The following is a 49,905-nucleotide window of genomic DNA, read 5'->3' on the forward strand; positions in this document are numbered from 1 at the left end:
AACTCTACAGCGAACACTGCTGTGCTTGAACCGACAAACTGCCGGGAGCGCCGTTGTTCTCGTCGATGGTGCTGAGGAAGCTCCAGTTGCCTCCACCGTTCGTGCTTTTATACACTCTGAGCTTGTACGATTCCTGCCAGCGGACAGAACGCATCGCCAGCAAAATATCGCCATTCGTGAGCTGCACGAACTGCCCGTTGTCGTTGAACCGATAATTCACCGCTATTTAGGCTCCAATTTTACGATTATCCGCTCGCCTACCGGTTGATCTTACGAATCTCTTCCAGTGGAAGCTTCGGTGTCCGGTCCGCCGTCAATAGTCCGTTCACTTCCTGCTGCACATCCGTAACTTGGGTATAGCAATAACCGCAGATGTACGGGGTATCCTTGATCGCCTGCGTGATGCTGCGGAACCGCTCGATGAACGCCTCTGTGCTGCCCACCTGCTCTCCATAGCCCCACCCTTCGCCGGTGTCGAAGGCAATGCCCCCGAATTCACTGACTATGACCGGCTGCCCCCGGTACTCATACCCCTCTGCCATCGCGTATTTCCAATTGTTGAACGAGGAACTGCCGCCAAGCACACTGCCGGAGTCCGCATACCGCTCCATTAGAGCCGCACCGCTCTCCTCGTAATCATGCAAGGTAATAATATCGCTGATCGTATGCTCCCAGCCGTCATTGACAATCACCGGACGATCCGGGTCCATCGCCTTGGTCAGATGATAGATGCCCTCTGTGAATTGCTGCTGCCGCTTGTTCGTGTAGACCTGCGGAATGCCCCATGATTCGTTAAAAGGCACCCAGGTAATTACCGAGGGATGATTATACTGCTGCCGGACAATCTCTGTCCACTCCTTCGTGAACTGCTCCACCGCCTCATCGCCAAACTCATAGGTGGCTGCCATCTCCGACCAGACCAGCAATCCCTTCACATCACACCAGTACAGGAAGCGCGCATCCTCAATCTTCATATGCTTGCGGACCCCGTTGTAGCCCATCGCCAGAATCGCGTCGATATCAGCAATCAACGCCTCCTCCGAAGGCGGGGTCAGATGGCTGTCCGGCCAATAGCCCTGGTCCAGAATCAGCTTCTGATACACTGGCGTATTGTTGAGCAGCACCTTGCCTTGTTCAATGGAGATTTTGCGGAGTCCGAAATAGGAGAATACCCGGTCAATCACCTGCTCCGCCTGGTACAGAACGAACTCCACCTCATACAGTACCGGCGCCGCGGGCGACCAGGACTGGAGCTTCCAGGGGCCATTCGCTTCATGTGTCAGCTCTACATCCAGTTGAAGCGAGGCCCGGTCTGCCTGAAGCGAGACCTGCTTGAAGGTTTTCTCTCCGGTGCTGATCCGGGTCTCCAGCCGGAGATCAGGGCTTGCCCCATGGGTGTTGTATTCGAATTGGACCGAGCGGTTATCGAGATCCGGGGTGATTTTGACAGACTTAAGGTACGAAGGGGATACATACTCCAGCCACACACTCTGCCAGATTCCCGTGGTCTGCACATAGAAGCACTCGAAATTCTCATCCACCCAGCGCTGCTTGCCCCGTGGCTGTGTACAGCTCTGGCTGTCCTCCACCTTGACCGTCAGACGGTTCACTGCTCCGGCTCCCGTGTTGAGATAATCGGTAATATCCAGTGTAAAAGCCGCATACCCGCCTTGATGACCCCCGGCATAGCTGCCGTTCACCCACACCTTCGCGATGTAATCTACCGCCTGGAAATTCAGCAGCACCCGCTTGTTGCCCAAGCTGTCAGGTTGGTGTACCTCCCGCTCATACCATACATACGGATGGAATGCGGTCTCACCGATACCGCTCGCCTCCGTCTCATACGTGAACGGAACCTGAATCTTCAGATCGCCGTGCAGCTCCTCATGCCATCTCTCCCGCTCCCCTGTGTTGTCATCGTCATAGCGGAAATCCCACTCCCCGTTCAGACTCTGCCAGCCGTTACGGACGAACTGCGGCCGCGGATAATCCTTGATATAATGCCGGGTTGTCATGGAACAATGCACACTCCTTATAAACAATAATTTTGTTTTAATACAATAAATATGTATCAATTATTGCAGAACCTGTTGAAATGTCAATGCTGACGCAAAAAAAGAACCTTCGCCATAAGCAGCAGGTTCTTCTCCGCAAATACAAATACAATCTTAGATTCACCTTCTTCTAGACTAAGGCTCTACACTATAAAAAATCTTCATCACCAGATCCTGCTCATAATCGCCGAACTTTTTGCCGAACAGGTTCATGCCGCCCTTGAAGACCGCATTCTCCTTCACACCCAGCCGCAGATCCACATGGTTCTGGCCGGTGAGCTGCAGTTGCTCCAGATTAACAGCGGATAGCTCCTGATGGTCAATAGTGCTGCGGGTGTTGTCTACGCTCCAGGTTTTGAGTGCGCCGAACTGGGTTCCCGTATCGATCCACCATGCGGGATTCAGCTTCCCCCGTCTGCCGCCAAAGTCTCCGGGCGAGGTCCAGGTTCCCACCTCCACCTGGTTAATCCACAGCGTAATATCCGAAGGCCACTCATTCTCGTAATTCGGTGCCTCCGAGCAGATCTCCATGGAGAACTGAATCCGGCGAAGCACCGCTCCTTGCGGGATCTCCAGCGGATAGCGGTATTCGAGATATCCCTTGCGCAGCCAGAGCAACTGGGCTTGTACCCTGTCCGGATGAAAAAATCCCGCCGGTGAATCCTCGGTAATAATCGGACCGTTCTCACTGACCATCCCGCAGGTTGGCGCTACCTCGCAGGCGGTGAAATTGCCGATCGGCATGGATATCTCATAGCAATATTCGCCTTGATCGGCTTGCAGGCGGCGCTGCGGGGCATTGATCGTGATTTTGATATCATCATAAATCCGGCTGCATACCTTCATCGCCCCGCGGGACGCGGGCAGCAGTTCAGTCTCAATCAGCCCAGCCTGCTCCAGCACCTTCACATTGGAGGCAGCCGTGGATACCGGAATCTCCAGCGCCTCCGCCAGCTCCGCCACATTCATTCTCCGGCTGTTAAGCAGCGCCAGCATTCTGAGTCTAAGCTCCGTAGAGAGCGCGTGTGTCACCTTCACCAGCTCATCCGCATGCTCCATGGATAACTCCAGCATATCGATCACCTCATTTAACTGTCCGTAATTACATATCCTACAATCCTGCACTAATTGCAACATTCCCCGGATCGAACGCCCGCTAACCCAAGAATATTGCATAAAATGCAGCAATTCCTTCGCATAAGGCAGCTATTCCGGACAATTCCTGCAGTCTGTGCAACAATTCTCCCAGCGTTGCCGCTGCTAAGATATCAAAGTTGTAAAACTTACAACATTATAGTCGCTAAAGATATTATGGAGCTTCCAATCACACCTTGGCTGGAGCGAAGGACTTCTGTCCAGCTTAGTTATCCAGCATCACAACCTGATCACCGAGCCGGACCTCTCCCGGAGTGATGACGGAAGCATAGACGCCGAACTGCTGCTTCAGCTCTTTATAGACCTGCTTCAGCAGTGAGCTGTCGCGCTCCAGCGTATCCGGGTCAGTCGTAATCATCACACAGCGCTCACAATAGCTATCCACTTGAAGCACTGTACTGCCTATCGCCAGACGGCGGCCGAGCCACTCTTCCTCCCCGAGCGAGTCCTCACTTACTTCCACCATGAAGTTGCCCCGGAAGCGGCGCTGGTCTATGGGCTTGCCCCACATCGCCTCCAGCTTCTTCAGGCTCTTATCCGTCACCAGCAGAATACTGGCTCCGTCTACTGAGAGTAGCTGCGGGTACTGTGCCTCCGGGTGAGGAGCTTTAGGCTCCGACATTGTAATTTCAGTCTTCGTTAGGCTCTGAATTTCCGCCAGCAGCTCCTGATCCCAGCCGAACACCCGTCCATCCGCAGCCGTCACCCGGATATCTTCCCCCGTGTATTCCGCCTTATAGGACATCATCTTCGGAATCTTCCGGGCAGTGATATACTGGGACCAGTCTTTTTTTGTCATATCATAGAAAGAACAATACCGGTCCCCCTCCACTCCGTAAGATACAACCTTGCAGGACTCCAATTCCTCCCCCGCAAAGGATTTTACCGGATAACGGTTAATCGACTTAATCTCACCAACTGTAACTGACACGCCCCCACCTCTTCTGTCTATAATCTGATCTCTCTGCTACTTTTACTGTAGCGGCTTTAGCTTCTGAATCTCTTTAACGGAAAGGCCAGTTGCCTCGGCGATAACAGACAACTCTATACCTAGAGCAAGCAGCTTCTGAGCTGTTTCCTTCTGTGCATCGGCCTTACCTTCTGCCTTACCTTCTGCCTTACCTTCTGCCTTACCTTTAGCCAAACCTTCTGCCTTACCTTTAGCCTCACCTTCAGCCCAGCCCTTGGCCTCGGCCACCTTAGCCGCTTCATACATCGACGCCTCATCGTGTAAGTACCGTTGACGCGCTTCGTATTGTCTGCGGGCCTCCTCGTTCTGACTCAGAAACTCCAGCGTGTTCATGGCTTTTTTCAGCACAGGTTCATTCATCGTCAGCACCTCCCATTTGGTTTGGTCTACGCCCTTAAGGAATAACAGCCAATTCACCAGTCCGCCTTGCTCCAGCGAGACAGCCTGCTCATCCAGCTTCGGCAATTCCAGGAAGTGAATCTCAATATCGTCAAGCAGAGGAATTCCTGTCCGATCCTCCCGTAAGTGAAATACGTTATGATACAGAGTATTCGGCAATAAGGCAAAGTTTATAATGTTGATCGTCACGCACCGCTTTAACTGGTTATACGGCTGGCTCTCCTGCAGTTGAGTCGAGTACTGTTTGCTCCAATAATAGAGGGTCCGTTTCTCCGTATCGTATTTGTTGAACAACTGCATTTCTACATTAATAATTTCGCCCTCGGTCGTCTTGGCCCGAATGTCGAGAATAGACTGCTTGTCCCGAGGAGAGTCCTTGTCGGTGTATGGATTCAGGAGAATAATATCAGCTAGCGGGGGCTTGCCCGCTTCGGCAAAAGTTCTGTTCAGAAAAGCCAGCAGCACATCACGGTTCTCTTCACTTCCAAAAATCCTTTTAAACAAGAAGTCATTTCGGGGATCAAGCAGCTCCATCCAGTTCAGCCTCCGTTTCAGTCTTATTATACCATTATCGCTGCCTGTTTTGCGTAAGGCAAGAGGTGGGCCCTTATGGATTGCAACAATATGATTACATGCACGCAAAAAGAAAAGGACAGCCCCAAGGCTATCCTCATCATTGCATATAATTACAGTGATTCCCGGATCACCCGCTTGTAATACAAGACTGACAGGAGGCCGAAGATCGAATACAGCACAGTATATAGCCCCATAACTACGAACATCGGGGTCAGCATCTCGGTTCCAAACAGGAACCAGCCGGATTTTACCGCAAAATAACTGTGACACAGGCCGACAATCAGCGGAATACCAAAATTGAACAGCTGCTTGAACTGGATACCTCGCAGAAGGTCCCCTTGGGTGAAGCCCAGCTTGCGCAGGATCGTATATCCCTCCCGCTCCTCCTCGCCTTCATCCATCTGCTTGAAGTAAAGAATACAGCCGGAGGTAATCAGGAACGTCAAGCCCAGGAAGCCGACAATGAACATAATCAGGCCCATATTGGTCCGCTGGTTGAACTCAAACTCGTATTGCGAGAAGCTTTGCAGCTCTGGCTTTTGCTGCTTATAAATCTCATACGCATGCTTGGCCTGCGAAGATTCCGTAAGATTTAGACCGTAATAGATTCCTCCGCCCTTCACTCTTTTCTGCTCATCCGGGTCTTTATGCTGGAGTAATTCCTGGAAGACAGAATCATCCACTACGAACACCCCCAAGATTCCCCCGCCAAAATAGAACGGCAGCACAGTCTCCTCGGACAAACCCGAGAGCTGCTGCCTCATCACGCCATCCTTGGTGGAGAAGTAGAGCTCCCCCTTCTTCTTGAGCCTCAGCATAGTTTGCTTTGTAGTCGTATACCCTTTAATCGCTACCTCGCCCGGCTGCAAATCCATGTTCTTCAGACTGCTGTCACTAATCACAGTTGCTGAGAGAATGGTTTCATTACCCGGGGTATTCCTAGTATCCAAAACATCCTTAAGATCGACTTCTACCTGAACCGTTGGAATCTCCAGCGTGGTATAACCTATGCCGGACTTGTCGAGTGCCCCCCGGAATCCGGCCTCATCCGCCTTCTGAAGGAAGCCGTAATCATGCGGTGAACTCATTCTGGCAGAAGCCCCCACTGAATAATATGAGATATAGCTTAGAGAGAGCAGGCCGATGGCCAGCGCAGAAACCGTGGTGATGACCGTCAGCAGCAGGGCGTTCGATTTCATCCGGAACATAATGGAAGAGAGCGATAATACCTCCCGAATGGACAGGTAGCCCTTTTTGCTGCGGCGGATCAGATTGAAGAGGAAGCTGACCGAGCCTTTGTAGAACAGATATGTTCCGATAATTACCAGTGTGAGGATGGCAATCATCGCATACATCAATCCGTTCATGCCCATGAATGTGCCGCTGAACAGCTCACCGGAGATATAATACCCTCCTAAGATACTGACGATTCCAAGCACGCCGATTACAACCTCCCACAGCGACAAACGCTGAATACGTGTCTGGGAAGTGGCCGTAGCCTTGAACAGCGACAGAATGCTCTGGGCCCGGATGAAGGTGTAATTCATGATCATAATAAGCACGTACACGGCGGCAAAAACAATCACCGTCCGCTGCAAAGCCTCTGGAGAGAAGCGCAAGGCAGCCAACTGGTCGACCTCCAGAATTTTGAACAGAATCATTAGAATCAGCCGTGACATCACGAAGCCTGCGCCAATTCCCGCGAACATCGATCCGAAATACAGAATCAGATTCTCTGCGCTCAGCAGCACAAAGATTCGGCTCTTGGTCAGCCCGATCAGCTGGAACAGCCCGATCTCCTTACTTCGGCGCTTGATGAAGATCGTGTTCGCATAGAGCAGGAAGATGGCTACAATCGCAACCAGCAGGACGGAGGACGCACCGATGGCAGCCCCGCCTTTGACGGAACCCTTGACCTCATCCATGGAAGGATCGAACTGAAGAGTCACGAAGGAGAAGTACAGGGCCACACTGAAAATAAGGGCGAAGACGTAGAGATAATAGTTCTTAACATTCTTCTTAAGATTCCGCAGGATAATATAATTCAGACTCATTGCGCGACACCGCCAAGTACGCCCTGCGTGCTGATAATATCACCCAAAAAGGATTGCCGCGATTCCTCCCCCTTGTTCAGCTGGGTGTAGATTTGCCCGTCCCGGATGAACACCACGCGGCTGCAGTAGCTTGCGGCAACGGCATCATGTGTAACCATGACAATGGTGGCTTCACGCTTGCTGTTCATGGCGGCCAGCTTGTTCAGCAGATCGGACGCAGATTTGGAATCCAGGGCTCCTGTAGGCTCATCGGCAAAAATAATGCTCGGATCATGCACGAACGCCCGCGCCGCCGACGTACGCTGCTTCTGCCCCCCGGAGATTTCCGCCGGATATTTGTCCTTCAGCTCATAGATTCCCAGCTCGCCCGCTACCTGATCGAATTTCTGATGTGCCTCCTTCTTGGAGATGCCTGTAATCGACAGCGGCAGCATGATATTCTCCTTGACCGTCAAGGTGTCGAGCAGATTGTAATCCTGGAAAATAAACCCGAGATGATGCTTGCGGAACTCGGCGAGCTGCTTCTCCTTCATCCCCGTAAACTCCTTGCCCTCAATTTCAATCGTGCCTTTGCTTACCTGGTCAATCGAGGAGAGAACGTTCAGCAGCGTCGTTTTACCTGAACCTGAGGGGCCCATAATCCCGACGAACTCTCCCTTGTCAACCTGAAGATCAATGCCCCTCAGAACTTCCTGTTTATTGAATTTGTTGCCATAGGTTTTATAGATTTTGTTAGCCTGCATGATAAGCATCTGTTCCCCACTCCTTTTCTATATTTCTATCATAAGCGGGTGGATGATCATTTTCCTGCGCTTCGCCGAACAAATGGAACAGGCATGTGACACTATTGTCACATGCCTGTCAGGCGCTGAAAGTCATTTTCCCTTGGAAAAGTCAGCGTAAATACACTCCCCTGCCCAAGCACGGAAGCAGCGTGAAGTCTGATCAGCAGCGGCTCGGCAACCTGCCGGGTCAGGTACAGCCCCATGCCGGTAGCTGCCCCCTCTTGGCGGAAGCGCGATGAGGTGAAGCCTTTATCGTAGATCCGCGGCAGATCCCTGGGATCAATCCCCTGGCCGCTGTCTTCAATCACAAGCACAACATGGCCGCCCTCTTCACGGCTCCGGATGACGATATCGGACGCTTCGCTGTATTTCACAGCATTGGTCAAGAGCTGCCGAAGCATGAAGGCCAGCCATTTGCCGTCTGTCAGCACAGTCTCAGCTTCAAGCTCCACATCGAACCCGATGCGTTTGGAGATGCACCAGGATTTCAGTGCCCGGATCTCCTTATTAAGAATAGGAGCAAGACTGACCTTCTCAATGAACAGATCATTGCGGATGAAGGGAATCCGCTTCTGATGCAGCTGCTGGTCAAGCAGATGGTGGATGCGCAGCCATTCGTACATCATCTGTCTTTGCAGGGTCTCATCCGGCAGGCGCTCTATCATGAGCTGCATAGCAGTCAGCGGAGTCTTGACCTCATGGATCCAGGCCAGCAGCTCGTCCTTCTCCGATTCCAGCAGCTGGACATTCATGGAGGATTCACGCTTGTAGCGGTCCGTCTGGGCGCTTACCGCCTCATGGACCAGCCGCTCCATCGGACTGCCCGGCTCCAGGACCGCTTGCAGCTCATAGATCTGATCCCAGGAGGCAAGGCTCTTATAGAACCGGGTCTCCCGGGAATAGCGCAGAAAGACGAAGGCCAGGCAGAGCAGCGTATTGAGGAGTACAATGTACAGGACCGGCAGCAGCGGAATGGCAGAGTCAATATAGGCCACGAATAGAATAATCAGCTGGAAGACTGCCAGCAGGAGCAGCCAGCTCCGCTTCTCAGTGAGGTATTTCCTTATCATTGTTCCGCCTCTTCTGTCGCCATATACCCTTGCCCGACCTTGGTCTCAATGTAGGTATCCAGGCCGAGCGGCTCCAGCTTCTTGCGCAGCCGGTTCACATTCACAGTCAGTGTATTATCGCTGACAAAATGCTCGTTGTCCCATAGGCTGGTGATGATCTCCTCACGCGCTACAATGGTGTTTTTGCGCTCCAGCAGGATTTTGAGAATCAGCATCTCATTCTTCGTGAGCAGCGCCGCTCCCCCGCTCCCCGTGACCGTATTCTTCACAAATTCAATCGCCGCTCCGCGCCAGGTCTTCAGCTCTGTACCCTCCATGCTGTAATTATAGACCCGGCGGAGGGTCGCCTGAATCTTGGCAATCAGCACCTCGAAGTGGAACGGCTTCTGAATGAAATCATCGGCCCCCAGCTGCATCGACATCACCATATCGCTCGGATGGTCCCGGGAGGAGAGGAAAATAATCGGCACCTTGGAGTGGCTGCGTATAATCCGGCACCAGTGGAATCCGTCGAAGCGCGGCAGCTGGATATCAATCACCACCAGGTCAGGCTTCACCTCCGAGAATTCCTGCAGGACCTTATCGAATTCCGTAACCCCGTACACCTCATACGACCACTGGGCCAGGCGCTCCCTGATCTCCCCGAACAGCGTAATATCGTCTTCAATCAGCATAATTTTGAACACAAAGGACTCTCCTTCAGCAGGTATTTCGTTAATCCGCATATGCCCTTAATTCTACCTCAAATCACGAACTGTTCATAGAAAAGGCCGGCATTCCTACGCAACGTATGACTCATTATGTACGTAGTTTATTAAAGGAAGGCTGGAGGATGAAGGGGGATGCTGAACCGAGCGAGGCCTATCTTAGCTCCAGACGCTTCAACGGAGCCGTACTCATGTGGATTGGATCATTTTTTATCATCATGGGGATCTTGCTTTTGCTCTAATGGGATGACCATTTCAAGTAGTTCAAGCTGCAATAATGTACTATAGTCCTTGTCACGCCGGGTGTACATTCAGTAACTCTGGCATAACCATTTCCGGTCTCCTCCATTAAAATTCTTCCAAAAGCCGCAATTCAGCGGTCGAACTGGCTCATCAAAGTCCTGTTTAGGGCTTCCGGTGAGGCAGTTATTTGGCGTTCCACCCGTAAACTGAAAGGCTCACCATCCATACAATTCTCATCCGAACATAATTCCTACTTTACAAACTTCTGTTTTTAGCTTAATTTAACATTAAGTAATAACTGAATGTTGATGATGAATAATTAATATTCAATGCTTTTATTACAGAGTATAAGAGGGAGGAACAAATGAACGATTCTTTGCAAGAGACACTACTGAAGAATATCCGTTTTGCGTACAACGAGTCTATTGAGTTTATTGTTTCCATGGGAATGTTGGCCTGTGAGGATCAGCTGGCAGATCTGGCAACGGAATATAAAATCGAAATTGATGAGCTGCTCGGAACCTATTTTGAAGATGCCCGCAAGCTATTGTCACCTCATTTCACTCGTGAGCTGATGTTTTTTTTCCGTCATAACTTTTTTCACAATGCACTGGATTTCCCGTTATATGAATCTGCCTGTTCCTATCCAGAAGCGCAGACTGCCGAAGAATGGATCAACAGACTGGAGAAAAGCCCTGCTGAGCACATCGTTTCAGAGATGGTCTATGGCGTCTACCACGATAATTTGGATGCATTATTGAAGGGCAACGATTGGGAGGTCGTCAAAAAGGATCTCAATAAACTCTTAGAACTTGCTTCGGACACGCAACCTCAGCCTGAGGTGGTAGAAGCCCATGGTCCGCTGCTTGAATGCCTTGCACGTCCGCAAGAAACCAAGCTGCGTTATATACAGCTCCTGCGTCAATTCCATCAGGATGTTTTCATTCACTGGAAAGACCGGATTCAAGCAATTTCTGAACAGGCCTCACTCCGTTATGAGACACAGTTCCACAGTAACCCGGAGGTTTTTATTCGTGAACTTCATAAGAATGAGCCTGCAATCTTTGACTTTCCTGCCACCTTCCATGTCAGCTTTGTTTCACAGGTGAACAACAGCTTCTACAATTTCCATACAGAAACCGGGCAGATAGGCTGGGTCATCTTCGGCGTACACAATGACCGCGTATACGGACCCGTTGCCGACCGGGAGAAGACCGAGCTGTTCCTCAAGGTCTTCTCGGATAAACGGCGTCTGGATCTCCTGCTTCTGCTCAAACAGCGGCCGCACTATGGTAAGGAAATCGCGGCTGCGCTTGGCATTACACCTGCAGCTGTGAATTATCATGCCAACTTCCTGTTTTTCCTGGATCTTTTGGACATCGAACGGGTAGATCACCGACTGTATTATGTGCTCAGAACCGATACTTTGCGCAATCTGCTTGCCTTAACAACAAAAGTCATGCTGGATTAAGACCCAATTATTAACTGGAGGGGTTCCCCTTGGATCGGACCACTAATACCGGAGCATTACCACTAGAGAAACAGCCCGCCGCTGCCCAAAATATCTTTATCCGTTTGCTGAAGCTCGGCAAACCTTATACTGGCTGGTATATCATCCTTTGTTTTTTTGCAGCCATCACCTCACTTACAAGCGTAGGTATTGCTGAAATTCTACGGCGTATTATTAATGCAGCTACACACCATGACACTTCCGGTCTTGCAGCCGCGATGACTTTGGCCGTTGTCATTATAGTTATCGATGCTGGAGTCCACTTTCTGAATACCTATCTCTCAGGACTGCTGGAGATCAAATCCACCTCCAGGCTCCAGGTCTCCCTGCTGACAAGATTAATGAACATTCAGATGAAAGAGCTGGACCGTTATCATTCCGCCGATCTGATCAGCCGGATGAACGATTCTGCACCAGCCGCCCAGCAAGGAATTAACAGGAAGACCATCGAACTGATCAGCAATCTATTGCAAATCGCATTTCTGCTGACTTATCTTTTGTCTCTGCAGTTTGTTCTAACCCTGGGTACTATACTTATCTGTTCGCTAGTCCCGCTGGTCATGCTCCCCTTTACCTCCAGGCTTCGCAGGATGAATGAGCAGCGCCAGAGTATTGAGAGTGAACAACAGGCATTCGTTCAAGATTCGATACAGGGCGCTGAGGTCGTGCGTGCTTTCTCCCTTGCTTCCCGCCTGCTAGGGCAGTTCAACCATAGAGTCCGTCAGTTTAACACTGTTCATTTGTCAGTATCACGGGTTGAAGCCGTAGGATACAATATGCCTCTGGCTGTTACCCTCGGCGGATTGCTCTATGTTCTATCTTATGGTGGCTATCTGGTAGTCGGAGGCCGGCTTGATGTAGGGGCCGTTGCCGCTTTTCTTATCTGTTTTGAGCAAATTTCTAACCCGATATCCAAGCTTGCCAATCTATGGACTGAATTACAAGCTTCACTGGCACAAGGTAAACGCTTATTTGAGATTATGGATCTGCCCTTGGAAGGCGAGAGCCCGGCTAATACAGACGATGCAGAACAGCACTCTGAAGCATGGACTGAAGATAATCAGCCTGTAGCCGGTCAGCTGCCCCTTTTATTCCGTAATATCACCTTCGGGTACGGACAACACAACGTATTAGCCGGCCTCCATCTGCGGATTGAACCCGGAAAGGTAACTGCCTTTGCAGGTGCGAGCGGCAGCGGCAAAAGCACCATTCTTCAGCTAATGCTTGCAGCTTATGTGCCTGATGGAGGGAGCATTCATCATGGCGGCATGCCTTTACATACGATTCCACCGCATAGCTGGCGCAGACATATCGCCTACGTATCCCAGGAGCCTTATCTATTCTCCGGTACGCTATACGAGAATATTGCCTGGGGACGACCCGGGGCATCCCGTGAAGAAGTTATATCCGCTGCCAATAATGCGGGTATTCACGAGTTCATTATGGGAACTCCCCTGCAATATGAGACGATTATCGGTGAAAGGGGGCTTACTTTATCAGGAGGTGAACGTCAGAGGCTATCCATTGCCCGGGCCTTCGTCCGCGAACCGGGGCTGTTGCTGCTTGATGAGCCTACTGCTGCCCTTGACAGCCAAAATGAGGAGGTTGTTCAGCAGGCTTTGCAGGTGCTGATGATGAACCGGACCACGGTGGTGATTGCTCACCGGCTGTCAACCATCAGGCATGCGGACCATATTTACTTCATGGAAGCAGGAGCGATTGCTGAACAAGGGACACATGAAGAACTGATGGCCATGCAGGGCAAGTACCACGCTATGGCCCAGGCAGGTGTCCAGACAGAGGCAATTGCCGGAGGAGGATTACAAAATGAATGCTAATTTATCTTCAACTGGGCGAATCCGGCTTCGGGAAGCGCTCAAGCGGCTGCTGCCTTATATCAAGCCATACCGGCTCGGATTTCTGACAGCTGTAGTATTGCTCACAGCCAAGCTTGCTCTGGATGTAGGGTTTGCAACGATTCAGCAGGTTTTCATTGATACTATTAACAATACCGATATGCAGTCCTTGACAAGGATAACCGTCATTTGTTCTCTGGCTTGTCTAGTGACTATCATCTGTCTTATGCTGCAGCATTACCTCCGCTTCACCGTTCACAGCCGTATGTCCTGGGATTTCCGGGCAAAGCTCTTTGACACCAGTCACCGGCTGCCCTATAGCCAGCTGCAAGCTATGCACTCCGGGGATCTGACCTCGCGTAATACTAAGGATGCGGGAACAGCCATGGGAATGATCAGTAGTCTGGTTTACGATCTGGGTTATAATCTATTGCTCTGCTTGGTAGCATTTCTCTATTTAGCCAGTATGGATGTATGGCTCGCACTGCTTGCCCTTGGCACGGGACCCGTGGTCTTTCTGTCAGGACGTTTCTTTGACCGCAGACTACGCAAGCTGTTCACGCAGATCTATGCCCAGGAAGCTCTGTTACGGGGAATTCTGCAGGAGACTACCCAAGGGATGAAGGTCGTCCGTTCATTTTCACTGGAGAATATGCTGCTGAGCAGGTATGCCACTGAACGCAGAAAGCTGAACCAGCTTCAAAAGCAAAGAACCTTGCTGAATGCCCTGCTCTGGCATTCTTCCGCTTTCATCAACAACGCTGTAATGATCAGCTGTGCTGTACTTATTGCAAGATCAGCGATGCGGGGAGAGACCACAGCAGGAGAAGTGCTTGCCTTCATCCTCCTGATGGGACGAGTTCAATGGCCGTTCGTCGAAATGTCGCAGACCTGGGGCGGGGTACAGGAATCACTCGGTGCAGCTGATCGTGTATTTGAAATTCTTGATGCTTCTTTGGAAGGTGAAGCATACAGCGACCGCTTCTCTTCCCCTGGATCAGTTACCACTACTGAGGAGAACGTATTAAGTATACAGGGGCTCTGCTATAGCTTCGCTGGGCCTCAGTCCAAGGAGAAGACCGGCTTATCAGAGATTAATCTCCAGCTGCAGCATGGCGAGACCGTCGCTGTTGTCGGACCCAGCGGCTCGGGTAAAACAACACTGGTAAGATTATGCTGCGGACTGTACGAACTGCAAGCCGGCAGTATTAGCGTGTGCGGTAATGCGGTACACAGTCAATTGGAAGAGGCCCGCCGGATGATCTCCTATGTACCGCAGAACCCCTACTTGTTCTCGGGCAGTATCCGGGAGAATATTGCATTCAGCGCAGCTGAGGCAACTGACGGGGAGATACGAGAAGCCGCCCGGTTGGCAGGTGCAGATGAATTTATCATGCGCCTGCCGGAAGGCTATGACACAATGATTAGTGAACATGGCTCCTCCTTATCCGGTGGTCAAAGACAACGCCTGGCCATCGCCAGAGCATTCCTGCGAAATGCACCGCTCCTGCTGCTGGATGAAGCTACATCAGCACTTGATAATGAGTCCGAACGGCTGGTGCAGCAATCCCTCCAACGGCTAATGACAGACAGGACCACCCTCGTGATAGCCCACAGACTGTCAACGGTACGGGATGCCTCTCGGATTATAGTTCTTAACCAGGGGACAATCGCCGAGGAAGGGACACACGATGAACTGCTAGAGCAAAACGGACTCTATGCTGACCTCTACCACTTACAATTCAGCTCTACAAAAGCTGGAACCAGGGGTTCTGCACTACTTACGGAATCGCTTACTGCAGGATGACTCGGAGTCTAGCAACATTCATCATTCGGATATTGACCCATGTACCGGGGGCTCAATCGTTCCGTTGCCCCGAACATCTGTAATGATCTTGGTAGCGATTATTTTCCCGGCCTGATCCAGTCCTTCGATCTCGAACGGAACGCCCGCAGTCGCCGCTTGAAAAGCAAACCAGACCGTCCGGCCGGAAGCCGTCGTAATAAGCTTCGCTTCAGATTTGTCTGTGCCGGCTTCCTTTTGCTGAACAATGATTTGCTGAATGGCCGGGTCCAGCACCTCTCCGAATACCAGTGGAAACGGCGTGGAGACCTGCTCTATTTCAGGTACCCTCATATAATTCATAGCCGCTGAGGAAGGAGCTTCGCCTTGTCCATATCCCGCGCCCCAGACCCATTTCCATCCAAGCCAAGTTTTGCGGACATACTCTATCTGAAGATCGCCGCCTTTCTGCTGGCCTGACCGGGTAAGGAATACAAGCTCTCCCCTGCCGACCGTCTCCTTATGTACAACCGTAATGGAATCCGACTCACGGAACAACCGCACGGCTTCCTCAGGGCTACTGCCAAGCGGAATTTGAAGGGTCTCCTTCAGCCCTAAGTCTTGCGACATCCGCCGGTCAGACCAGCCGCCTGGTTTTTCATACATATATAATAAGATATAGAGTACCGCTACCGAGGCAAGAATCACTCCGGCTGCTATCCCCCATCTGCGGGTAGTTTTCATCTTTTTATACATCCCCAATCCCAAGTGTTTACGCTTACAATGACTTCCATCTAACTATAGAATATTTCTGGTCAGATTACAAAAGTACCCCTGCAGCAAGCTGTAAACATATACATTCTTATATTTGCAAAAAGCCAGCAGACCAGGCTCCAAGTGGGCCTTCATCTGCTGGCTTATGTCATTCACATCTATGCTGTATACTATATTATTTAACTTCAGTAGCTCCGGTTACTTTACCTTCAAGTACAGCTGTTGCCTTCACATCTTCGCTGGAGAAGTACAGGTTGCCGTCGATAGTAGCATCCTTGTACAGGTTGAAGCCGTTAGCTTCTACATATACATCACCTTTGATCGTACCGCCTTGAACGCGGAAGTTCTCGCTCTGTACCGTTACTTTTGGTGCGGTAAGGGTGTAAGTAGCTGTAACTTTGTGGTCGGCATCCTGTGCGTACAGGGCCAGCTTACGGTAGATTGGCTTAGCTGTATCGTTCTTGTCGTGGAATTCGCCTGCTACCACTACATCCTTGTCCACAGTCAGATCGTTCAGAACAGCAACAATCCAGGTTCCCTTGTCGCTTACTGCATTAATGAAAGAGTCTGCCTGGTTCACGATCGAAGCGGAGGTTTTTGCATCTGTCTGCTCTGTTGCCGGTGCAGTTGTCGCTGCTGCCCCTTTGTCTGCATTGTTTTTATCCGATCCACAACCCGACAACAAAGCTACCGATACGCCTGCTACTACTAATACTTTAAATAATTTCATTTTAATTCCCCCTGTTTCTTTAAGTTAATCTTATTATATATTAAAATTTAATGAATACAACGTGATAATTTTCACGAATTTGTGTCTTTTTTCACAAACATTCATATTTGCTCTTTCAAAGTATCCTCCCACTCCTCTCTAAGGAGCCCCATCCGGATAGAATCATAGAAAATTCCGTTATAGTATCGGCATCGTCTCAGCCTGGCCTCCATTGTCATGCCCAGCTTCTTTCCTGCTTTCAGCATGCGATCATTCCCGGACCAGGTGGTGTAGCCGACACGGACTAACGGAAGGCTAGAGAATAAATGACTGATCCACAGCTTAAGAGCTCTAGTTCCGTAACCGCTGCTCCAATAAGCAGGATCATAAATGACAATCCCCATCTCCAGCCAGTATGAAGGCTCATGCTCCCAGTAATAGCTGACATCGCCTATAACGACACCCTCTACTTCTATTACCCAATTCTTCCCGCCTCCAATAATTTCGGCCCGCTTCCCGTAGTAAGTCTCCCATGTAATGCGTTTGTGTTCATAATATGGCGCATCCCATTTCTTCCATTCCGGGGCTTCCTCTTTATAGGCGAGCTCCCACAGCCTGGGCAGATCCTCTTCAGCTATCGGACGTATCCGCAATTCGTGATCCTGAACCATACATCTCCTCCGCTTCTGTATACCTGACGTTAACTTCTTAGCGTTTATTATATATTCTTATAATAACTGACTATTGCAAGCCGTGACTGGTAATAAATGTGTATAAACAAATTGGACTTCCCGGCGTCAGATTGAGATAATACAGGGTAACTCGTCGGGCAAGTACACAGACACTCAGATGATATATGTATATACAGAAAGGATAATCCGAATGAACCTGTCCACCCTGTCGGCCTCGCTTGCGCCGCTGAATCTGCGGAGCTGTCTGATTCAGCAGCAGGGCAGGCTGATCTTCGAACATTATAGAGATCAGCGCACGGCCGCCGAGCTGGCGAAGATCAACTCCTGCACCAAGAGCATCCTCTCCGCGCTGATCTGCATTGCCATAGACCAGGGGCTGCTGCCCGGCCCTTCGGCCCCACTCAGCGTCTTCTTCCCGCAGGTTCTGCGGGATAAGGATGCACGGAAGCCGAACATTACGCTTGAGCAGCTGCTGACCATGTCCGCAGGCTTTCGCTGGACGGAGTTCGGCGGGGCCAATTCCTTCCCGAAGATGACCCGCACCCCGCATTGGGTGAATTATGTGCTGGAGCAGCCACTCGCGGATGAACCGGGTACCCGGATGGAATACAATTCGGGAGTCTCCCAATTGCTGTCTTCGATTCTGGTACAGGCCACAGGTCAGAGCACAGCCAGCTATGCCGAACAGGTTCTCTTCGGACCGCTCGGCATCCGGGATTATGACTGGGAATCGGACCCCCAGGGCATCCATACCGGCGGCTTCGGGCTGAAGCTGCGTCCGGTAGACCTGCTGAATTTTGGACAGCTCTATTTGCAGCAGGGAGTATGGAAGAATTCGCAGATCATCACCGGCCGTTGGGCCGAACGTTCCGTACAGCCAGTCATGCACACGGAGCCTCCCCGCCATGGGGGATACGGCTGGCACTGGTGGACAGATGCCCTGTCCCGCAGCACAGAAGCCGGAGAATTCAGTTTGGTAGACTACTATTACGCCCGCGGGTACGCCGGTCAATTCGTATATGTAGTGCCGGAGCTTCAGCTTGTCGCTGTGCTGACCCAAGATAACAAGCGCGGGAAGAATAATCCTCCAGTGGATGTGTTCCGTGACTATATCGTGCCTTTATTGGGGGCTACTTAAGCCTGCTTCTGAGCTTGCTGGCTGCATACCATAATAGCAGACGCACAAATCCCCGCTGCCTGATTGCTTAAGGCCCGGGGATTCATGTGTTGACTACGCTATTCAATTTAAATCTTTCCTCCAAGTAACAAAAGCCATATCCCTGACATGGTGATTGTTCTCAATTTCATGTTTCCTTGACGCTTCCGTGTTGCCCGTTCGCTCCATTTCGGAGTATTGCTCCATGTCCTGCATATGGGGTGGATTCCCGCGTACACGATTTCACGAAAAACGTTTTCACGGACGTTTTCCCTACTGTGATAAATCGCAGTTGTACGCTTCGCTAACCTTTTTCATTGGAATCACGCTCTTTCTTCCGCAAGAACCTTCTCTTGCTTGAATAATTAGCTTCGTTCTTCTTCCAATAAAGATTTGCTCTTTGGGTTCCCGCATACCCACGATCTGCCAGAAGATGTTATCATCCACCTTCTTTATCTGCAGCCGATTCCGGCATGCTTCGCTAACGCTAGTACATCGGGGCTCTCTCCTTTCCTTCATTCATTGCTAAATTTAGGAATGAGACTATCACCTGCGGTACCACTTGTAATGCTTAATTCTCTTGTTGCTGTGGTTCCTGTGGTGATGCCTACATTATACCTGAGAAACACTCAAATTTAAACTTTCAAAAACCTGCATATCCCTGCGAAATCTGCGATATTTCTGGAGGATTGTAATTGAAATGCCCATCTCTAAAAATAGCTCTGGTTAAGGATTATTTACTCCCGATAGCTGGTTTTTTTCATGTATGCGCTATCATTTCGCCGAAAAAACATCGGCCAGACTGAAGATATTCTCTTCAGTCTGGCCAGCGTAGCTACAAGGTGAGACTATGATTTCTGTGCTTGCGATTGAATACCATGAGCAGATAAATTCCATAGAGGAGATACATAATATTAAGAATGGAGACGATCAGCACCTCATGCTCCAAGTTCTCATTACTGACCATGGCCAGTGCATCATAAATAAAATGGAATGCGATCAGCGGAACAATATTCCGGCCAGTCTCGATCAGCAAAGCGAGAAGACAACCCAACAGCAGCGCATTAATCACCTGGAGAAGCGTATGTATAAGATCATTTCCGCCAAAGGCATTAGACATATGTAGAACCCCGAAGAAGATAGAGGAGAACACAATATAGAAGAGCGGGCCTCTAGATTTCAGATAATTCCAGATCACTCCTCTAAAAATGGCTTCCTCCGCGTAACCCACCAGCAGCGTCATCATAACAATGCTGATCACATCAGGCGCTCCCAGTTCAACGTTAATCCCATTCATCAGCGGCTGGGCTACGGCAATAATGATCAGCGGGATATAGAACAGTACAGCTCTGGAAGGCTCAGCCTCCAGCTTGCGGAAGCCGAAGCTCACGAGCGAGGAATCCTTTCTTTTCATATAAACAGTCACAATAATACCTATAACCAGGTAGGCGCAGGCTTGGGCATTTCTAATCCCCATATCCCCAAACTCCATAATCGTGGCTACAGCGGAGGCAATGGATACAGCCAGGGTCAAGACTACTCCCCATACCAGCGAGTAAATGAGCGGACGTCCCTGTGCAGCAGTGTTTTTCATTTCAGATCTCCTTTATAGTAGGCTAACGTATTGCCGCTTCAGGACAATAATGGATTAATTGTATGCGATGATGCCAAATTATACGATATCTATATAATCTTCCAATGAATATTGCGGAGCTTCACTTGAACCAGCATGTAACATCAAAAAAACCGGTAAGGCCGCAAGACTGCTGCAGCTTTACCGGTTTTTTGTGCTTTGCTTATTCCCTTACAGCAGTCCTGCATTCTTCACGGCATGTTCCCAGCTTGGAAAATAATACAGCGCACTTCTCATCAGCTCGGGCTCCTGCTGCTTGATCTGCTTCTTGTTCATGTTGCCCCCACCAGATTGAAGCTGCTTGATCCTACTGATAACTTCATCCGAAGCCATTGTAATATCCAACTCTTCACCCCTTTCCGGTGTTTCTTTCCATATTTTTCACCATTACTGCCGGTTCTATACCAGCTTGCGGCACTCGGAAAGTAATCAGTGGCTAACAAGATAAGAGGCATCCAGAATCAGGGCCACCCGGCCGTTGCCCAGGATGGTCGCCCCGGACAGATGGTTCATCGTTCCCAGATACGCGCCCAGGGACTTGATGACCACCTCCTGGTTGCCGATGATCTCATCGACAGCGAACGCAGCGATCCGGTCAACAGATCTTACAATCACGAGCGGAATCGTCTTGGAATGGCGCTCTGTGCGCGGATAATGCAGCTTGTCTCTGAGCCAGGAGAGCGGAACAATCCGCCCGTGGTTGATAATCGCCTGCTCCCCTTGAACAACCTGAATCTCTTCGGGAGCGATCCGTACAATCTCGGCCACATTATACATAGGGACAATCAGCACACGCCCGGAGACCTTAACCAGCAGCCCCTTGATAATAGCCAGCGTAAGCGGCAGACGAATCGTAAACAGCGTACCTGCCCCCGGCTCGGTCTGAATATCTATGATTCCGTTGAGACGTCCAATCTGACTGCGGACAATATCCATCCCCACGCCCCGCCCTGACACTTCGCTGACTTCGGAGGCCGTGGAGAAGCCCGGCTCGAAGATCAGGCTAACCGCCTCCTGCGCGGTTAAGTATCCTGCCTGCTCTTCCGTAATGATCCCTTTTCTGAGCGCAGAGGCTGTAATCCGGGCAGCATCGATGCCTTGTCCATCATCCTCCAGACGAATCACGACCTGATTCTCCTCATGAAAAGAAGTAAGCGTAATTCTGCCCTTCGGAGCCTTGCCCTGCTGCACACGCACCTCTGGACTCTCGATGCCGTGATCAGCGCTGTTACGGATCAAGTGGATCAGCGGATCACTTAGCTCTTCAATGATCATCCGGTCCAGCTCGGTCTCGCCTCCCTGAATCTGCAGCTCAATATCCTTGCCCAGCTTCTGGGCCAGATCCCTGACCAGCCGCGGAAAACGGTTAAACAGCTGATCCATCGGCAGCATCCGGGTCTTCATGACCCCTTCCTGAAGCTCTTTGATAATTCCGCCCATATGATCTGAGATCGAGCCGATATCAGGCAGAACCTTGGCGGGATCATTACGTTGTCCATTAGCGCTCAGATCGGCCAGAGAGGTCTGCTCGATCAGCAGCTCTCCCACCAGATTCATGAGATGGTCCAGCCGCTCCACACTCACCCGGACCGTTGACTGTACCTCATGGGGTTTCCCTTTGCCCGGAGCAGAGGACGAAGCTTCAGCAGGCAACGGTTCGGCAGTAGTCTGGATGTCAGTCCCGGCAACAGGTGCAGGCACGAACGGTGTAATGATAATGCTCTCGACATCTGTCTCCCCTGCCAGCTGCTCCGATATCTGCCGGATCTCGCGCGGGGAAGCAGCGACTACAGCAAATTGGCTGTATCGGGCATCTTCATCGTCTCCAGGCGCCGCCGGGGGCGCCAAGGCAGCAGCAATTACCGGTCCGCAGACCTCTTCGATACGCTGCAAGAGGATATAATGCCGGGCCGCCTTCATCTGGCAGTCCTCTCTCAAGGTGACTGCAAGGGCCAACAGCGAGTAGCCCGCTGTGGCGGCCTCTTCCACCTGAAGCAGCTGCGCTGCATTTAAGACCGGAAGCCGGACCGGCTGAGGTTCAGCCGGCTTATTAATCAGCGCCTTGATCTCTGCCACCACAGCGGAGCAATCAGTGAAGCCCTCCCCGCTGACATACTGCGTGCGCAGCAGCTTCATCGCATCCAGCGCCCGGAAGAGTGTGTCAATCAGATTGCCGGTAATCTCCGGCTTCTTCGCCCGTACCCACTCCAGCGCATACTCCACCTCATGCGTGAGATCACTCATCTCTCGGAAGCCCATAGTGGAAGCGGAGCCCTTGATCGTATGGGCTGCGCGGAAGATCGTCTGAATCAGCTCAGCGGTTGGAGCATGCTCCAGCGCAAGCAGGGACTGGTCGATCCGCTCTAATTGCTCGTTCAGCTCTTCTATGAATATATCGCGGTAAGCCGACAGTTCCATCATCATTGCTTGTTCCCCTTTTTACCCGCCCAATATTTCTTCGAGCTTCAGAATACCGATCAGCTGGTCATCCCGTTGCCCCACTCCGTGGAACACCGCATCGCGGCTGCGGCTTTGTCCGCCTGCCGGCGGATGAATCTCGGCGTACGTAGTCACCTTGTTCACCTTATCTACAATCAATCCGACGAATTCCTCGCGGTAGTTGACCACAATAATTCTTGTGCTCCGGGTATATGGCTCATCGGCCATTCCCAGCAGATTGCGCAGGCTCATGACACAGACCACCTTGCCGCGCAGATTGACTACACCTTTGACTTCATTCCGGCTGAAGGGGATATCTGTAATACTGAGCATTTTGATAATCTCATGAATCTCTTCAATACGGATGGCACAGGTCTCGGCTCCTACCGCAAGCTCGATATATTGTTCCTTCTGTAAGGACGACATAGCTTCACCTTCCGTCTGTTGAATTAATGGGTCTTGAATGCAGCTGCCGATTGGGCTAGATCCTCAGACAGCAGGGCTAAGGCCTGGCAGGTTGTCGCCGTCTCCTCAGAAGCCGCTGCCGACTCCTCGCTGGAGGCCGCAATGGACTGAACCGAGTCCATCACTTCCGCAGCCTGGGCGGATTCCTCTTCGCAGGCGGCAGCAATCTCGTTGACCTTGAGTGAAGAGGTATTGACCATCTTAATAATTTGCTCGAAGGCCTGGCTGGTCATCGAAGCCTGCTCGACACTCTCAGCCACCGCCCGGACGCTCTGCTTGGTATTCTCCTGGATGACCTTGATGATCTTCGTAATCTCCTTCGTGGCATCGCTGCTGCGTTCAGCAAGCTTGCGGACCTCGTCCGCCACCACGGCGAAGCCGCGTCCCTGTTCTCCGGCACGCGCCGCTTCAATCGCTGCGTTCAGGGCCAGGAGATTGGTCTGCTCGGCGATATCGTCAATCACTTCGATGATATCCCCGATTTTGCTGGAATCGTCTTCAAGCTGCTTCATCTGGTGATTGACGCTCTGCATCCCCTGCAGTGAAGTCTCCACTACATATCCGCCTTCCCGGGCAGTCCGCACAGTATCATTGGACAGCTCCGCCGCTTCCTCGGCGCTGGAGGCTACAGAATCAATCGCCAGCGACAGCTCCTTGAACAGCTCCGTGATATTGGTCGCCGCCGCCGACTGGTTCGTGCTGGTGCTGGCAATCTCCTGGGTGCTGGCTGAGATCTGTTCGGAAGAGGCCGCAACGCTCTGAGAATTCATCACAATCCCGTTGATTAGTTCCTTCAGGTTATGAACCATCCGGTTCAGGGCTGTAGCCAACTGTCCGACTTCATCCTTAGTTGATATATCCGCTTGCTGCGTCAGATTACCGTTAGCTACTTCAGTAGCCACATGCAGCATCTGCATCAGGGGTCTGGAGATGGATCTTGCGATCAGGTAGCCAATCAAAATACTGAGGATTACCGCCGCGATGACCACTGAGATCGTAAGGGTGAATGCCGAGGAATAAGCAGACTGTGAATGGTTGTTCGTCGCCTCTGCCAGCTCAACGTTCACCTTGATCAGACCGTCCAGATTGTTCATCACGTTCTGACCCTGAACGGCCAACTGTGTGCTCACAAATGTATTGAAGGCAGCGTCATCATCCTGCTCCGCCAGCACAAGCGCTTGATCGAACAGCTGTTCAAAGCTTGCATACTCCTTATCAAAAGAGGCCAGCAGCTCAACTTCACGGGTAGTCGTCGCCAGTGGACGGTAGTTATCCACCTTCCGGGCGAGCTCCTCGCGGCCAGCTGCAATTTTTTGTTTATAATCAGCAATCTTTACCGTATCTGTTGTATTGCTAATATCACGGATATACACCCGGTTAAGCTGATAGCTAATCTGGGCGGCAGACAGATCTCTGACCGAGATCAGGTTATTGCTGTACATTTCTTTCATATTCTGATTGCTGGTGCGCAGGGATAAGACCGAATAGACTCCAAGTCCTGCCAGGATTAAAGAGACGATCAAAAAAGCGGAGACGATCTTTGTAGCTGTTTTCAAATTCCCGAACCATTTCATAGTGCTTCCCCCTGTGGTTACATCTTAGCGTCCTTCTTGCCGGCGTTAATCTTACACTCCCCCATCAGCCGGCGGGACATCATTAGCTATATTTCGACATTTTAAATCAAAAAAATTATATTCTAATTTGTGATTTTCATATTTTTTTCATAAAACTCACTGTATTCCTCCCTTTACAAATCGAAATGTTCACTATTCCGTAGTTTGATGCAGAATCCGCTTGACAGAACAAAGAAATAAGTTATAAATAAACATAATTAGCAACCGATTCAATCCAATTCTATCCACCGCGAAAAGAGGCTTGTGATGTCAGCAAAAGTACCTGTAGCCGAAAAACTGGTGTTCTCAGGCGGTCTGCTGGGCCAGAATATGCTCTACAGCTTCATGTCGATGTACATCCTGTTCTTCTATACGGATCTGCTGGGAATTCCGGCAACCACCGCCAGTGTCATTCTGGTGGCAGCAAGCATTATCGATGCTTGTCTTGATCCGGTCATGGGCATGATTACCGACAAAACCCGCTCCAGATGGGGAAAATTCCGGCCTTATCTGCTGTTCGCCCCTTGCCTGATCGCGCTGGCCACCATCCTCTGCTTCTGGGACTTCGGCGGTTCGCGGACAGTGACTCTTGTAATCGCTACCGTCTCTTACCTGTTATGGGGAATGCTGTACACGGTCTGTGACACACCGCTCTGGGCCTTGTCGTCCGTAATCTCCACCGATCCGGGGGAACGCACCTTATTCGTCACATTGGGCAAAATCGGCGGAACGCTCGGCGCAGTCGTTATCACCATCGGCGGTATCCAGCTTCTGCTCGCCTTCGGCGGTGAACGGAATACGCAGGCTTACCTGTACTCGGCCATCATTATCGGGGTCATCGCGGCGCTGTCGATTTTCTTAACCGGGATACTCACCAAGGAACGGGTCGTCCCCTCCGCTGTGAAGATTTCTTTCCGCCAGAACCTGCAAACGGTTTACAAAAACAAGCCGCTGCTCACCCTGCTCGCCTCTCTCTTGATTATCAATCTGGTGAACGGCATCCGGCAGAGCATTCAGCTCTATTACGTGGTCTATGTCTGGGGAGATGCGGGGTATGCCACACAGGTCGGGATCGCTCTGGTAGCCGGTATGCTGCTGGGGATGATCGCTACGCCGCTGCTGCTGCGCCGCTTCGCCAAGAAGAAGGTCTTCATTATCTCCTGCATTCTGGGGAGTGTAGCCTGTATTCTGCCTTATCTGCTGGGTGACCATAACGTATTGAACACCCTGGTGTTCTTCGGGGTCAGCTTCTTTTTCTCCGGCATGACAACGATTGTCAGCACCTCGATGCTGCTCGATACGATTGATTATTCGGAATGGAAGCTTGGCTTCCGGGGAGAGGGCATTGTGTTCTCGACGAACACCTTCATTACCAAGTTCAGCGGGGCGGTGTCGCGGATGATTATCGGAGCCAGTCTCGGCCTGCTCAGCTACGTGGAGAATCAGCCGGCGACTCCGCAGCTCCAGCATGGTCTCAGCTTCGTGATGTTCCTGCTGCCTGCACTCTGTTTCCTGGCCGCTATTCTGCCGATTCTGTTCTACAATATAACGGAGAAGCAGCGGGTACAGATCCTGAGCGAACTGAATCACAGCCGGTCCTTATAGTGGGGCTGGCGGGAGGATGGTAGCGGACGGAGGAGAGATGATGGCGTGGAGATGCTTTTCCTGATTGAAGCGTTCACGGTCAGGGGTGCGGCTGAGTGGAACGGACTCAGTTGCACTTATTTCTGCCAAGAGCTACGATTGGAGCAAGCTACGGACTCTGTCCGCAAAGCAACAAAATAGGCATTCTTTTTGTAAATAACGACTCTCCTGTCCGTAAGGAACAGGCCCGGTTGAGTAATTTCTCTTTATCCAACCTTGAGAGGGACTAACTGTACCCTTACCACAAAATAATAGGGAGGTTTTTGGATTATGGATATATCCACACTAGCGGCGTTGATGTCCCCTCCAGATCTTAGCGGGTGCCGGACGGTGTTATGTATACAGCCGCACCCGGACGATAATGAGGTAGGCATCGGCGGCACCATTGCCTCATTCGCTGAGCGGGGCTGCGAGATTCATTATCTAACCGTCACGAACGGAGATCTGGGCGCGGTGGACGAGCAGTTGTCTTCCGCCGGGATCGCCGCCATCCGCGCAAGCGAGCTGGAAGCAGCCGGAAGATTGCTGGGAGCTACGGTGTTCCACCAATTGGACCATGGTGACGGAACACTAGAGCATATCCCCGCCCTCGCGGGCGAGATTGCCGAGATCATCCGGACGGTCCAGCCGGACGTGGTACTGTGTCCTGATCCTTGGCTGAGCTATGAAGCGCATTATGATCATATCGTTACCGGCAGAGCCGCAGCCCAGGCTGTCTTGTCCTCCGGGCTGCCCCTATATCCGAGAGGCACCCTTACCCGGCCATGGCAGCCGAAGGCCATCGGCTTCTACTTCACCGCTGAGCCTAATACGGTCATCGACATCACGGACCACTTCGAGCGCAAGTTCGCGGCCATGGCCCTGCACGTCAGCCAATTCAATGAAGAACAGCTCGCCATGTACCGGTTCTATTTCGGCGAACAAGGCCGCCAGCTGGCCGAAGGCAGAGGCTTCGGGCTGGGCGAAGGTCTGAAGGTGCTGTCCCCGCTGCACCTGCACTGCTTCGTGGATGCACGGCGGATTTGAGGGCTTGGTAGGGCCGGAGAGTATGCTGGCCGGGCGTGGATTGCCGGGCCGGGGAGTGCTGAGACGTGGAGTGCCGGGACGTGGAGTGCTGAGAGGGTAGGCTAACGGAAGTTGGGCCATAGAGCGCACGCCACGCAATTCGCAGGTTCCCCTTCACTTCAGCCAACAATTGGAAAAATGTATCTTAATTCAGCGATTCCCGGCATTTGCAGGTAAAGAAGTGGAAAAACAGCATCTAATTTTGTTTATTTTCCTATTTAAGCGGAATTGCGATTTATTAAGTGCCATTTTTCCAACTATCGTCCTAGCCCCCCTCATTCGTTCATCAGCAAGTGTAGAAAATCCACCAATTTTTGTTCTTGCACTACGGCTATTCTCATTTTTCTCTCTATTACAAAAAGAGCAGCAATCCCTCATCCATAGGGAGATTGGCTGCTCTTTTTGTCAGGCAGGAAGCTCGGACAAACGGTAGTAAGGGAGGTTCAATAGCGGCTTGAAGCCCAGCTTCTGCGCCAGTCTGTAAGAGCCCACATTCTCTTGGCGGCAGCCCCAGACAGGCTCCAATCTCTGCTCCAGACAGTAATCGATTAGCTTACAGCACACGGAGAAGGCGAAATGCTTCCCACGGTGACCCGGTGCCGATTCAATCCCGATCTCCAGCTGGTCTGTTGTCCGGTAAGCCGAGAATGCGCTGGAGACCTGCTCGCCCTCCCACAGTAAAGTGTATCCTCGGCCTGCAGCCAGGAAGCGCTCTGCGTCAAGCCAGAAATACCGGGGAATCACCGAACCCGCCTGCTCGCCGAATCCCTCTCCGTTCATCTGGACAATCTCCGCATCCTGACGGAACCATTGCGCCTTCGCACGGTAGTAGACCTCCGGGTCGAACGTAAAATTCACCCGGGTCTGTATGTACATTCTGCGTGAATCCGCCGCATCAAGCCGTGCATTATGCTCAGTAAGCATTGCTTCAATCGGCGGGTCCCAGCCCCCTGCCGGATCAGCCTGCAGCCATTCCGCTGAATGCCGGCGCCCCGTCTTGTTCGTAATATAGTCGGATAAGCTCCGGTTAAACTCCTCATTGCCGGAATCCCCATAGACCAGCGACATCCCGTATTCATGAGCCACATAGAAGGAACGGGGGCTATGTACAGAATCCACATACACACTGCCTGTCGTCTGCCCGCCCAGAACGCCTTGAGCGAACAGGGTATTGATCTTCACTTCCTTTAACAGCGGCCAGGCAAGAGCGTAATCCCGGCTATCCAGCTTCAGCATGCTTGTCTCCTCTTTTCCCATCTATATTTTTCTACTTATTATACCTTACTATGTCACGCATAGAGGAATGAATGTTATAATACACTCAATGTCATGCGAATGACTTGAATCCTGGCTCAACCTGAAAGGAAACGACCTATGATTAATACCATTCCCGAAGTGAATTTTACAGCTTCCCCTTACTATAATTCCGGCCTCAAAAATGTAGTCATTCTCGCCACCGGCGGTACGATTGCCGGCAGCGGCGAAGCCCATAAAACCTTGAATTATGAGCCCGGCGCCCTGCCCGTGCAGGATCTGCTGGATAGTGTACCGCATCTGGAACGGCTGGCGAACTGTGCCGGGGTGCAGGTTAGCAATCTGTGCAGCGCCGATATTACCAGTGAACACTGGCTTACCCTGGCAACCTACATTAACACACTTGCTCTCCGGGAGGATGTGCACGGGTTCGTCATCACCCACGGCACCGACACCCTGGATGAGACGTCCTACTTCCTGAACCTGGTGATTAAGACCGACAAGCCGGTAATCATTACCGGATCTATGCGCCCGGCTACCGCAATCAGTGCCGATGGCCCTCTGAATCTGTATCAGTCGGTAGCACTGGCAGCGAATCCCGAGGCTTTCGGCCAAGGCGTGATGGTTGTCTTTGCTGAGGGAATTTATAGCGGACGGGATGTACAAAAGGTAAACACCTTCAAGGCCAATGCCTTCGACGAGCGTGATTTCGGCTGCCTCGGATATATGCGGGACAGCCACGCCTTCTTCTACACCCGCACCCTGAAGCGGCATACTACTGCAACCCAGTTCGATGTATCTGTGATCCAGGAGCTGCCGGAGGTGTCTGTAGCTTATTTCCATGTGGATGCCAATCCTGGGATTCTGGATTATCTGGCTACGATCTCCAAGGGGATTGTCATTGCCGGAGCTGGCGGAGGGATCTACAGCAAGCCTTGGATTGACAAGGTGGGGGAGCTGAAGAACAATAACATCCCGGTAGTCCGCTGCTCGCGGATTTCCAGCGGAATTACACTTAAGGATTCCTATATTGATTTGTCTGCCAATTCCATTCCCTGCAACAGCCTCGTCCCGCAAAAAGCCAGAATTCTGCTCTCCCTCGCCCTGACGCAAACCACCGGCTACGATGAAATAGCCGCAATGTTTAACGAGTACTAAACGCTGCCCGCAGATGGCGTGAACTCAAAGGTGAACACTGCGCCGCCCTCCGGGCGGTTCCGGGCGCTAAGCTCTCCGCTGCAGCGTTCCACAATAGCACGTGCGATGGCGAGTCCCAGCCCGGATTCGCCATTTTTCCCTTTGACGAACCTATGAAACAGACTGGGCAGAAGCTCCTCTGCAATGCCCGGACCATCGTCAGCAACCGTTAATGTAATCCTCCCTTTGCTTGTATGCACCTCTACATCAATACGCTTCCCGGCATAACGGACCGCATTGGATAACACGTTCAGCAGAGCTTGCAGGAGCTTATCCCGGTCTGCTCTTACCATCCCCCCGTGCTCCCCGGAGACTGCCAGATGCAACGAAAGCTTCCTTGCCGCCAGCAGTGGATTGACCCGCTCCACCGCCTCGCTCAGCAGCTCCTTCAGATCTGTATCCTCCGCCTGATAAATATCCTCTTCACTGTCCAGCTTCGCCAGAAGGGTCATTTCGCTGACCAGATCACGTAAGCGCCCGCTTTCACTCAGAATAATATCCAGTCCTTTGCGGACGCCTTCTCCTTCAAATACCCCATCCCTAATGCCCTCCGCATAACCGGCTATCGACATCAGCGGAGACTTCAGCTCATGCGAAGCATTCTGGAAAAACTGCTTCTGCACCCGGTTGAACCGGTGCAGCTCACCGGCCATCTCGTACACTGCCCTGGCGACAGAACCGATTTCACCGCCTGCCCGGACCAGATTCACCTCGGCAAACCGGCGGTTTTTCACTTTCCCCAGCTCCTGGCGCAGGCTGATCAGCGGATCAATCAGCTTCCGCGTAATGAACAGGCTGAACAGAAGCATTACTGCCGCTCCCGCAGCAAAGACAAGAATCAGCCGTTTCAAGAGCGACTGCTCGATGACCTTGATTCTGCTGACAGGTGTCAGCAGGGTGAGCTTCCCTTGGGGAAGCGTGTTGACCTGCACCAGATAACGCGGATCATTGCCAGCCCATATGCTCTGCAGGCTCCCCTGCTCCATAGCTGTGACATCCACCGTTACCCCGGACTGCGCGGGCAGGGCCGGGAGATTTCCCGAGACCACATTCCCCTGCTGGTCGCTCACAATGGCCTGTACTCCGCTGGAGAGCGTAGGATATGGAGCCGTAAGCGGCTCTGTTTTTCCCAGTGTGTATTCCCCTCCTTCCGTGAATGGAGCCTGCGTCAGACTCGCGGTCAGGGAAGCGCCAAGTGTTCTTAATCCCTCTTGCTCCGTGCCAATGAAATGGTCCATCAGCACATAATGAATCATCACTCCCGTGATGGACAGGACCAGCAGCAGAGACAGCCCAAAAGCAACGTTGAGCTGATGCACCAGCTTCAGCTTTTTCATCCGCAGGTTTAGCCTTTCTGCCATTCTCTTCATTCCTGTACCTCTCTCATACGGTAGCCGTGACCCCAGACCGATTCCAGCGGCAGGCCGTCCATTTTTTTGCGGATGCGCTTGATCAGATGGTCGACAGCGCGGTCGCTGCCGAAATAATCCTCTCCCCAGACATAGCCCAGCAGCTCTTCGCGCGTAAAGGCCCGGTTCGGATTTCCCGCAAAGACCATCAGCATCAGGAACTCCTTACTGGTCAGCTCCACTTCATCTCCCCGCCAGAAGGATCTTCTCTCCTCGGGATGCAGCAGCAGACTGCCCAGCTCTATCCCTGTATGCGCAGCAGACAGAACAGCAGCAGACTGGGAGGTCTGAATACGTTCCCACCGTTTCAACTGGCGGTTAATCCGGGCTACCAGCTCACGGGGACTGAAGGGCTTGACCAGATAATCGTCGCTGCCAAGCTCCAGGCCCAGGATTTTATCCACTTCATTATCCTTCGCAGAGATCATAATAATCGGTACCTCCGCTTCATCGCGGATACGCCTGCACAGCTCATAGCCGTCCATTCCCGGAAGCATAATATCGAGCACCCACATACCGGGAGGATCATTCCTCCATAACTCCCACGCCTCCTCGGCACTCCCTAGGCCAATCGTCCGGTAATTCTCCTTATTTAAATAAGCTTCCACCAGATTGCGTATATTCTCGTCATCGTCCACAACGGCAATGACCGTTTGATTGTTCATCCAGCTAACCTCCGTGATTCGTCTCTTGACCATTATAGCAAGCAGCTGAGCGGGATAGGGCGCTGCCATTGTTTTTCCACATTGCTGACCCTCTCCTGCCACAGAAGCCCGCTATAGTGAGAGCTGTAAGACAAACCACCTGAAGGAGTGTTCGTACATGAATCGTCTAATCGTGAAAAGGATGGCTCTATCCACCCTGCTGCTGTCCAGTATCGCCACCCCGGTCTTCGCGGATACGGGAATCGCTTCGCCCCCGGTACAGGGGCCCACTGCCACCATAAGCACAGCCGCCGCATCCACAACTGGCAGTAAGCTGCTCCCCTTGCTTGAACCGCAGGTTCTGGCGCTGGTGAACAGCTATGCCCCGGAAACAGCCCAGGACTGGGGGGATACGCTCAGCCGCTACCATGCATTAACCAGCACCAAAGCGCTTAGCGTGGATATCACCACGTCAATGTCTGCCGCCGCTCCATGGACAGAAAAAACCGGCATGATGGATGTGCAATTGGCCGTGCCTGGAACGTTAACTGACGAGGACCCTTTTCCTCTTGCCACTGTGTCGGAATACGGGTCAACCGGGGGCCACGTTGAGGCAGTCCTATCTGCCTCAGAAGTTGCAAACCTCACACTAACGAAACCTGACTCTCTGGAATCCGGGAAGCTTACGAATGTGGTAACCTTACATGCGGCGTATATTGACGGCTTCTTCAAAGCACAAACTACACTAGCAGAGGCTGCACAAGCCACAGATGCAGCAGCCATTAAGCAGGCACTGTCCGAACTGCTAAGACAGTATAAGGACTTTAACCACAAGCTGGAAAAAGCGAAATAAATCACTGACACCACCTTGAAATCAATAAAAGCAGACCAAGGAATTCCTCCCTGGCCTGCTTTTTCTTTTCGGATCATTAATATAGTGTAGCCGCCTACCGGCGCGGATACATCTGATAAGGGTAGAATGCCGCCGCAGGCTGTTGGGCAGCATAGGCGGGCATACTTTTGGCGGGCGGGCCCATATTCATTTCTCCGGCAGTCCCTGCTACGGCGCAGCCCGGAGGGGGTCCTAGTATAATCGATTCCTTAAGCGGAGCCACGGCCATGGCGTACTCCTCTTCATTAATACAATAAGCACGCTGGATGACCTCTGCGGGAACGGCCCGCAGGAAGTCTGAACCATACACAATATCCGGTGTCGGCGCATCGAAGACCGCCAAGAAATGGGCTTGTTCGCTCTCGGCCAGAATCCAGTGGAACCAGCCCTTCGGGAAGACAGCAATTTGTCCGGCCTTCAGATGATAGGTCATCAGCTTCTGGGTGAACGGATCGAACACGGAAGCAATTAGCTCCCCGCTAATCACGAAGATCATCTCCGTCACATTCGTGTGCCAGTGCGGCTGGACGATGAACCCCCTGCTCATATGGGCATTGAAGAGCCCGTTGCGTATTGCCGGAAGCTGTTCGCCAAAAAGCTGCGTAATATAATTGTTCGCATCCCGCTTATAATTAAGCACCTGGTTAGAATCGGCGGCAAGCTTCAGGTCCGGTGCCTGCAATACTGGATCTAGCATGATTAGTTCCTCCTCAGACTGGATTGTGGCCTTAATTTACACTGGGCATTCGTCCAGATACTGTATGCGGGAGAGGAACTCTTTGACACTAGAGACGGGTGCGGACTAAATCAGACGGGCGATACTCTCAATCTCCACGGCGGAAGCTGCGAGCTGCTGCATCGAGGCGGTAATCTCCTCTGTGGCTGCAGCCTGACGTTCGCTTTGCGCCAGACAATCTGTAAGCACCGCATCCATCTGGTTAATCTTCTGTTTGATCATCTGCAGAATGCCGGCAATATCCTTCGCCGATGAAGCACTGGACACTGACATTTTGCGGATCTCCTGGGCCACGATACCGAAGCCCCGTCCATGCTCAGCGGCATGCGCCGCTTCAATCGCTGCATTGAGTCCGAGCAGGTTGGAATTATCTGCAACCTTGCGGATGAAATCGAGAATCTCGTCCGTCTGCTGCAGATCCTCAACCACCTTCTGTCCCAGCTCCTTCAGATCCCCTACTGTATTCGCCAGATCCGAGGCCGTTCCCGCAATCTCTACCGAAGTCGAGCTGATCTCGTCAGAGGTCACTGCCAGCGCATTGGCTGCATCGCTAAGCGTTACCTGATTACTGAGGCTGATTCCGATCGTGAATACTCCTGCCACAACCCCGTTCCGGTCCCGGATAGGCATCGATGAAGATTTAAAGGGAATTCCGTAGATCTCTCTTGGAATCGTAGCACTGACTTCTTCCCCGCTCTCCAGAGCAGCCCGGATTCCCCCGCTGGGCGGTACCGGAGAACCCAGCTCAATCTTGGCTTTCAATTCCTTCCCCTGCAGATAATAAATGAACTTGTCCCGATCTGCCAGAGCAAACATTACATCCAGGGGGAAAAGCCGCTGCACCAGCGGCAAAGAAACTTCAAGCGCCTTCCGCAGCTGGTCCATTTCTGATTCCTGTTCGGATTCGTGTTCTAATTCATGTTCGGTATTCATTGCTTCAACAACTCCCTAATCCTATTTATTTATGTACCTCTCTTATCGCCCGAATCCTATTGTTCGAACAACGTGACACAGTTGCGGCCTGCCGCCTTGGACTGATACAGTGCATCGTCACCCAGCTTGTAGATATCCTCCTCTCGCAGACCATCCACAAGTACGGCGGCTACGCCAATAGAGACGGTAATCCTTCCGTATTCCGGACTTAGATCATGCTGTATCCCCAGCTCCGCAATGCTTCGTCTGATCAATTCAGCGAACACACGGGACTCTGGCGGAGTCAGTCCGGCGGTCACAATCCCGAATTCCTCGCCGCCCAGCCGGAACGCGGTTCCATTCGCCTGTTCAGCCAGTTCTTTTAGAACACCGCCTATTCTGCGCAGTACCGTATCGCCTTCATAATGCCCGTAGGTATCATTGAATTTTTTGAAATAATCAATATCCAGCATCAAGTAGGTTAAATACCGTTTGCCGGCAGCAGCCTTATCCACCTCATCCAGGAACAGCTTATTGAAGTATCTACGGTTGTAGAGCCCGGTTAATTCATCGGTGATGGAGATCCGTTCAATTAGCCCGATATACTTGCTCAGCTCTCCGTTGTTGAATTCCAGCTCCTTCGTCCGCTCGGCCACCAGTTCCTCCAGATGCTCCTTATGGCGGCGTAGCTCCTCTTCCGCCTTCTTACGCTCGGTGATATCCTTAATCGTTCCCTGAATCGCCGGCTTATCCTGATACATAATTCTGACGACCTTGTGAATAGCGATGACTTCAAGGGACTTATCCTTATGCAAAAGCCTTGTCTCATACTCTTCCGGTGCCTGCTTGCCCTCGACCCTTCTGGCATAATAATGCATCACCTTCTCCCGCTCCGGAGGGGTAATGAAATTCCCGAAGGGCTGCTCCAGCATCTCGCCCGGCTGATAGCCGAGCATCTGCTCCAGAGCCTCATTAACATAGACACACCGCATATCCTGGACCACGAATACCCCATCCTGCAGGTTGTTGACCAGTTGGCGGTATTTCTCCTCAGAACGCTCAAGCTCATTATACAGACTGGCATTCTCAAGCGAGAAGACCATCTCTCTGGACAGCAGATTGATAATCTTCATCCGTTCCTCGGTAAATACGCCGGTCACCAGATTATTCTCCAGATAGATGATGGCAATCGTCTTATTCTGGTTAATCAGCGGCATGCAGACCACCGATTTCGGCTGCTGCCTCACAATATAAGGATCATTCACGAACGGAGTCTCGGAATAGGCATCATTGTAGATCAGGCTCTCCCGGCTCTCCTCCACCGCTCTGATGATCGCAGCAGGCAGATTGTCCAGCTGCTGCGACTCATGAATGGCCACGGAGATCCGGTCCGTGTCCGCTTTATATTCCCCTTCGACCAACAGGTTGGCCTTGGAGGTCATCAGGATGCAGCCCCGCTGCGCTCCGGCATTCTTGATCACGATCTGCATCAGCGCTTCCAGCAGGTGGTTCAGCTCAATCTCTTTGGAGATGGCCTGCGAAGCCAGAATGATGGAATTGAGGTCGATGCTCGCCGTATAGTCCGTCACCGTCCTGCCGTGCATGAACTCCTTGGTGCTGATTTTCTGGACCAGAGCGGGATAACGCTCCTTGATGAACGCGATCTTCTCCTTGGCGCCCCAGACCGAATAATAATATTCGGATTGTCTGAGCAGATAGGCGGCAAACTCATTGAAGCCCTTGTCCATATAGTACCGGGCCGCCAGCTCGTTGCTGAGTGCCTTATAGCGGATGAAGCTGCCCTGCTCGCTGGCCTCAATCGCCAGATCATAATAATAGCCTGCGCGAGTGCTGTTCCCGGAGATCCGGGCCCATTCGGCCCGCATCAGATATTCATGCTGGCGGAAGGTTCCCGGTGCATTGCTAGCCCATTTGCTTACCCGGCCGAGCTCCTTGCGCATTTTGGATCTTGCCTTCCGCTTGCCGCCTACCCCCAAACCCTTGTAAGCATAAGCCAGATTCAGGAACGTGTACAGCGCGAACTCCTCCATAAAAGCCGATCCGGCCAGCGTCCCGATGATCGGATAAGCACGCTCGATATACTCCAGCGCTTCATCATGCTTTTCATAGAGAAACAGCAGCTTCATCTTATAGATATAATAGATAGCAATTCCCGAGTAATACCTCGCTTCCTGCAATTCGTGCAGATAGACCTCTTCGCTGAAGGCTTCATTGTTAAATGAGGTACGCTCCGGCAGCTCTCCGGCAAGGCTGAGATAATACTGGCGGGCCAGCTGTGCGGTGGCAAGTGACTCCTTATATTTCGTATTCTCAATCATAGAGATCGTACGGGCACTTTCCTGAAGCAAGGCCGGGATGTCCATCGACGGATTCCAGAGATTCACATAGAAGGCAGAATGGGCTAGGTAGAGCAGATCCCCTGTCCTCAGACTGGCTTCAATCGAGGTGCCGAACCAGTCCTGGAGCGTATCCCAGGGCTCGGTCCAGGCGTGGCTGAACAGTGTGTACAGAACATGCGCCGCGCCTTTCCACTGCAGATCATTGAATTTGTCATTAATTCTGATCCCGAGACGTCCATAAGCGAAGGCCCCCCGGGTATCCCCGAAGCCGGACAACAGCATGGCATAGCCGATAAAAGCAAGTGCCGACTCCGGCGAGTTGCCGTATTTCAGCGTCAGCCCTACCTTCTTCAGCACCACCAGCCCGAACAGCGAGGTCTCCCCCGAGATAAACGCCGGCGGTATAAAGTTAACCAGCAGCCGCATCACCAGCTTCATCTCCGGGTCCTGCATCTCCGGCAGTGCAAAAATCGTCTCCGGTGTTCTCGCCCGCAGCGCGTTCTTAACGGCCAGCAGTTCCTTAAGGACTGCTGGCATCCCAACCTTGGCCGGAATCTTGATTCCGAGCGCCTTCAGCCCCCGTCTCCCCGAAGCAATCGACTCGGGCATCATACCGAGGTACATATAATGATTGGTCTGCATCTCGTAGATTTCCGCAATAGCCATCCGCTCCGTAGTCTGCTCAAGCAGTATACGGCAAGCCTGATCCCCCTGATCGATATGATGGGTGAGGTAGCTGCATTCCGCATACAGCCTGTAGATCTCCGCCGCCTGCCCCGGGTCTGTGCTCCAGATCTGCTCCGTGAGTAGCTCCATTGCCGCTTCCAGCAGCAGGAAGGCTGAATCATACCCGTAGCCTGCTTTGGCCTTATAAGCTGCCCGCAGATTCAGAGCGACGATCTCACGTGCCTCCGAGCTGTCGGTGATTAACTCCAGTCCCTGATTGATATGGGTGGCGATATCGACCAGCTTGTCCTCGGCCTCCTCCGCTCCGAGGTTCCGCAGCAGGAGCCGGCCGATGCTAAAATGAAGCCTCTTCCTGCGTTCAGGATCAAGCAGCTGATAGAAGGCCTGCTGAATCCGGTCATGGGCGAATTTCAGCCGGATGCCCACCTGGGCAGCCTCGCGGCCGGATTCAGCAAGTGTAGCCGAGAATATGGCGTACTTATGGTCGGCAGGGACGATGTATTCTTCCTGGACCGCCCGGGTAACCGCCGCAGCAATCACCTCCGGCGCTTCTTCTCCGATCAGCGTCAGCATCCCGTAATCGAACACACTGCCGGCCGCTGAGCTTAGCATCAGGATATGCCGTACCTCCTCCGGCAGATGCTGCAGCTGTCCAACCAGGAAATCGACCACACTGTCATGGACCGGCAGCGCCTCCAGTTCCTCCAGGCTCCAGCTCCATTCCCCGCTTCGCTTATCGAAATAGATAATCCCGCGCCGGTGAAGATCCTTCAGCATTTCCGTCAGGAAAAAAGAATTCCCCTTGGACCGCTTATATAACCGTCCGGTGATTTCTTCAACGCGTTCCATGCTGCTATATAGCGTGTCTGCCACAAGGCTTTGTACATCTGTCTCTTGCAGCGGCTGAAGATGAATACGTCCAACCTCACGGCTCTTGCCGATCTTGGCCATGGCGGCGAACAAGGGATGACCTTCATGGATCTCATTCTGCCGGAAGGAGCAGATCACAAGCATCCGCTGCAGATGATTATCCAGCACCAGCTTCTCCACCAATTGCAGGCTGGAATAATCCGCCCACTGGATATCATCCAGGAAGAGGACCAGCGGCCGGTCCGGATGCGTCACCCCCTGCACGAACTTGGCAAAGCTCAGGAAGAACCGGTTCGTCTCCTCAGCCGGACTCAGCGGCTCCGGCTCCGGCTGGTTACCCATCCATGCGGCCAGCTCAGGGATCAATCCTGTAATCACCCCGCCGTTCCCGCCAAGCAACCGGGTCAGCGAGCGGCTGATCTCACGCTTATACTCCTCATCGGGGCTCGCCAGGAGCTGGCCGACCAGCCTGCGGAAGGCCTGAATGAGCGCACTGTACGGAATGTTCTTGTTGTACTGGTCGAACTTCCCTTCCGCGAACAGCCCCTTCTCCCGGCTGATCGTCCGGTGCAGCTCATGGACCAGTGCTGTTTTGCCTGCACCTGCATCACCGGAGACCAGCATGACCTGTGAACTCCCGCTCACGCTGCTGCGGAAGGCCGCTTCCAGAGAGGACAGCTCCTCCTGTCTGCCCACTATCTTTTGCGGAATGCGGAAGGTGTTCAGGAGGTCCTCCATTCCAATAATGAAATCCCCCTGCCCGGCCAGGCATTTCTTCAGATCGGCCTTGATGCCGTGAGCGCTGCGGTACCGGTCTTCCGAAGACTTCTCCATCAGCTTCATTATGACGGCCGATAAGCTCCTGCTAACCCTGCCATTGGTTGCATGATAAGGGGAGACCGCTTCCTTCGCAATGATGGAATAGATCTGCTCCAGCATCTCTGACGATGGATACGGCATAAGGCCGGTCATCATCTCGTACAGGACCACACCCAGTGAATAGTAGTCGCTCCGGTAATCAATATTCCGGTTCATCCGGCCGGTCTGTTCGGGTGAGATATACGGCAGACTGCCCTCCAGCACGCCGCTGTTCTGGAAATCCCGCCTCTCCTTGGACAGCTTCACCGCAAGGTCGAAATCAATCACCTGCACAATATCCCGCTCCCGGTTCCAGATGATATTCGACGGCTTGATATCCTTGTGGATCACGTTCTGCTCATGAATGGAGCCCAGAATATCCGCAACCTTGACCGCCAGCTTCAGTAAGGCCTCCTCCTCCGGCTGCTCTTCCGCCAGAATCCGCTTCAGCGAACGTCCGGCTATATCCTCAAGGACCATGACGTACAGGCCGTTCTGCTCTTCAAGCCTCAGGGGACGGATAACCCCTTCGGTGCTGGCGCTAAGCTCTGTGAGCAGCTTAAATTCCTGCTTGAAGCGCATCACCGCTTCGGTGCCGGCAAACTCCGATTTTAACACCTTGAGAATGACCGTTTCGGCAGAGGTAGCCTCGGTGCACCGGTACACGGCTTTTATAGGATTATCTGAAATGGTCTCCAGGACCTGATAATGGTCATTAGCAATCATTGTACTCCACCTTTAGCCTTGTTCTCCCGTAACCTCAATATCGGCATCGAATTTAAATACATAGGCAGCAATCAGCCAGATAATCCAGCAGTTCAGCCCGAAGAACAGATAACCGAAATAGCCCAGAACCGGCATCTCGGAGAAAATATGGAATTTATCCAGATAAGGCACTGAGTATTTCCAGTAATTCGGATTGGTAGGGGCATCGTCATGGAACCACTCACTGCCGAAGTTCCAGAACTCCCAGAAGAAGCCGTTGAACACCGTAGCCAGCCCCACCAGAATGACCTTGGACCAGTCTCCGTTCTTCACCGGGGTGAAGGGAGTCCAGTAACCGGCAAGCGCCATCGCTGCGGACAGCATCGGAACCAGCGCAACCCACAGCACCCAGAACAGCAGGTACGGATAATAGCCCATGCCGAAGGCCAGGATCAGCCCGAGAATATAATAGATGATCAGCCATGAGCGTGATACGTTTAGCTTAGGCCCATGACTATAACGGTTGCGGAACAGACGGAAGGTCTTGAGGAGTAAGTACCATTCGAAGATAGCCGGAAGAACGGTGGTGTAGGATAAGGAGAACCAGAACACATTGCCGAAGTTAGAGAACACTTCATTATTAGGATAATACCAATTCTCCAGCACGAAGAAATTCAGGTATTCAAAAGCAAACCAGCTGAAGCAGGACACCACCGCGAGCAGCTGCATCACACGGGGCTTGCGCGAGATGATTGAGGCTCCGTGATTTCTCCGGTAGACCAGCCCGTCCAGAATCAGAATAAAGGACCACCAGAGAGGAACAAACGTGTAATGCTCCAGCGAGATAAACAGCTTCACCCGGGCCCACATCAGGAACCAGCTAAGTGCAAGCACCGGCAGGCTCCACCAGAACCAGACAGGAAAAGGGGTGGACGCCTCCAACTTTCGGGGTGCCTCCTCTGTCTTCTTGAAGCCGAACCAGCCGGGGAATACCAGGACCAGTGTGATAATCAGGGCCACGACGCAGGCAAGAGAGAAATACAGCAGGCTGAATCCGGGGTCTGCTTCGACCTTCTGGGCCGGGAAATCCCCGTACCCCGGGGGCATCCCCTTCCATTTCGCCAGACTTCCAAGTAACGGGAGCAGAAAGATCAGTCCGAAGGTAACGATCAAGAATACTGTCTTTTTCCATGTTTTCATTGCGCAAAACCCCGCTTATGTATGTAGTTGAAAGTCGAATTTTGTTGATAATCGCTAATATTCGATAAGACTCCAGTTTATTCCTGCTGGCCGCACACAAAAAAATGCCCCACCGTCCACTTCCCGGACGTATGGGGCATTTGTACGGGGCAACAGAACCCATTATCCCTTCAAATCCAGCTTCATGCTCAATGAACGTATCCCGTGTTCCTCTTCCTCTTCACCAAGCGATACGAATCCCTGAGAGGCATAGAAGCCAGTAGAATTCGGGGAAGAGTTCACCGTGATCTGCGTGCTCCCTCCCGCTCTCATCCGGTCAACCGCATGCCGCAGCAGCGTCTTGCCGATTCCGGTTCCCTTATAGGCATTCTTCACGAACAGCAAAGAGATATGCTGATGATTGCGCAGCTCTATGATCCCTGTAACCTCTTGCCCGCTAAGCGCGATATAGATCTCATGATCCTCCTGCATCCGCCTGACAATGGCGGCAAGCTCAATATACCTGTAGAATTCAATAACACCCTGCGCCGAATAATTGGCGGCAATATGTATATCAAACGCCTCCCGGATCAAGGGAGTGATCAGCTTCTCCTCACCCGGCAGCAACTGTCTGATCCCTGTCATATGGCATTTCTCCTTTAGTGTGACTGACCAGCGACAACTCTATAATAATAGCATAATTCAGGGAAATTTGCCCATTAATAGTTGCGTGTAATCCGCGCAAGACCTGGACCGGCATAGCCTACCCCGAATATTTGTGAAAAGACAGGCACATGATACAATGAGACCGTAACGGCGTACCTGCCTTAATTTCACACAAGAGGAGTGACAGATGTGGCAATCAATGTGTACCTGAATTTCAATGGCAATACCCGGGAGGCTGTAGAATATTACGCGGAAGTGTTCGGAACCGAACCTCCGCATATCATGACTTTCGGCGAGACTCCGCCCGATCCGTCCCATCCTGTACCGGAAGCAGCCAAACACCTCGTCATGCACGCCAATCTGATGATTGCCGGCAGCCCGGTCATGTTCTCTGACGTATTCCCCGGCATGCCGTACACAGAAGGGAATAATATCAGCCTGACGGTGACGGATACTGATGAAGAGAAGATTCGGCTCTGGTTCGACAAGCTGAAGGAAGGCGGAACTGTGCACATGGAGCTGCAGGAGACCTTCTGGAGCAAGGCCTACGGGAACCTGAAGGACAAATTCGGCATCCACTGGCAGCTCAGTCATGACAACGGCCAGAACGGCTGACTGTATTAGGAAGTTTCCTTTTCACAAAAACGCTCAGGATATGGCGGCTCTTCCCCTGGAAGGACGGCATATCCTTTTTTGTATGGCCTCATAACTGCAGCCCAAACGTAACATTTCAAAGTTGTAACCTGATTTTTAATGCGCTTACATCCTGTTCTATGTTTTAATTGTAATAACGTTATGTATTTCATCCTACTGTAAAGGAGACTAACTTATGGAAATATCCTCATTTTTGCTGCCCAAGGATCAGGTGGCATTCATCACCTCCTCGATCTCTATGCGGGAAGCGCTGGATCAGCTGGAGAATCATTATTATTCGGCCATTCCGATTATTGACGATGCCGGTAAATATGTTGGGACCTTGTCGGAGGGCGATCTGCTATGGAAGCTGAAGAACACCGATGGTCTGAGCTTCGCGAATATGAACGAGGTGACCGTTGGCTCCATTCAGCGTCATGTGCATAACGAGAGCGTAGAGATCCACGCGCAGATGGAGGATATGCTGACCCTGGCAGCGGACCAGAACTTCGTCCCGGTAGTGGACGACAGCGGAATCTTCCTCGGCATCATCCGCCGCAAGGATATCATCGAGTATTACACACGGAATATTACAGATTAGCTCAGCTGCAGATACAGCAAAGGCAGGACTGTCCTCCATGGACGGCCCTGCCTTTGCTGTATGATTCGGGTCTTTAACCCCTTAGTGCTCTATAGCTCTGTCAAAATAATCGTGCCCTGCGGGGTGACCGCAAGCGTGTGCTCATACTGGGCCGACAGACCTCCGTCAATAGTGCGCGCGGTCCACCCGTCTGCATCCACCTTGGTCCGGTAGCTGCCGGTATTAAGCATAGGCTCAATGGTGAACACCATGCCTTCCTTGATCCGCGGGCCTTTGCCGGCCGGGCCGTAATGAGGCACTTCAGGTGCTTCGTGCATCTCGGAGCCAATCCCGTGACCGATGAAATCCCGGACGACGGAATAGCCGTTAGATTCGGCATATACCTGAATAGCATGCGCTACGTCGCCTATGCGGTTGCCGGCTACGGCCTGCTCGATACCTTTGAACAGAGATTCCTTAGTCGTTGCCAGCAGCTTCTCCGCCTGCTCACTAATTGTACCCACTCCGTAGGACCAGGCCGAATCCGCCAGCCAGCCGTTCAGGTTGACTACCATATCAATCGTTACAATATCTCCATCCTTCAGCTCCTCATGCTTAGGGAAGCCATGACAGATGACATCATTTACAGATGCGCAGGTGGCATATGGATAACCGTGATAGCCCTTCTGTTCCGGGGTTGCGCCATGCGAGAGCATGAACTTCTCGGCAAACTGGTCGATCTCCCAGGTGGTTATTCCCGGCTTAATCAACTTGGCAATCTCCCGGTGGCATTCCGCCAGAATTATGCCGGCTGCCCGCATCTTCTCGATTTCTTCCATAGTCTTCATAATGATCATTCAATTCGCCTCTTCTGTACAGAATCCATTACTCACTATATATAATGGCTCTTGGTTATAATGGTGTATTGCTACTCTATATTATGTAAGAAAACCTCCGAAAATCCAAATAAACAAACAAAATAAACCTGTCTTCCGCAAAAACACCAGAAAACAGGCTCATAACTAACCTTCTTATGATGGCTATTCCGTACAAGTTACTGGTAGATATTGCATATGCAAGCCGCCGGACGTCCGCTGTTAGTCGTGGAAATTGAGCCCCGAAGTAACCGCCTTGACATATCCGCTGCGGATCACATAATCGCCGAAGTGCTCACCGGCATTGCGCTCTCTTGCGTAGCTGTGAATAATCGGCTCCAGGGTGTCCAGAATCTCCCGCTCGTCAATGTTCTCCTTGTACAGCTTGTTCAGCCGGTCTCCGGTAAACCCTGCACCCAGGTACATATTATATCTGCCCGGACCTTTTCCGATAAAAGCAATCTCGCCCAGCGCCGGTCTGGCACAGCCGTTAGGGCAGCCGGTCATACGGATGATAATCTCTTCATTACGCAGCCCGGCTTCATCGATAATAACCTCCAGCTTATCCAGCAGGTGCGGCAGATAACGCTCCGCCTCAGCCATAGCCAGTCCGCAGGTCGGCAAGGCTACACAAGACAACGCACTTCTGCGCAGTGCAGAATGATGGGCACCATCCGTCAGACCGTATTGCTTGGCAAGCTCAGTGATCTTGCGCTTCTTCGCCTGGGTCACTCCGCCGATAATCAGATTCTGGTTCGGAGTCAGCCGGAAGTCTCCGCTGTGAATCTTGGCAATCTCGCGCAGGCCGGTCATCAGCGGGTAGCCCTCCTGATCCTGAATCCGTCCGCTCTGGATATAGAGCGTCAGGTTCCATTTGCCGTCCATCCCCTTCACCCAGCCATAGCGGTCGCCATTATGATCGAAATGATAGTCGCGCGCGGGCTCCAGCGTCCAGCCCAGCCGTTCGTGAAGCTCTCCCTTGAACCAGTCCAGTCCATGCCGGTCGATCGTATACTTGAAGCGGGCATTCTTGCGCACCGAACGGTTGCCGTAATCACGCTGGATCGTAACAGTCTTCTCCGCCAGATCAATCATCTGCTCCGGACGGCAGAAGCCGATGATTCGGCCCAATTGGGGATACGTATTCGTATCACCGTGTGTCATTCCCATGCCGCCGCCGACGGAGACGTTGAAGCCAGCCAGCTTGCCGTCCTCCAGAATGGCGATGAAGCCCAGATCCTGGGAGAAGACATCTACATCATTGGACGGAGGCACCGCCAGCCCAATCTTGAATTTGCGGGGCAGATAGACTGGGCCGTAGATCGGCTCAACCACCTTGCTGTCTACGACCTTTTCGCCATCCAGCCAGATCTCATGATACGCGCGGGTACGCGGGGCAAGATGATCGCTGATTTTGTTGGCCCACTCTTGAACCTCGGCATGTACCTCCGACTGATACGGGTTCGGACCGCTCATCACATTACGATTAACGTCTCCGCAGGCTGCAAGCGTGGTCATCAGGGTGTCGTTGATCGTTCTGATCGTCTTCTTAAGGTTCCATTTCAATACCCCATGCATCTGAAAAGCCTGCCGCGTCGTCAGGCGCAGTGTCCCGTTGCCGTAATTATGGGCCAGCTCATCCATGACAAGCCACTGTGCAGCAGACGCCACACCGCCGGGCGCTACTACCCGCAGCATGAACTGGAACGCCGGCTCGAGCTTGGAGCGTTCCCGCTCACTGCGCAGATCCCGGTCATCCTGCATGTAGCTGCCGTGGAATTTCAGCAGCCGGTTGTCATCCTCCGGCAGACCTCCTGTAATCGGATTGCTAAGGGTCTCGACAAGCGCCCCGCGCAGATAATTGCTCTCCAGCTTAATATGTTCAACATCACTCGGCGGTCCGCCAATCGGCTTCACCGCTGGTTCATTGTCTGCCATTGCTGATTCTCCCCTCTTTCGCTTAAATCCCGCTTAATAGACATCCCGCTGGTAACGCTGCTCCTGCTGCAGGGTCTCCAGATAGGCGGCAGCCGCTTCCGGGCTTAGTCCGCCTTCCTCCTGGATCACTGTAAGCAGTGCGGAATGCACATCATGGGCCATATGCTTCTCATCGCCGCACACGTAGACATGCGCCCCTTCCTGCAGCCAGCGGTACAGCTCCTTGCTCTGCTCCAGGATACGGTGCTGTACATACACCTTCTCCTCAGTGTCGCGTGAGAAGGCCACATCCAGCCTGCTGAGGACACCGTCCTTCAGCATCCGCTGCCAATCCGTCTGGTAGAGGAAGTCTGTAACGAAATGACGGTCTCCATAGAACAGCCAGCTTGGACCCTCAGCGCCCTGCTCCTCACGCTCCTCCAGGAAGGAACGGAACGGGGCAACGCCTGTGCCCGGACCGATCATAATTACCGGTACACTCGAATCAGCGGGCAGCTTGAAGTTCGGATTGTTCTGGATATATACCGGCAAGGTGGCACCCGGCTGTACACGCTCAGCACAGTGTACCGAGCAGACGCCGTATCGTTCACGGCCATGTGACTCATAACGCACAGCCCGCACCGTGAAGTGTACTTCATCCGGGTTGGCATTGTAGCTGCTGGCAATGGAATACAAGCGGGCCGGAAGCTTGCGCAGGATAGTCACGAAGGTGTTGGCCGGAGCATTCCAAGGTCCATAGTCTTGAATAAGATCCAGAAGATCCCGGCCCTGGATATACTCTTTGAGCTCCTGCTGCCGCTCAGGGGCCAGCAATTCCTTAAGGGCAGGTGCAGAGGTAAGCCCGGCAGCCTGCTCCAGGAGCGGCTTCGTCAGCACCGTAATTTCGTAATGCCGCAGCAGCGCCTCCTGCAGCGTGCCTTCTTCCCCTTTCTTGTTCAGCGGAACACGTTCATCCGCATTCCAGTCCATAGCGGCAATGATATCTGCTACCAGCTGCGGGTGATTCTCGGGATAGACGCCAAGAGAATCCCCAGGCTCAAAGGTAATATTCGATCCGGCAAGCGACAGCTCCAGATGGCGGGTCTCGCGGTCTGAGCCGCGGCCGTTCAGATTAAGATTCTCCAGTACTTCAGCATGGAAAGGATGATTTCGGGAATATTCGGATTCCAGCGACTCTGCGCTCTCCGCAGCCTGAACCGCTGCATCCGCAATTCCTGCAGTATTCTGCGGGCCGTTAAGCGCGCTGATGACCTGGCCGAACCACTCGGCCACAGGCTCATCGTAATCGAGGTCGCAATCTACACGCGGGCTTAACCGCTGTGCGCCCAGCTCCTCCAGCTTCTGATCGAAGTCTTTCCCGGTCTGGCAGAAGAATTCATAGGAGGTATCGCCAAGCGCGAGTACCGAGAAGCGTAAGCCTGGGAGCTGTGGCGCTCTTTTGCTGTAGAGGAATTCATGGAAGGCACGGGCATTATCCGGCGGTTCCCCCTCGCCATGGGTGCTGACCAGCAGCAGCAGGTTCTCTGTCTTCTTCAATCCATTCGGCTTGAAGCTGTTCATTGCCGACACCGTGACCTTGAAGCCTTGCTCCTCCAGCTTGCGGGAGAGGCTCACCGCGAGCCGCTGGCAGTTGCCGGTCTGGGAGCCGAACAATACGGTCACTTCACGCGAGCTTTGCGGCGCAGCGGCTGTTGGCGACTCTACTGCTGCTGATGGAGCAGCGGGAGATACGGCCTGGACGCTTGATCCCTGATTGTCCTGCAGCGACACGGCAGATAAATACCCGCTCAACCATACCTGCTGTGAAGGTGTCAGCGTGGGCAGCAGCTGGTTCAGCAGCTCTGCCTGGTTCTCATTAAAAGGACTGTTCGTAACTTGTAGTTGCAACAATATCGACCTCTCCTTAGCGTGCAATCTTCTTTCCTCTTAATATCATGAACTCAGGCTAACACAATACCGGCAAACGATCAACGAATCTTATAACAGCCATCATGTTCTTAAAAAGGTAAATACTTGCACAAAATGCATAAAACCCGGCTAAATCATAGTAAAACGCTCTGATTTAGCCGGGTTCATTAGTTATTATGATAAGTTGCATTAGATAAAATGATAGACCGGAATGCTTATGAGGCTGGAAATTATAACGGTCTGCGGGCTGCAGGTTGCCTGAAACGGTCCACAAGCAGGTAGACCAGGATCAGCAGGCCTCCGGCATTGATCGCCAGATCAGCCAGATTCATAATCCCGCCCCGGTCCCCGAAGACCAGGAAATCTGTAACCTGATGATAGAGCACACGGTCGATGGCATTGCCGAGAGCCCCGCCTACCAGGAAGCCGCTGGCTGCTTCAAGCAAGGGGCCGCGGATTTTGCCCTGACGCCGGTAATAGAAGATGACTGCTACAAAAATCACGGCAACAATCGCAAAATACTTCCCGTATCCCTGGAATGAGCTGAAGGCCGCTCCGCTGTTCTCATAGTATTCAAACCGCAAATGCGGTGTCCAGGAAGGAAGGATCTCCCCAAGCTCCATATGGGTACGCACTATCCATTTCGTGGCCTGATCAAGCATCAGGACGAGGACAGCTATCAGATAAAAAAGCATCGGCAGTTCCCCTATCTTCTCTAGTTGTTCAACTGACAGAATCAGTCTACCACATTCATCTGGATACTTACAAAAATATAGCCGGACAATCCCTTCAGGGACAGTCCGGCTGTTATTAGGCAGATCAAGGGTAGGATATCCCTTAGATATACGATGAACACATGTGGGCTTAGCTTAACAGGCGGTAGGCCTTAGCTTACCAGGCGTAGGCTTCCGGTGCCGGCTTGCCCGGTCCGGGGAAGATCTCGTCCAGCTTCTTCAGCACGGCCTCATCCAGCGTAATCTCAGTCACACGCAGCGAGTCCTCGAACTGCTCCATCGTACGCGGCCCGATAATGGGTGCGGTCACAGCCGGATTCGCCAGTACCCAGGCCAGAGCAACCTGATCCTCATGCTCGCCCAGCTCCTTGCAGAGTGCAGAGAACTGCTCCAGCTGACTGCGGTGCTGCTCCAGCTTGGCTGAACGGGCGCTTCGCACCCCGGTCTTGGCGAGTGCATTACGTCCCAGCAGGCCTCCGGCCAGCGGACTCCACGGAATGACCCCCAGGCCAAGCTCCTGTGAGGCTGGCAGCACTTCAAGCTCCGGCGTCCGTTCCAGCAGGTTGTAGAGATGCTGCTCAGAGACAAGGCCGAGGAAATGGCGCTCCTTCGCCTTAGCCTGGGCACCAGCAATATGCCAGCCTGCGAAATTGCTGGACCCGATATAGTCTGCTTTCCCTTGGGACACGAGGATCTCGAATGCTCCCCACAGCTCGTCCCACGATACGTTCCGGTCGATATGATGCATCTGATATAATTCAATATGATCGGTCTGCAGGCGCCGCAGTGAGCCTTCAAAATGCCGTCTGATCTTGTAAGCGGACAAGCCTGAGCCGGAATTGGGACCGTCCTGCTCGTCGAACATGTCATTGTAGACCTTGGTGGCCAGCACTACCTTCTCGCGCCGTCCGCCACCCTGCTGAAACCAGCGTCCGATAATTTCCTCCGTCCAGCCCCGCCGGTCCTGACCGCCGTACACATTCGCTGTATCGAAGAAATTAATTCCCGCATCGAGGGCCGCATCCATAATTCGGAAGGCTTCCTTCTCCTCTGTCTCCGGCCCGAAATTCATCGTCCCCAGACACAACTGGCTCACCTTCAACCCCGATTTACCCAAATAACAGTACTTCACCGCAATTCCTCCCTTTCACTCCTGCTAGATTGGCTGCTTCATATTCACTATAACCCTTAGAGCCTACTCTAAAGCAAGTATTGCTGGGATACTTAAGATTAGAGTTCAAAGCTTAGTCTTCGCTGCGGTGAACATTTGGCCCTCCAGCCGCTGCCCAGTTTGGAGCATAATGTATGCTGTTTTCCACATACATTTGGACCACGCCCCCCCACCGAGCGCATTGTAATCGGTTTTTCGATTACATTCGGCCTACGCGCCTCCACCCGGCCCAGTGTAATCGGTTTTCCGATTACATTTCCGTCCACGCCCCCCCACCCGGCACATTGTGTTCGGTTTTTAGTATACATTCGGCCCGCACACCCTAACCCAGCAAATTGTGTTCGG

Annotated in this window: 40 protein-coding genes; 10 read left to right on the forward strand and 30 right to left on the reverse strand. The window is 52.3% G+C overall.

The features are described from left to right. Nucleotides 1-4: 4 nt before the first annotated feature. From MKX63_RS32150 to MKX63_RS32190, 9 genes are all read right to left on the reverse strand, one after another. Nucleotides 5-220 carry a sialidase family protein gene (locus tag MKX63_RS32150; RefSeq protein ID WP_341023001.1) on the reverse strand — a complete coding sequence of 72 codons (216 nt, stop codon included), beginning with the start codon at nucleotides 218-220 and terminating at the stop codon, nucleotides 5-7. A 37-nt stretch (nucleotides 221-257) separates the two neighbouring features. Next, nucleotides 258-2,015, reverse strand: a complete 1,758-nt coding sequence (locus MKX63_RS32155; protein WP_341023002.1) for a glycoside hydrolase family 2 protein — start codon at nucleotides 2,013-2,015, stop codon at nucleotides 258-260. Nucleotides 2,016-2,189: 174 nt separating this feature from the next. After that, on the reverse strand, nucleotides 2,190-3,128 hold the full coding sequence (locus MKX63_RS32160; RefSeq protein WP_341023003.1) for an ArsR/SmtB family transcription factor: 939 nt from the start codon (nucleotides 3,126-3,128) through the stop codon (nucleotides 2,190-2,192). A gap of 286 nt (nucleotides 3,129-3,414) precedes the next feature. Then, a complete protein-coding gene (locus MKX63_RS32165) occupies nucleotides 3,415-4,140 on the reverse strand; it encodes an MOSC domain-containing protein (RefSeq protein ID WP_341023005.1) in 726 nt (241 codons plus the stop codon). Between the two features lie 42 nt (nucleotides 4,141-4,182). Next, nucleotides 4,183-5,112, reverse strand: a complete 930-nt coding sequence (locus MKX63_RS32170; RefSeq protein ID WP_341023006.1) for an Rpn family recombination-promoting nuclease/putative transposase — start codon at nucleotides 5,110-5,112, stop codon at nucleotides 4,183-4,185. Between the two features lie 152 nt (nucleotides 5,113-5,264). Next, nucleotides 5,265-7,208, reverse strand: a complete 1,944-nt coding sequence (locus MKX63_RS32175) for an ABC transporter permease (protein WP_341023008.1) — start codon at nucleotides 7,206-7,208, stop codon at nucleotides 5,265-5,267. After that, nucleotides 7,205-7,960, reverse strand: a complete 756-nt coding sequence (locus MKX63_RS32180; RefSeq protein ID WP_341023009.1) for an ABC transporter ATP-binding protein — start codon at nucleotides 7,958-7,960, stop codon at nucleotides 7,205-7,207. Before MKX63_RS32180 ends, MKX63_RS32175 begins: the two co-directional genes overlap by 4 nt. A 98-nt stretch (nucleotides 7,961-8,058) precedes the next feature. Then, on the reverse strand, nucleotides 8,059-9,063 hold the full coding sequence (locus MKX63_RS32185) for a sensor histidine kinase (protein WP_341023011.1): 1,005 nt from the start codon (nucleotides 9,061-9,063) through the stop codon (nucleotides 8,059-8,061). Further along, the gene (locus tag MKX63_RS32190; RefSeq protein WP_341023012.1) at nucleotides 9,060-9,749 is read right to left on the reverse strand and encodes a response regulator transcription factor; all 690 of its coding nucleotides are present in this window, start codon (nucleotides 9,747-9,749) and stop codon (nucleotides 9,060-9,062) included. Before MKX63_RS32190 ends, MKX63_RS32185 begins: the two co-directional genes overlap by 4 nt. 628 nt (nucleotides 9,750-10,377) lie before the next feature. Here MKX63_RS32190 and MKX63_RS32195 point away from each other — a divergent pair. From MKX63_RS32195 to MKX63_RS32205, 3 genes are read left to right on the forward strand one after another with little or no spacing between them, the layout of a single operon-like run. After that, entirely contained in the window at nucleotides 10,378-11,484 is a 1,107-nt protein-coding gene (locus MKX63_RS32195; RefSeq protein ID WP_341023013.1) for an ArsR family transcriptional regulator, read from the forward strand. Between the two features lie 29 nt (nucleotides 11,485-11,513). Continuing rightward, the gene (locus MKX63_RS32200; RefSeq protein WP_341023014.1) at nucleotides 11,514-13,361 is read left to right on the forward strand and encodes an ABC transporter ATP-binding protein; all 1,848 of its coding nucleotides are present in this window, start codon (nucleotides 11,514-11,516) and stop codon (nucleotides 13,359-13,361) included. Then, complete coding sequence (locus MKX63_RS32205; RefSeq protein WP_341023015.1) at nucleotides 13,351-15,186, forward strand: ABC transporter ATP-binding protein; 1,836 nt, start codon at nucleotides 13,351-13,353, stop codon at nucleotides 15,184-15,186. Before MKX63_RS32200 ends, MKX63_RS32205 begins: the two co-directional genes overlap by 11 nt. A 21-nt stretch (nucleotides 15,187-15,207) precedes the next feature. Here the strand turns inward: MKX63_RS32205 and MKX63_RS32210 are convergent, their stop codons facing one another. From MKX63_RS32210 to MKX63_RS32220, 3 genes are all read right to left on the reverse strand, one after another. Next, on the reverse strand, nucleotides 15,208-15,906 hold the full coding sequence (locus tag MKX63_RS32210; protein WP_341023017.1) for a hypothetical protein: 699 nt from the start codon (nucleotides 15,904-15,906) through the stop codon (nucleotides 15,208-15,210). 205 nt (nucleotides 15,907-16,111) lie between these two features. Beyond that, nucleotides 16,112-16,666 carry a hypothetical protein gene (locus MKX63_RS32215; protein WP_341023018.1) on the reverse strand — a complete coding sequence of 185 codons (555 nt, stop codon included), beginning with the start codon at nucleotides 16,664-16,666 and terminating at the stop codon, nucleotides 16,112-16,114. 101 nt (nucleotides 16,667-16,767) lie between these two features. Beyond that, nucleotides 16,768-17,316: a GNAT family N-acetyltransferase gene (locus MKX63_RS32220; protein ID WP_341023020.1), complete on the reverse strand. Its 549-nt coding sequence runs from the start codon at nucleotides 17,314-17,316 to the stop codon at nucleotides 16,768-16,770. 211 nt (nucleotides 17,317-17,527) lie between these two features. Between MKX63_RS32220 and MKX63_RS32225 the strand changes: the two genes are divergently transcribed. Continuing rightward, on the forward strand, nucleotides 17,528-18,475 hold the full coding sequence (locus MKX63_RS32225; RefSeq protein WP_341023021.1) for a serine hydrolase domain-containing protein: 948 nt from the start codon (nucleotides 17,528-17,530) through the stop codon (nucleotides 18,473-18,475). A gap of 291 nt (nucleotides 18,476-18,766) precedes the next feature. Here MKX63_RS32225 and MKX63_RS32230 read toward each other — a convergent pair whose 3' ends face one another. The 5 genes from MKX63_RS32230 to MKX63_RS32250 all read right to left on the reverse strand — a co-directional run bounded on the left by MKX63_RS32230 (nucleotide 18,767) and on the right by MKX63_RS32250 (nucleotide 24,604). Then, nucleotides 18,767-18,940, reverse strand: a complete 174-nt coding sequence (locus MKX63_RS32230) for a hypothetical protein (protein ID WP_341023022.1) — start codon at nucleotides 18,938-18,940, stop codon at nucleotides 18,767-18,769. 388 nt (nucleotides 18,941-19,328) lie between these two features. Beyond that, nucleotides 19,329-20,087 (reverse strand): CPBP family intramembrane glutamic endopeptidase, encoded by a 759-nt coding sequence (locus MKX63_RS32235; protein WP_341023023.1) that lies wholly within the window; start codon nucleotides 20,085-20,087, stop codon nucleotides 19,329-19,331. 468 nt (nucleotides 20,088-20,555) lie between these two features. Further along, on the reverse strand, nucleotides 20,556-22,550 hold the full coding sequence (locus MKX63_RS32240; RefSeq protein ID WP_341023024.1) for a chemotaxis protein CheA: 1,995 nt from the start codon (nucleotides 22,548-22,550) through the stop codon (nucleotides 20,556-20,558). Between the two features lie 15 nt (nucleotides 22,551-22,565). Continuing rightward, entirely contained in the window at nucleotides 22,566-22,991 is a 426-nt protein-coding gene (locus MKX63_RS32245) for a chemotaxis protein CheW (RefSeq protein WP_341023025.1), read from the reverse strand. 23 nt (nucleotides 22,992-23,014) lie between these two features. After that, nucleotides 23,015-24,604 carry a methyl-accepting chemotaxis protein gene (locus tag MKX63_RS32250; protein WP_341023026.1) on the reverse strand — a complete coding sequence of 530 codons (1,590 nt, stop codon included), beginning with the start codon at nucleotides 24,602-24,604 and terminating at the stop codon, nucleotides 23,015-23,017. Nucleotides 24,605-24,910: 306 nt separating this feature from the next. On the opposite strand from MKX63_RS32250, the gene MKX63_RS32255 reads away from it, so the two are divergent. Continuing rightward, complete coding sequence (locus MKX63_RS32255) at nucleotides 24,911-26,248, forward strand: MFS transporter (RefSeq protein WP_341023028.1); 1,338 nt, start codon at nucleotides 24,911-24,913, stop codon at nucleotides 26,246-26,248. Nucleotides 26,249-26,557: 309 nt separating this feature from the next. Continuing rightward, nucleotides 26,558-27,313 carry a PIG-L deacetylase family protein gene (locus MKX63_RS32260; protein ID WP_341023030.1) on the forward strand — a complete coding sequence of 252 codons (756 nt, stop codon included), beginning with the start codon at nucleotides 26,558-26,560 and terminating at the stop codon, nucleotides 27,311-27,313. A gap of 444 nt (nucleotides 27,314-27,757) precedes the next feature. Here the strand turns inward: MKX63_RS32260 and MKX63_RS32265 are convergent, their stop codons facing one another. Continuing rightward, nucleotides 27,758-28,588 carry a GNAT family N-acetyltransferase gene (locus MKX63_RS32265; RefSeq protein WP_341023034.1) on the reverse strand — a complete coding sequence of 277 codons (831 nt, stop codon included), beginning with the start codon at nucleotides 28,586-28,588 and terminating at the stop codon, nucleotides 27,758-27,760. Nucleotides 28,589-28,726: 138 nt separating this feature from the next. On the opposite strand from MKX63_RS32265, the gene MKX63_RS32270 reads away from it, so the two are divergent. Continuing rightward, nucleotides 28,727-29,764 carry an asparaginase gene (locus tag MKX63_RS32270; RefSeq protein WP_341023036.1) on the forward strand — a complete coding sequence of 346 codons (1,038 nt, stop codon included), beginning with the start codon at nucleotides 28,727-28,729 and terminating at the stop codon, nucleotides 29,762-29,764. Here the strand turns inward: MKX63_RS32270 and MKX63_RS32275 are convergent. Together MKX63_RS32275 and MKX63_RS32280 are read right to left on the reverse strand one after the other, a co-directional pair. Beyond that, a complete protein-coding gene (locus MKX63_RS32275; RefSeq protein WP_341023037.1) occupies nucleotides 29,761-31,140 on the reverse strand; it encodes a sensor histidine kinase in 1,380 nt (459 codons plus the stop codon). The two genes, MKX63_RS32270 and MKX63_RS32275, sit on opposite strands and share 4 nt — an antisense overlap. 29 nt (nucleotides 31,141-31,169) lie before the next feature. After that, nucleotides 31,170-31,877: a response regulator transcription factor gene (locus MKX63_RS32280; RefSeq protein ID WP_341023038.1), complete on the reverse strand. Its 708-nt coding sequence runs from the start codon at nucleotides 31,875-31,877 to the stop codon at nucleotides 31,170-31,172. A 157-nt stretch (nucleotides 31,878-32,034) separates the two neighbouring features. Between MKX63_RS32280 and MKX63_RS32285 the strand changes: the two genes are divergently transcribed. Continuing rightward, the gene (locus tag MKX63_RS32285) at nucleotides 32,035-32,709 is read left to right on the forward strand and encodes a hypothetical protein (protein WP_341023041.1); all 675 of its coding nucleotides are present in this window, start codon (nucleotides 32,035-32,037) and stop codon (nucleotides 32,707-32,709) included. Nucleotides 32,710-32,803: 94 nt separating this feature from the next. On the opposite strand, the gene MKX63_RS32290 is transcribed toward MKX63_RS32285, so the two are convergent. The 5 genes from MKX63_RS32290 to MKX63_RS32310 form a co-directional block, all read right to left on the reverse strand. Beyond that, complete coding sequence (locus tag MKX63_RS32290; protein ID WP_341023044.1) at nucleotides 32,804-33,445, reverse strand: cupin domain-containing protein; 642 nt, start codon at nucleotides 33,443-33,445, stop codon at nucleotides 32,804-32,806. Between the two features lie 105 nt (nucleotides 33,446-33,550). Continuing rightward, on the reverse strand, nucleotides 33,551-34,417 hold the full coding sequence (locus MKX63_RS32295) for a methyl-accepting chemotaxis protein (RefSeq protein ID WP_341023048.1): 867 nt from the start codon (nucleotides 34,415-34,417) through the stop codon (nucleotides 33,551-33,553). A gap of 56 nt (nucleotides 34,418-34,473) precedes the next feature. Further along, entirely contained in the window at nucleotides 34,474-39,897 is a 5,424-nt protein-coding gene (locus MKX63_RS32300; RefSeq protein WP_341023049.1) for a diguanylate cyclase, read from the reverse strand. Nucleotides 39,898-39,909: 12 nt separating this feature from the next. Next, a complete protein-coding gene (locus MKX63_RS32305) occupies nucleotides 39,910-41,076 on the reverse strand; it encodes a small-conductance mechanosensitive channel (RefSeq protein ID WP_341023051.1) in 1,167 nt (388 codons plus the stop codon). Nucleotides 41,077-41,238: 162 nt separating this feature from the next. Beyond that, nucleotides 41,239-41,700 carry a GNAT family N-acetyltransferase gene (locus MKX63_RS32310; protein WP_341023054.1) on the reverse strand — a complete coding sequence of 154 codons (462 nt, stop codon included), beginning with the start codon at nucleotides 41,698-41,700 and terminating at the stop codon, nucleotides 41,239-41,241. 210 nt (nucleotides 41,701-41,910) lie between these two features. On the opposite strand from MKX63_RS32310, the gene MKX63_RS32315 reads away from it, so the two are divergent. Continuing rightward, a complete protein-coding gene (locus MKX63_RS32315; RefSeq protein WP_341023057.1) occupies nucleotides 41,911-42,336 on the forward strand; it encodes a VOC family protein in 426 nt (141 codons plus the stop codon). A gap of 214 nt (nucleotides 42,337-42,550) precedes the next feature. Further along, a complete protein-coding gene (locus MKX63_RS32320; protein WP_036700824.1) occupies nucleotides 42,551-42,955 on the forward strand; it encodes a CBS domain-containing protein in 405 nt (134 codons plus the stop codon). Nucleotides 42,956-43,044: 89 nt separating this feature from the next. On the opposite strand, the gene map is transcribed toward MKX63_RS32320, so the two are convergent. The 5 genes from map to MKX63_RS32345 all read right to left on the reverse strand — a co-directional run bounded on the left by map (nucleotide 43,045) and on the right by MKX63_RS32345 (nucleotide 49,521). Beyond that, entirely contained in the window at nucleotides 43,045-43,791 is a 747-nt protein-coding gene (gene map / locus MKX63_RS32325) for a type I methionyl aminopeptidase (RefSeq protein WP_341023060.1), read from the reverse strand. 240 nt (nucleotides 43,792-44,031) lie between these two features. After that, nucleotides 44,032-45,747 (reverse strand): assimilatory sulfite reductase (NADPH) hemoprotein subunit, encoded by a 1,716-nt coding sequence (gene cysI / locus MKX63_RS32330; protein WP_341023063.1) that lies wholly within the window; start codon nucleotides 45,745-45,747, stop codon nucleotides 44,032-44,034. A 33-nt stretch (nucleotides 45,748-45,780) separates the two neighbouring features. Next, entirely contained in the window at nucleotides 45,781-47,634 is a 1,854-nt protein-coding gene (locus MKX63_RS32335; RefSeq protein WP_341023389.1) for an assimilatory sulfite reductase (NADPH) flavoprotein subunit, read from the reverse strand. A 251-nt stretch (nucleotides 47,635-47,885) separates the two neighbouring features. After that, the gene (gene lspA / locus MKX63_RS32340) at nucleotides 47,886-48,350 is read right to left on the reverse strand and encodes a signal peptidase II (protein ID WP_341023066.1); all 465 of its coding nucleotides are present in this window, start codon (nucleotides 48,348-48,350) and stop codon (nucleotides 47,886-47,888) included. A gap of 196 nt (nucleotides 48,351-48,546) precedes the next feature. Then, on the reverse strand, nucleotides 48,547-49,521 hold the full coding sequence (locus MKX63_RS32345; protein WP_341023068.1) for an aldo/keto reductase: 975 nt from the start codon (nucleotides 49,519-49,521) through the stop codon (nucleotides 48,547-48,549). Between the last annotated feature and the right edge of the window lie 384 nt (nucleotides 49,522-49,905).

This window comes from Paenibacillus sp. FSL R7-0179 (assembly GCF_038002265.1).
In the GTDB taxonomy this organism is placed as follows: domain Bacteria; phylum Bacillota; class Bacilli; order Paenibacillales; family Paenibacillaceae; genus Paenibacillus_AQ.

What these genes read in the sequence shown, in the direction of transcription:
- MKX63_RS32155 (WP_341023002.1), bottom strand. Translation starts at nt 2,015, where the DNA reads ATGACAACCCGGCATTATATCAAGGATTATCCGCGGCCGCAGTTCGTC.
- MKX63_RS32175 (WP_341023008.1), bottom strand. Translation starts at nt 7,208, where the DNA reads ATGAGTCTGAATTATATTATCCTGCGGAATCTTAAGAAGAATGTTAAG.
- lspA (WP_341023066.1), bottom strand. Translation starts at nt 48,350, where the DNA reads ATGCTTTTTTATCTGATAGCTGTCCTCGTCCTGATGCTTGATCAGGCC.
- MKX63_RS32275 (WP_341023037.1), bottom strand. Translation starts at nt 31,140, where the DNA reads ATGAAAAAGCTGAAGCTGGTGCATCAGCTCAACGTTGCTTTTGGGCTG.
- MKX63_RS32205 (WP_341023015.1), top strand. Translation starts at nt 13,351, where the DNA reads ATGAATGCTAATTTATCTTCAACTGGGCGAATCCGGCTTCGGGAAGCG.
- MKX63_RS32260 (WP_341023030.1), top strand. Translation starts at nt 26,558, where the DNA reads ATGGATATATCCACACTAGCGGCGTTGATGTCCCCTCCAGATCTTAGC.
- MKX63_RS32215 (WP_341023018.1), bottom strand. Translation starts at nt 16,666, where the DNA reads ATGAAATTATTTAAAGTATTAGTAGTAGCAGGCGTATCGGTAGCTTTG.
- MKX63_RS32300 (WP_341023049.1), bottom strand. Translation starts at nt 39,897, where the DNA reads ATGATTGCTAATGACCATTATCAGGTCCTGGAGACCATTTCAGATAAT.
- MKX63_RS32270 (WP_341023036.1), top strand. Translation starts at nt 28,727, where the DNA reads ATGATTAATACCATTCCCGAAGTGAATTTTACAGCTTCCCCTTACTAT.
- MKX63_RS32255 (WP_341023028.1), top strand. Translation starts at nt 24,911, where the DNA reads ATGTCAGCAAAAGTACCTGTAGCCGAAAAACTGGTGTTCTCAGGCGGT.
- MKX63_RS32290 (WP_341023044.1), bottom strand. Translation starts at nt 33,445, where the DNA reads ATGCTAGATCCAGTATTGCAGGCACCGGACCTGAAGCTTGCCGCCGAT.
- MKX63_RS32185 (WP_341023011.1), bottom strand. Translation starts at nt 9,063, where the DNA reads ATGATAAGGAAATACCTCACTGAGAAGCGGAGCTGGCTGCTCCTGCTG.
- MKX63_RS32320 (WP_036700824.1), top strand. Translation starts at nt 42,551, where the DNA reads ATGGAAATATCCTCATTTTTGCTGCCCAAGGATCAGGTGGCATTCATC.
- MKX63_RS32225 (WP_341023021.1), top strand. Translation starts at nt 17,528, where the DNA reads ATGAACCTGTCCACCCTGTCGGCCTCGCTTGCGCCGCTGAATCTGCGG.
- MKX63_RS32240 (WP_341023024.1), bottom strand. Translation starts at nt 22,550, where the DNA reads ATGATGATGGAACTGTCGGCTTACCGCGATATATTCATAGAAGAGCTG.
- MKX63_RS32295 (WP_341023048.1), bottom strand. Translation starts at nt 34,417, where the DNA reads ATGAATACCGAACATGAATTAGAACACGAATCCGAACAGGAATCAGAA.
- MKX63_RS32250 (WP_341023026.1), bottom strand. Translation starts at nt 24,604, where the DNA reads ATGAAATGGTTCGGGAATTTGAAAACAGCTACAAAGATCGTCTCCGCT.
- MKX63_RS32160 (WP_341023003.1), bottom strand. Translation starts at nt 3,128, where the DNA reads ATGCTGGAGTTATCCATGGAGCATGCGGATGAGCTGGTGAAGGTGACA.
- MKX63_RS32310 (WP_341023054.1), bottom strand. Translation starts at nt 41,700, where the DNA reads ATGACAGGGATCAGACAGTTGCTGCCGGGTGAGGAGAAGCTGATCACT.
- MKX63_RS32245 (WP_341023025.1), bottom strand. Translation starts at nt 22,991, where the DNA reads ATGTCGTCCTTACAGAAGGAACAATATATCGAGCTTGCGGTAGGAGCC.
- MKX63_RS32305 (WP_341023051.1), bottom strand. Translation starts at nt 41,076, where the DNA reads ATGAAAACATGGAAAAAGACAGTATTCTTGATCGTTACCTTCGGACTG.
- MKX63_RS32180 (WP_341023009.1), bottom strand. Translation starts at nt 7,960, where the DNA reads ATGCTTATCATGCAGGCTAACAAAATCTATAAAACCTATGGCAACAAA.
- MKX63_RS32170 (WP_341023006.1), bottom strand. Translation starts at nt 5,112, where the DNA reads ATGGAGCTGCTTGATCCCCGAAATGACTTCTTGTTTAAAAGGATTTTT.
- map (WP_341023060.1), bottom strand. Translation starts at nt 43,791, where the DNA reads ATGATCATTATGAAGACTATGGAAGAAATCGAGAAGATGCGGGCAGCC.
- cysI (WP_341023063.1), bottom strand. Translation starts at nt 45,747, where the DNA reads ATGGCAGACAATGAACCAGCGGTGAAGCCGATTGGCGGACCGCCGAGT.
- MKX63_RS32285 (WP_341023041.1), top strand. Translation starts at nt 32,035, where the DNA reads ATGAATCGTCTAATCGTGAAAAGGATGGCTCTATCCACCCTGCTGCTG.
- MKX63_RS32220 (WP_341023020.1), bottom strand. Translation starts at nt 17,316, where the DNA reads ATGGTTCAGGATCACGAATTGCGGATACGTCCGATAGCTGAAGAGGAT.
- MKX63_RS32280 (WP_341023038.1), bottom strand. Translation starts at nt 31,877, where the DNA reads ATGAACAATCAAACGGTCATTGCCGTTGTGGACGATGACGAGAATATA.
- MKX63_RS32210 (WP_341023017.1), bottom strand. Translation starts at nt 15,906, where the DNA reads ATGAAAACTACCCGCAGATGGGGGATAGCAGCCGGAGTGATTCTTGCC.
- MKX63_RS32265 (WP_341023034.1), bottom strand. Translation starts at nt 28,588, where the DNA reads ATGCTGAAGCTGGATAGCCGGGATTACGCTCTTGCCTGGCCGCTGTTA.
- MKX63_RS32195 (WP_341023013.1), top strand. Translation starts at nt 10,378, where the DNA reads ATGAACGATTCTTTGCAAGAGACACTACTGAAGAATATCCGTTTTGCG.
- MKX63_RS32235 (WP_341023023.1), bottom strand. Translation starts at nt 20,087, where the DNA reads ATGAAAAACACTGCTGCACAGGGACGTCCGCTCATTTACTCGCTGGTA.